The organism is Nitrospira sp. (genome assembly GCA_029194665.1).
Taxonomy (GTDB): Bacteria; Nitrospirota; Nitrospiria; order Nitrospirales; family Nitrospiraceae; genus Nitrospira_D.
Genome location: JARFXO010000001.1, coordinates 574,915 through 632,585, shown reverse-complemented (window position 1 = coordinate 632,585; position 57,671 = coordinate 574,915). Strand labels below are relative to the sequence as shown.

General features: G+C 55.9%; 55 protein-coding genes and 3 tRNA genes (1 of these 58 running past the window's edge). 27 read left to right on the top strand and 31 right to left on the bottom strand.

Translation table 11 applies throughout. The annotated features are described in order from the left end of the window. Together P0119_02990 and P0119_02985 are read right to left on the bottom strand one after the other, a co-directional pair. Positions 1–4, bottom strand: the 5' end (the start) of a protein-coding gene (locus P0119_02990) for a tetratricopeptide repeat protein (protein MDF0665021.1). It extends 1,136 nt beyond the left edge of the window; only the first 4 of its 1,140 coding nucleotides appear in the window; its start codon is at positions 2–4; its stop codon lies off the left edge, out of view. 428 nt (positions 5–432) lie between these two features. Further along, a complete protein-coding gene (locus P0119_02985) occupies positions 433–1,755 on the bottom strand; it encodes a glycosyl hydrolase family 17 protein (GenBank protein MDF0665020.1) in 1,323 nt (440 codons plus the stop codon). A gap of 187 nt (positions 1,756–1,942) precedes the next feature. Between P0119_02985 and P0119_02980 the strand changes: the two genes are divergently transcribed. Next, the gene (locus P0119_02980; protein MDF0665019.1) at positions 1,943–3,019 is read left to right on the top strand and encodes a hypothetical protein; all 1,077 of its coding nucleotides are present in this window, start codon (positions 1,943–1,945) and stop codon (positions 3,017–3,019) included. A gap of 397 nt (positions 3,020–3,416) precedes the next feature. Here the strand turns inward: P0119_02980 and P0119_02975 are convergent, their stop codons facing one another. Continuing rightward, positions 3,417–3,734, bottom strand: coding sequence for a hypothetical protein (locus tag P0119_02975; protein MDF0665018.1), 318 nt, complete (start codon positions 3,732–3,734; stop codon positions 3,417–3,419). 310 nt (positions 3,735–4,044) lie between these two features. Between P0119_02975 and P0119_02970 the strand changes: the two genes are divergently transcribed. Continuing rightward, on the top strand, positions 4,045–5,433 hold the full coding sequence (locus P0119_02970) for an amidohydrolase family protein (GenBank protein ID MDF0665017.1): 1,389 nt from the start codon (positions 4,045–4,047) through the stop codon (positions 5,431–5,433). 210 nt (positions 5,434–5,643) lie between these two features. Continuing rightward, positions 5,644–7,230, top strand: coding sequence for a hypothetical protein (locus P0119_02965; GenBank protein MDF0665016.1), 1,587 nt, complete (start codon positions 5,644–5,646; stop codon positions 7,228–7,230). A gap of 178 nt (positions 7,231–7,408) precedes the next feature. Here the strand turns inward: P0119_02965 and P0119_02960 are convergent, their stop codons facing one another. The 5 genes from P0119_02960 to P0119_02940 form a co-directional block, all read right to left on the bottom strand. Continuing rightward, complete coding sequence (locus P0119_02960) at positions 7,409–8,284, bottom strand: transposase (protein MDF0665015.1); 876 nt, start codon at positions 8,282–8,284, stop codon at positions 7,409–7,411. Positions 8,285–8,461: 177 nt separating this feature from the next. Then, positions 8,462–9,109 carry a hypothetical protein gene (locus P0119_02955; protein ID MDF0665014.1) on the bottom strand — a complete coding sequence of 216 codons (648 nt, stop codon included), beginning with the start codon at positions 9,107–9,109 and terminating at the stop codon, positions 8,462–8,464. Between the two features lie 94 nt (positions 9,110–9,203). After that, entirely contained in the window at positions 9,204–9,836 is a 633-nt protein-coding gene (locus tag P0119_02950) for a Maf family protein (GenBank protein ID MDF0665013.1), read from the bottom strand. Continuing rightward, positions 9,827–11,002 carry a tRNA-dihydrouridine synthase gene (locus tag P0119_02945; protein MDF0665012.1) on the bottom strand — a complete coding sequence of 392 codons (1,176 nt, stop codon included), beginning with the start codon at positions 11,000–11,002 and terminating at the stop codon, positions 9,827–9,829. Before P0119_02945 ends, P0119_02950 begins: the two co-directional genes overlap by 10 nt. Before the next feature lies 1 nt (position 11,003). After that, a complete protein-coding gene (locus P0119_02940) occupies positions 11,004–12,494 on the bottom strand; it encodes a DUF692 family protein (protein ID MDF0665011.1) in 1,491 nt (496 codons plus the stop codon). Between the two features lie 165 nt (positions 12,495–12,659). Here P0119_02940 and P0119_02935 point away from each other — a divergent pair, with 165 nt between their 5' ends. The 4 genes from P0119_02935 (at position 12,660) to P0119_02920 (ending at position 16,280) form a co-directional block, all read left to right on the top strand. Next, positions 12,660–13,436 (top strand): CBS domain-containing protein, encoded by a 777-nt coding sequence (locus tag P0119_02935; GenBank protein MDF0665010.1) that lies wholly within the window; start codon positions 12,660–12,662, stop codon positions 13,434–13,436. A 124-nt stretch (positions 13,437–13,560) separates the two neighbouring features. Next, positions 13,561–14,616: a TIGR00730 family Rossman fold protein gene (locus P0119_02930; GenBank protein ID MDF0665009.1), complete on the top strand. Its 1,056-nt coding sequence runs from the start codon at positions 13,561–13,563 to the stop codon at positions 14,614–14,616. Positions 14,617–14,693: 77 nt separating this feature from the next. Next, complete coding sequence (locus tag P0119_02925; GenBank protein ID MDF0665008.1) at positions 14,694–15,566, top strand: phosphohydrolase; 873 nt, start codon at positions 14,694–14,696, stop codon at positions 15,564–15,566. Between the two features lie 12 nt (positions 15,567–15,578). Next, the gene (locus tag P0119_02920; protein MDF0665007.1) at positions 15,579–16,280 is read left to right on the top strand and encodes a rhomboid family intramembrane serine protease; all 702 of its coding nucleotides are present in this window, start codon (positions 15,579–15,581) and stop codon (positions 16,278–16,280) included. A gap of 81 nt (positions 16,281–16,361) precedes the next feature. Here the strand turns inward: P0119_02920 and P0119_02915 are convergent, their stop codons facing one another. The 7 genes from P0119_02915 to P0119_02885 form a co-directional block, all read right to left on the bottom strand. After that, the gene (locus P0119_02915) at positions 16,362–17,525 is read right to left on the bottom strand and encodes a 5-(carboxyamino)imidazole ribonucleotide synthase (GenBank protein ID MDF0665006.1); all 1,164 of its coding nucleotides are present in this window, start codon (positions 17,523–17,525) and stop codon (positions 16,362–16,364) included. Positions 17,526–17,535: 10 nt separating this feature from the next. Further along, complete coding sequence (gene purE, locus P0119_02910) at positions 17,536–18,087, bottom strand: 5-(carboxyamino)imidazole ribonucleotide mutase (protein MDF0665005.1); 552 nt, start codon at positions 18,085–18,087, stop codon at positions 17,536–17,538. Positions 18,088–18,443: 356 nt separating this feature from the next. Next, positions 18,444–19,889, bottom strand: coding sequence for an ABC transporter permease (locus tag P0119_02905; GenBank protein ID MDF0665004.1), 1,446 nt, complete (start codon positions 19,887–19,889; stop codon positions 18,444–18,446). A gap of 44 nt (positions 19,890–19,933) precedes the next feature. Next, entirely contained in the window at positions 19,934–21,610 is a 1,677-nt protein-coding gene (locus P0119_02900; protein ID MDF0665003.1) for an ATP-binding cassette domain-containing protein, read from the bottom strand. A 137-nt stretch (positions 21,611–21,747) separates the two neighbouring features. Then, entirely contained in the window at positions 21,748–23,394 is a 1,647-nt protein-coding gene (locus tag P0119_02895; protein MDF0665002.1) for a TolC family protein, read from the bottom strand. After that, a complete protein-coding gene (locus P0119_02890; protein ID MDF0665001.1) occupies positions 23,366–25,048 on the bottom strand; it encodes a TolC family protein in 1,683 nt (560 codons plus the stop codon). Before P0119_02890 ends, P0119_02895 begins: the two co-directional genes overlap by 29 nt. Further along, complete coding sequence (locus P0119_02885) at positions 24,937–26,490, bottom strand: TolC family protein (GenBank protein MDF0665000.1); 1,554 nt, start codon at positions 26,488–26,490, stop codon at positions 24,937–24,939. The genes P0119_02890 and P0119_02885 overlap by 112 nt, the downstream gene beginning before the upstream one ends. Positions 26,491–26,655: 165 nt before the next feature. On the opposite strand from P0119_02885, the gene nhaR reads away from it, so the two are divergent. Further along, positions 26,656–27,555: a transcriptional activator NhaR gene (gene nhaR / locus P0119_02880; GenBank protein MDF0664999.1), complete on the top strand. Its 900-nt coding sequence runs from the start codon at positions 26,656–26,658 to the stop codon at positions 27,553–27,555. Between the two features lie 29 nt (positions 27,556–27,584). Here the strand turns inward: nhaR and P0119_02875 are convergent, their stop codons facing one another. From P0119_02875 to P0119_02840, 8 genes are all read right to left on the bottom strand, one after another. Next, on the bottom strand, positions 27,585–28,298 hold the full coding sequence (locus P0119_02875; GenBank protein MDF0664998.1) for a pseudouridine synthase: 714 nt from the start codon (positions 28,296–28,298) through the stop codon (positions 27,585–27,587). Positions 28,299–28,337: 39 nt separating this feature from the next. Next, complete coding sequence (speB, locus tag P0119_02870) at positions 28,338–29,267, bottom strand: agmatinase (protein ID MDF0664997.1); 930 nt, start codon at positions 29,265–29,267, stop codon at positions 28,338–28,340. A gap of 66 nt (positions 29,268–29,333) precedes the next feature. Next, on the bottom strand, positions 29,334–29,903 hold the full coding sequence (locus P0119_02865; protein ID MDF0664996.1) for an arginine decarboxylase, pyruvoyl-dependent: 570 nt from the start codon (positions 29,901–29,903) through the stop codon (positions 29,334–29,336). Between the two features lie 155 nt (positions 29,904–30,058). Continuing rightward, positions 30,059–31,513 (bottom strand): aldehyde dehydrogenase family protein, encoded by a 1,455-nt coding sequence (locus tag P0119_02860; GenBank protein MDF0664995.1) that lies wholly within the window; start codon positions 31,511–31,513, stop codon positions 30,059–30,061. A 35-nt stretch (positions 31,514–31,548) separates the two neighbouring features. Next, positions 31,549–31,821, bottom strand: a complete 273-nt coding sequence (locus P0119_02855) for a hypothetical protein (GenBank protein MDF0664994.1) — start codon at positions 31,819–31,821, stop codon at positions 31,549–31,551. A 98-nt stretch (positions 31,822–31,919) separates the two neighbouring features. After that, complete coding sequence (locus P0119_02850) at positions 31,920–32,561, bottom strand: thioredoxin domain-containing protein (protein MDF0664993.1); 642 nt, start codon at positions 32,559–32,561, stop codon at positions 31,920–31,922. Beyond that, positions 32,558–33,664, bottom strand: a complete 1,107-nt coding sequence (locus P0119_02845; protein ID MDF0664992.1) for a deoxyhypusine synthase family protein — start codon at positions 33,662–33,664, stop codon at positions 32,558–32,560. The genes P0119_02850 and P0119_02845 overlap by 4 nt, the downstream gene beginning before the upstream one ends. A 591-nt stretch (positions 33,665–34,255) precedes the next feature. After that, positions 34,256–34,714 carry a hypothetical protein gene (locus P0119_02840; GenBank protein MDF0664991.1) on the bottom strand — a complete coding sequence of 153 codons (459 nt, stop codon included), beginning with the start codon at positions 34,712–34,714 and terminating at the stop codon, positions 34,256–34,258. Between the two features lie 188 nt (positions 34,715–34,902). Here P0119_02840 and P0119_02835 point away from each other — a divergent pair, with 188 nt between their 5' ends. Both P0119_02835 and P0119_02830 read left to right on the top strand, forming a co-directional pair. Beyond that, entirely contained in the window at positions 34,903–35,139 is a 237-nt protein-coding gene (locus P0119_02835) for an antitoxin family protein (protein MDF0664990.1), read from the top strand. 490 nt (positions 35,140–35,629) lie between these two features. Next, on the top strand, positions 35,630–35,860 hold the full coding sequence (locus P0119_02830) for a YgiT-type zinc finger protein (GenBank protein ID MDF0664989.1): 231 nt from the start codon (positions 35,630–35,632) through the stop codon (positions 35,858–35,860). 152 nt (positions 35,861–36,012) lie between these two features. Here the strand turns inward: P0119_02830 and P0119_02825 are convergent, their stop codons facing one another. Further along, entirely contained in the window at positions 36,013–36,573 is a 561-nt protein-coding gene (locus tag P0119_02825; protein ID MDF0664988.1) for a hypothetical protein, read from the bottom strand. A 147-nt stretch (positions 36,574–36,720) separates the two neighbouring features. Next, positions 36,721–36,798, bottom strand: a tRNA-Glu gene (locus P0119_02820). A 229-nt stretch (positions 36,799–37,027) separates the two neighbouring features. Here P0119_02820 and P0119_02815 point away from each other — a divergent pair. The 6 genes from P0119_02815 (at position 37,028) to P0119_02790 (ending at position 42,038) form a co-directional block, all read left to right on the top strand. Further along, positions 37,028–37,450, top strand: coding sequence for a hypothetical protein (locus P0119_02815; protein MDF0664987.1), 423 nt, complete (start codon positions 37,028–37,030; stop codon positions 37,448–37,450). A 207-nt stretch (positions 37,451–37,657) separates the two neighbouring features. Then, positions 37,658–38,191 (top strand): hypothetical protein, encoded by a 534-nt coding sequence (locus P0119_02810; protein ID MDF0664986.1) that lies wholly within the window; start codon positions 37,658–37,660, stop codon positions 38,189–38,191. Positions 38,192–38,299: 108 nt separating this feature from the next. Further along, the gene (locus P0119_02805; GenBank protein MDF0664985.1) at positions 38,300–38,731 is read left to right on the top strand and encodes a hypothetical protein; all 432 of its coding nucleotides are present in this window, start codon (positions 38,300–38,302) and stop codon (positions 38,729–38,731) included. A gap of 96 nt (positions 38,732–38,827) precedes the next feature. After that, a complete protein-coding gene (locus tag P0119_02800) occupies positions 38,828–40,531 on the top strand; it encodes a glutamine--tRNA ligase/YqeY domain fusion protein (GenBank protein MDF0664984.1) in 1,704 nt (567 codons plus the stop codon). A gap of 57 nt (positions 40,532–40,588) precedes the next feature. Beyond that, the gene (locus P0119_02795) at positions 40,589–40,795 is read left to right on the top strand and encodes a DNA gyrase inhibitor YacG (protein MDF0664983.1); all 207 of its coding nucleotides are present in this window, start codon (positions 40,589–40,591) and stop codon (positions 40,793–40,795) included. 199 nt (positions 40,796–40,994) lie between these two features. Continuing rightward, positions 40,995–42,038 (top strand): NAD(P)-dependent alcohol dehydrogenase, encoded by a 1,044-nt coding sequence (locus P0119_02790; GenBank protein ID MDF0664982.1) that lies wholly within the window; start codon positions 40,995–40,997, stop codon positions 42,036–42,038. A gap of 147 nt (positions 42,039–42,185) precedes the next feature. Here P0119_02790 and P0119_02785 read toward each other — a convergent pair. From P0119_02785 to gltX, 3 genes are all read right to left on the bottom strand, one after another. After that, positions 42,186–42,259, bottom strand: a tRNA-Gln gene (locus P0119_02785). A 46-nt stretch (positions 42,260–42,305) separates the two neighbouring features. Beyond that, positions 42,306–42,379: transfer RNA gene (locus tag P0119_02780), tRNA-Gln, on the bottom strand. Positions 42,380–42,448: 69 nt separating this feature from the next. Next, positions 42,449–43,864, bottom strand: a complete 1,416-nt coding sequence (gltX, locus tag P0119_02775) for a glutamate--tRNA ligase (protein ID MDF0664981.1) — start codon at positions 43,862–43,864, stop codon at positions 42,449–42,451. A 104-nt stretch (positions 43,865–43,968) separates the two neighbouring features. Between gltX and P0119_02770 the strand changes: the two genes are divergently transcribed. Continuing rightward, complete coding sequence (locus tag P0119_02770; GenBank protein ID MDF0664980.1) at positions 43,969–44,694, top strand: FAD-dependent oxidoreductase; 726 nt, start codon at positions 43,969–43,971, stop codon at positions 44,692–44,694. Between the two features lie 84 nt (positions 44,695–44,778). Here the strand turns inward: P0119_02770 and P0119_02765 are convergent, their stop codons facing one another. Then, positions 44,779–45,195 carry a 2Fe-2S iron-sulfur cluster-binding protein gene (locus P0119_02765; protein MDF0664979.1) on the bottom strand — a complete coding sequence of 139 codons (417 nt, stop codon included), beginning with the start codon at positions 45,193–45,195 and terminating at the stop codon, positions 44,779–44,781. Between the two features lie 134 nt (positions 45,196–45,329). On the opposite strand from P0119_02765, the gene P0119_02760 reads away from it, so the two are divergent. The 7 genes from P0119_02760 to iscX all read left to right on the top strand — a co-directional run bounded on the left by P0119_02760 (position 45,330) and on the right by iscX (position 50,684). Continuing rightward, complete coding sequence (locus tag P0119_02760) at positions 45,330–45,803, top strand: Rrf2 family transcriptional regulator (GenBank protein MDF0664978.1); 474 nt, start codon at positions 45,330–45,332, stop codon at positions 45,801–45,803. Then, entirely contained in the window at positions 45,800–47,017 is a 1,218-nt protein-coding gene (locus tag P0119_02755; GenBank protein MDF0664977.1) for an IscS subfamily cysteine desulfurase, read from the top strand. Before P0119_02760 ends, P0119_02755 begins: the two co-directional genes overlap by 4 nt. A gap of 31 nt (positions 47,018–47,048) precedes the next feature. Then, positions 47,049–47,447 (top strand): Fe-S cluster assembly scaffold IscU, encoded by a 399-nt coding sequence (iscU, locus tag P0119_02750; GenBank protein ID MDF0664976.1) that lies wholly within the window; start codon positions 47,049–47,051, stop codon positions 47,445–47,447. A gap of 22 nt (positions 47,448–47,469) precedes the next feature. Further along, positions 47,470–47,826, top strand: coding sequence for an iron-sulfur cluster assembly accessory protein (locus P0119_02745; protein ID MDF0664975.1), 357 nt, complete (start codon positions 47,470–47,472; stop codon positions 47,824–47,826). 177 nt (positions 47,827–48,003) lie between these two features. Continuing rightward, entirely contained in the window at positions 48,004–48,609 is a 606-nt protein-coding gene (gene hscB, locus P0119_02740) for a Fe-S protein assembly co-chaperone HscB (protein MDF0664974.1), read from the top strand. A 25-nt stretch (positions 48,610–48,634) separates the two neighbouring features. Further along, positions 48,635–50,455, top strand: a complete 1,821-nt coding sequence (gene dnaK, locus P0119_02735; GenBank protein MDF0664973.1) for a molecular chaperone DnaK — start codon at positions 48,635–48,637, stop codon at positions 50,453–50,455. Between the two features lie 16 nt (positions 50,456–50,471). Further along, a complete protein-coding gene (gene iscX / locus P0119_02730; protein ID MDF0664972.1) occupies positions 50,472–50,684 on the top strand; it encodes a Fe-S cluster assembly protein IscX in 213 nt (70 codons plus the stop codon). Here iscX and P0119_02725 read toward each other — a convergent pair whose 3' ends face one another. Beyond that, positions 50,685–53,096: a PBP1A family penicillin-binding protein gene (locus P0119_02725; protein ID MDF0664971.1), complete on the bottom strand. Its 2,412-nt coding sequence runs from the start codon at positions 53,094–53,096 to the stop codon at positions 50,685–50,687. A 289-nt stretch (positions 53,097–53,385) separates the two neighbouring features. Between P0119_02725 and P0119_02720 the strand changes: the two genes are divergently transcribed. Beyond that, positions 53,386–54,393, top strand: a complete 1,008-nt coding sequence (locus tag P0119_02720; protein ID MDF0664970.1) for an MASE1 domain-containing protein — start codon at positions 53,386–53,388, stop codon at positions 54,391–54,393. Between the two features lie 18 nt (positions 54,394–54,411). Here the strand turns inward: P0119_02720 and P0119_02715 are convergent, their stop codons facing one another. After that, entirely contained in the window at positions 54,412–54,555 is a 144-nt protein-coding gene (locus tag P0119_02715; GenBank protein MDF0664969.1) for a hypothetical protein, read from the bottom strand. 149 nt (positions 54,556–54,704) lie between these two features. On the opposite strand from P0119_02715, the gene typA reads away from it, so the two are divergent. Then, positions 54,705–56,561 carry a translational GTPase TypA gene (typA, locus tag P0119_02710; GenBank protein ID MDF0664968.1) on the top strand — a complete coding sequence of 619 codons (1,857 nt, stop codon included), beginning with the start codon at positions 54,705–54,707 and terminating at the stop codon, positions 56,559–56,561. 19 nt (positions 56,562–56,580) lie between these two features. Next, entirely contained in the window at positions 56,581–57,333 is a 753-nt protein-coding gene (locus P0119_02705; protein MDF0664967.1) for a hypothetical protein, read from the top strand. Positions 57,334–57,671 lie beyond the last annotated feature (338 nt).

Here is a 57,671-nt window from a genome sequence, read left to right as displayed (position 1 = left end):
TCATTGTCGTCCACCTCATTCTCCGTGCGGCTACAAGTTGATTGGAGAACTTAGTATGCTGTTGATTGATTCCGGCTGTCTCAATTTCTGCATTGTCCGTTTCTCACTGTGGAGCCGCAAACGTGACATTGCCCATAGTCTAGGCCCGAGTACAGTGAGCCGCTGTAAAAAGGTCAAGAGTCGGCTTGATCGATTTTGCGGTAACAGATTTCTGAGTCAAACCGACACTGTGTGACATATTAAGTCTTGAGTTTTGCAGATCGAGATAGAAAGTCACGTCCTTGCCCCCTCACAGTCACACTAATTATCCAAGCTGTATTCGTCATGATACTCACACTATCGCTATGGTGTTGGGCGTAGGATGCAACCTCTTTCCATAGGTCCGAGCACGATCTGGACTTGTCTTTGCCAGCCAACATACCAGGGGTTGCATCATGGATTTCGCGCAATTTCACGCCACACCACAGCGTCTCGAGGCAGGCTTGCAGGAAGCGTTGCCTCACCTCCCACCAAGAGCGGAACATAGTTACTGGGCACTACGAAGGCCGCGATCCTTGTCGCAAATTGGTCGATCCCTCCTGTGGTGATATCCGTCATCCAGCTTCCGTCAAACTGAATCGTTGTCAGCGGCTCTGAAAATGTGGGCTTCGTCCACCATCCCGACACGTAAATATAAACGGCAACCTTATAAGCTGATGGATCAACATGAAGCACCTGTCCTGTCAAATTGGCAAAGGTCCCATATTGGGGAACTTGAAGAAATTCGATTGTGGGAGACCCGGGTCCGCCTGGAATTCCACCGCCGGTCCAGTTGTTCGGCATTGACTTTCCGTTGAAGACATCCTCCATTCCTGTTTTGAGTACACCCTCTTTATCCCAGATTCCCCAATGAGCACCCTGAGGGCCTTCGTAGGCAGATTTCCACTTCTCATCGAACGCTTCGAAATAGAAGTAGGTCACGTTCTCCTGCGTGGCCCAAGAGGAAAAATTCAAAAAGAAGAACGCCGCATTGATGGGTGATGGCACAGCATTCCCGATCGTATTCCCTTCACTTGGCCAGCCTGTTTCGCTGACGAAAACCTCCTTGCCGTTCGCTGCAGCAACCACCCTCATGTAGTGATGATGAATCGCGGCCACTGCCGAGTCCACCTTGATGCCGGACCAGTACGGATAGAAGTTGGCCAATACGACATCAACGGCTTGAATGACATTGGGATGTGCTAACAATTCAGAGTAGACATCTGCATAGGTTACGCGGATTCCCGGTACCGCCTGCTTCACTCGCGCAATATAGTCGAGCAGGGTGTTTTCAGGTAAATCCTTCCTGAGCAAGACCTCGCTGCCAACGATCAGGAGGTCTGCATCACCTGCTTTTGCGGATGCAATCAAGCTACCGAGTTCCCGTTCGTTCGCAGCCAGATCTTTACTCAGCCATGCCCCAAGTGCTGTCCTGAGACCCAACACACGTGCCACCGCGCCACTTTTTTCAAGGCCGTTAGTACTGCCAAAGGTACGAATCCAGTTCGTGTAGGATACGATCAAACGCATCCGTTGAGTCAATTGTTCTTCAGTGACCTGGGAACCTCGATTGGGGTCTTGGCCATCCACAAATGGGCTGAAATTCACCCCGGAAATCTTTACTAAAGGGGTAGGGGCGGGGGAAGATGAAGGCGCACCGTTATCACCATCGCTACATCCTCCAATTACCAGTAACAATGCTGCAAGGTAGTATGCCTTGAACTTAAGTCCTTCCATGGCGACACCCTCCCAGTTGATGACCTGATCAATATGCCTGCCGCATTTTTGTCTGGAGTAGCGCGTTCTGGCAAGAAGCTGCCTCTCAGTTTTGCTACAGTTCTTTTCCACAGTTGAGCGGTACAGTAGAGGGTTTGACACAGCTAGCGTAAGTCCCTAGAGTTACTGCGCCGTGAAGGGGACTGTCATGAAGACACATGAAGACAGGAACTCAGTCAAGCACTACAGCTTGAGGTATGAAGTGGCCGATCTGTTCTTCGAACAAAAGTGCACTCCTAAGGAAATCGGGAAGCGACTCAATATTTCACGAGAGCGGGTGTATCCACTTCTGAAGGCTCTGTTCGACAATGGCGAAGTGATTTACCTTCCACCATCAGATCATATTCTGGAGAAATCTCTAGAGGCTAAGTTTACCCTACGACCTGGTAGTGTGACTGTGGTAGACACCGGACGTGTAACATCGCCGGATGCTTTCGCTGCACGTGTTGCGGATAGGGCCTTTCGAGAAATCAAGGACATTTCTCAGCAAAAAAGGGGGGCAGACATAGGTTTGGGGCTTGGTCCTGGAGCCGCTACCTTGAAAGTTGCCGAGCGGCTTGGCGCTATGATGCGGTCAGATCCAGACGCTCCAAGGCTCAATCTTGTTGGGATCAGCTCAGCGTGTATTGCCAGCAAGCCGGAATATTCCTGCACATCTTTCTTTAACCTGTTTCCGAGTTCACACGTAGTAAGTTCTGTTGGACTTTTTGCCGAACCAATCGTACCAACCCATGCATTCGACAACCTAAAGAAGCGGCCTGGAGTTGCAGAGGCGTTTGCGGCTAAGTCAAGTGTTAACGTTGTGATCACGTCCATGGGGGACGTCACAGATGAGCACGATCTCCTCGGAATGCTTCTTACTCAAGCAGGATATATCTCGGATAAGGAGAAGCCGACCCAATGGGTTGGCAACGTGATGTACCGTCCATATACGGTAGTCGGGCCTGTGCATGAAGCGGCGAATTCTCCACGTGCAGTGACGCTTTTTGAACTTGAAGACTTTGTGGAAATGAGCAGACAGAAGGAGAAGCGTGTGATCCTCATCGCCCGCCCATGTGGTGGCTGCCAACAATTGAAGGATAAGGCCTTGCGCCCATTACTTCAAAATGTAGATCTGCGGGTGTGGAGTGATCTAATTGTTGATCAACAAACTGCTGCTGCACTTGTGAGGGAAGGGACTAGCCTGTCCGGAAAAGCTAAGGCCACGCGGCTCCAAAAGAGGTGAGACGAGATCGTACAGCTATCAAGACCTTGGTTTTGACATGTGTATTGTCAGATGTATTTAAGGTGGGGGATAAAGATCTGAGTAGCAATCAATCGGGAGGTCTGTAGCGAACAATAAAATAAATAACATGAACAGGGGCAGATCTTGTATCATCCATGACCAACTCTGCCTGTCGACGGCTGGCCGTCGCATCATATATGCCAAGATGATCCACCATTTCAGCAAAGAGTATCCATGGCGACGATAGGCATCGAGCTTAATTCCGTTGAGGGCATGCGCGACGCCATCGCCTGATACGCCGGTTTTGTTCAGGTTGAGTGGCCACAGGAGGCAGAACAAGCCATCGCTGCTGCAGGGTAAACGAACTACTGCTGAGAAGTCTGAACGGAAGTGCCGCTTACTTCACTTTGGAGAAATCGGCGGGCATTCTGATCTCCTTGCCGTCTTGCAGATTGACGACGAACACCCACGATGCAGCGGGGTCGAACTGTTCATAGGCAAAGAGCGCAGTGAACCGTGACCTGAAGGCAGGGCCACTGCTTTCGTTCTTCGGCCCCCGTTCGGCCTTGCCGATGTCGATCGGCCTGATCCGCTTCGATCCTTGCTGCAATTCGATCAATGCGCCCTCGGCGAAATACTCGTCATCGTCGCACAGCTGCACTTCCATTTCCATGTTGGGCATGTCCATCACTTTCTGGATGAACTCCTCGGGCATGCGCGCGTCCGTCTTCCGCTGCTTCGATTCAGCCGCCTTCTGGCGACCAAAGGCTTCCAGTCGGCATCGCTTGGTGTGAAGGACACGAGTGAATCTTCGGGTCGGACCTTGAATTGTGCATTCTCTTCCTGCTTAGGATTCACGATGTATTCGATCTGTTTGGTGCAAGTCCAGCCCCTCTTTTCTTTGCGCTGTCCGCACAGACCAGCCACGTACTTTTATAGACAATCAAGAATTCTGCCTTCCACCTTCTGGAACGCTTGTGCCATACTCCCAGGCTACGTAGTTCGACCTGTTGCGAGGTCTCACTGTGCTTCTCGTGCTCTTCCTCCTCGTGGCGCTGTGGCAGGGAACCGCGCCCAGCATGGCTCGTAGCGACGAGTCGCCTGCTTCAACTGTGCCTCGCACCCTCATCCAGAATGCCGGGCTCCTCATCACGATGGATCCTACGGTCGGTGAAGGCCCATTGGGGACACTCGCGAACGCGGACCTGCTCTTCGCTGGAGATTCAATCGTCGCGGTGGGGAAGGGACTTTCCGCCGCCGATGCGACAGTGATAGACGCGACCGGGGCAATTGTGCTGCCAGGGTTCGTGGACCTCCATAACCACCTCGTCCAGTCCGTCATCCGAGGTGGTTGTTCAGATCAAGATCTCCTGGGTTGGCTCAAGGACTGCACCTGGCCGGCCTATCGAGCACTCACATCGGAAGATGTCTACGCTGCTGTCCGCCTGAGCACGCTGGACCTGATCGGGACCGGCGTCACGACGGTCGTCGACTGGGCCGGCGGATTGAAGTTCGATGTCGCGCATGAGTACGTGCGCGCACTGCAGGAATCGGGCTTGCGGTTCGTATATGCCCCGACACCGAGAAAGGACGAACGACCTCTGCTGAAGCGTCTGTATGAGGACCTCATCCGACCAAATCCTTTGGCGACACTCCAACTTGCCGGGACCCCCGGAATGCAGAACCTGACCTCTCTGATGGAGGCAGCCCAGCTCGCTCGTGAGTGGGACGTAAAACTCAATGTTCACCTGCTCGAGCATATCAAACAACGCGACAGCGAGCCGATTCAGTCATTGGAACAATCAGGGGCGTTGGATCTACGCGGGAACCTGCTGGTGAACCATGCGATTCATCTGACCGATGAAGAGATCATCTTGCTCGCCAACCACGACGTCCGGGTCGCACACAATCCATTGAGCAACATGAGACTGGCCTCGGGGATTATCCGTCTACCCGATCTGCATGCGGCTGGGTTAAAGGTCGGTCTGGGCCTAGACGGATCCACCAACGATACCAGTGACATGTTCAACGACATGCGGGCCGCCGTGGGGCTCCAGCGGGCGAAGACGCGACGGGCAGACATCTATCCGACGGTGGCGGATGTGCTGCGCATGGCCACTCTTGGCGGCGCAGAGGCCCTGGACCTCGGCGACCGCATCGGCTCGCTCACGCCCGGCAAGAAAGCGGATCTCATGATTATCGACCCGAGTGGCGTGAACTTCGCCCCGAGGTTTGACTGGGTCAGCCAGCTCGTTTTTAACACGCAACCGTCCAACGTTACATTCGTCTTTGTCGATGGCCGAGCCCTCAAGGCCAACGGACAGTTCATCGGCTTGTCGAGGATGGAGGTGGTCAAGGCAGCCGAAGCCTCGGCGGCTCGCCTACGGGACGTCGTCCGGGCGCCCCGTAAGTGAGTGGCACGAAGGGTTTTCAAGCTATGTTTACATCTATCCACCAGTGCTCCGTCTTGCCCCATATGCCTCGGCGCGATCTCCTGGTCCCGCATAGGCCGGGTCGATGACAGAAACAGGGTGGTCTGGTGCCTAAAGGATTTCTGACATCATTTCACAATCTTGTGGTCTGTCAGAAGTCGATTGCATTCATCACGTACCGAGGAGGTGATTATGCCTACGGAGGACGCGGCGTTGCATCCCATCATTTATGTTCGCGGCTATGCCATGACAAAGGGAGAGATCGACGAAACCACCGCTGATCCATTCTGCGGCTTCAATCTCGGGTCCACGGTCTTTCGCGCGACACCGGATAAGGAACGACCGCCCCGAAAGTTCATCTTTGAATCGCCCGTGGTCCGATTGGGATCGGATTTTGGTTATACAGATGTGTTCACCGACGGGATGGATATCGTAGACGACAGCTGGATCGGAGGCATCAGCCGGCAGTCGATCATCGTGTATCGTTACTACGACCCGGCGTCAACCCTACTGGGAAGTGGGAAGACACCGCCGATCGAAGATTTCGCCAAGGGTTTGAGCAATCTCATACTGCGCGTCCGAGATCTGGTGTGCAAAGAGCCAAAGAACAACGTGACGCCCGAGCAGTTTCGATGTTACCTGATCGCCCACTCGATGGGAGGCTTGGTCTGCCGAGCCTTCTTGCAGAATCCCGCGCTTGATAAGCCAAAGGCGCGTCAATATGTCGATAAATTCTTCACCTATGCGACCCCTCACAATGGAATCGATGTGGCAGGTATCAACGTTCCGCCATGGCTGAGTCTCGACGACATGAACAATTTCAATCGAGACCGCATGGCCAAGTACTTGAGTGTAGAGGCTCTCTACAAGAAGACCGGGCGAGTGGATTGGCTGCCTGAAACCGCGTTTCCGTCGGACAAAGTCTTCTGTCTCATCGGAACGAACCGGAACGACTATGAGGTTGCGCAAGGACTCTCGCGAACGTTCGTCGGCCACGGCAGCGACGGACTGGTACGAATCGAAAACGCCTGTGTCTGTGGCGCCAAGGCCAATGGTCAACCGTCCGATCCGAGCGCCAAGGCGTTCGTCTACCGATCGCACTCGGGCTATTTCGGCATCGTCAACAGCGAGGAGTCCTACCAAAATCTCGTGCGCTTTCTGTTCGGCGACGTCCGAGTCGATATCTGGGTGGATGTGGAAGAGATTCGTTTGCCGGAAGAGATTCGGATCGCCGAGGCTGCGGGCAAGGAGGTGAACGCGCTGTATCAGTTCGAGGTCCTGGCCTCACCCCGAGGCAAGCTTTGGTATCTCACGCGACGGGTCGCGGAAGAGGATTCGGTCGCCTGCCTGAGCCACCAAGACTGGACCGCCTCGGCGAAGAAGAAACGGAGTGCCCCTCTGTATCTCTCAACGATTTACCTAGCCAACCGGGCGCGGGTGAACAAAGCTCGACCCTCCCTGGCCTACAGCCTGACATTGGGTGTCCGCGTTCCGGACTACGAGATCGAAAGGAAGTTGTGGCTGAATCAGCATTACGAGGGAGGCTATCTCTTCAGAGACTCCGCCGTCATCGAAATGGTCCCGCCTCAGACGGAGGACGCCGACTGGATCGTCAAATATGATTGGCAAAGCGACAAGCTGGGAGAAGCCACCAAGCCTGTCGCATCGCGCCTGTTGAAGGGCGGGAGACTCGAATTGCCGATCCCTTTTGAAAGCAGTACAACTCCTGGCATCCGTGGAAAGCTTCGATTCATTGCCGCTGAATGGAACCCGACGTGAGCGTGGGATCGCGAGGCATCCGCCCCCAAAATCGTGATGAGCGGGACCAGATTTTCGCTTGAGCGGGAAACACTCCTGCTATCATCTATCATCGCGGCAAGCCGGATACATCGGTGATTAAGCGCTTCAGAGAGGAGCGCGCCGGGTGATGTGTCAACTAGGAAGAGTGGAATCACGGTCAGACCTTGCTATGTGCATCCATCGAGGCTGGGACATTCACAATGCGGCTGATGGTCGAATAATGCAAGCCCACGGCATGGCCGATTTCAGATAGGCTATAGCCGTAGTTCAGGTGCGCCCGACGAATGATCTCGTTGCGTCGCGCCCGGTCGGGCCGCGCACGTCTGCCGAATAGCTGGCTCAGCGTCGGTCGGCCCACAAAGCGTTGCCGTCTTGGAATCTCTTTTACGGGCCGTTTGTCCCGTAGTCCCAGCATCAAACGTTCGACGAACCGCTCGCTCCCGAGCAACACCTGGCCCTGAACGTGCTCCCAGGGTGAGCTGTACGCAATGCCCTCGGCGACAAACATGCGGTACTTCCGCTGAGCGGCCGCCCGCTGATGCCCGAACTGGGACAGGGCCCAATCCACCGTTAGAAACGGCGGCACGGAGACAAGGCCTGCCGTTGCACGGTAACTTGACCAGGGATAGGTATCGGGTTTGCGGGTGGTCTTGGCACGCACCGGATTGAGCACGACGTATCGGCAGAGCTGCAGCAGATAGCTGTCCCGCTCAACTACGATCGCCTTGAAACGACCTTGTAGCACGTGGCCGACCCGACCGTGACGCCGGTTGAAGGCTTGAGTATAGACCCCATTGAGGTGGCGCATGGCTTTCGACAGATTGGCATCGGGTGTCTCCACCAGCAGGTGAAAATGGTTATCCATCAGGCAATAGGCGTGCAGCCGAAGCTGAAAGCGGGAGACGACGTGTGCCAGCACCACGAGGAACCGCTGCCGATCCTCGTCATCCAGGAAAATGTCCTGCCGGGCGTTGCCCCGGGCAGTCATGTGGTAGAGCGCGCCAGGAAATTCGATGCGCAGAGGGCGAGCCATGAGGCGGAGTGTAGCTCATCGAGAGGCGCAATACAAGGTCTGACCCCATCTAGATTTTCTGAACCGTGAGGCTCATAAGGCCGGACATTCGCTCTGCCGGGACAGCATCCGCACCGCCGGCCGTAGCGGTACAGGGGCGTTCCAATCCAGGGCACAACAGTCGGGGGCTGACAGTCCTTACTTCACTTTAGAGAAGTCGGCGGGAATTCTGATCTCTGTTCCATCTTGCAGATTGACGACAAAGATGGACGATGCGGTGGGGTCGAACTGTTCGTAGGCGAAAAGGGCCGTGAACCGTGACCTGAAGGCTGGCCCGCTGCTTTCGTTCTTTCGCCCTCGCTCGGCCTTGCCGATGTCGAGAGGCTTGACCCGCTTCGATCCTTGCTGCAATTCGATCAATGCGCCCTCGGCGAAATACTCGTCATCGCCGCACAACTGCACTTCCATTTCCATGTTGGGCATGTCCATCACTTTCTGGATGAACTCCTCGGGCATGCGCACGTCCGTCTTCCGCTTCTTCGATTCTGCCGCCTCTTGGCGACCAAAGGCTTCCAGTCGATACCGCTTGGTTCGAAGAACAGCGCTCGCGCCGCAGGGTTCCTTCTCCGGGTCGGCACCCACACGAGTCGCCAAGGACGCTTGCTGAAGAACTTTCTTCACGTCTTCGGGGGAATTGGCCTTTTCCATCGGCATTCGCCCAATCTCCAGCGCTTTGTGCGCCTCGTCTGAGGACAGTTTGACGTCAATCGCCCACAGGCCGCTGTTCCCTGCCGCAAGGACTCCGATCAGACTCACCAGTGACGCAATCTGTTTGCGAACAGCCATGTTTTTCTTTACTAGTGCGACCTGGAGTGGTCTCAAGGACCCGGTCAATTAGATGAATGTTGTGCATTGTAGGTGAACCATCCTGCCTTTGCAATTAGACCGCGAACCGATTCCAGTTCGCATACGGCTTGCGTCGATAGAGGTCTTCGACATTCACGAGAAGAGGATAACCGACCGACCGAAGCAGCTGTGTCACAAGCTTCAGCGGTAATCCCACTACGGTCGTATAGTCGCCGATGATCCGTTCCACCAGGTCTCCACCGAGTCCTTGGACCGCATAGGCTCCGGCTTTGCCTAATGATTCCTCCGATGCAAGATACCGTTCGTACGTTTGATCGAGGTCCGCTTTCATCTGGACTTCCGTCGTAGCAACCTCCACTGATTCAATATGTCGCATTCGGCCGCATAAGGCGACGGCAGTATGGACATGATGGGAACGGCCGGCCAGGCGTGCCAGCATGGCGCGTGCGTCTGCAAGATCCGCCGGCTTCCCGAGTAGTTGTCCTTCGAGATCGATCACCGTATCGCTGCCGAGCACGAGGGCTCGTGGCCTCACCAGCGCCACGGATCTCGCCTTTTCACGCGCGAAGCGCCTGACCTGCTCGACAGGCGACAACCCGACCTCGGGATGCTCGTGGAACTCCGACGGACACACCTCGAAGGAAAGGCCCAACAGTGCAAGGAGTTCCCGGCGGCGTGGCGAACTCGACGCCAGCACTAGCTGCATCGCGAGACCAGCAGGCTCGGCTCATCGGCTGATTCGCCCTGGGAGAGTGCCGCTATGGCATCTGGCCGATCTTGAAAATCTTCGAGGAGGGCATGGAGTGCTTCGACGGAAGAGACACGCACCATCTGCGCGCGAAGGGAGGCGGCATGTGGGAAGCCTTTACAATACCAGCCTAGATGTTTACGCATACGATAGAATTGTTTTTCCCCGACCAGCGCTTGGAACTGTTGCGCATGATCGACCAGCACAGCGAAACGTTCGTTCAGTGAAACTTCACCGGGATTTCGTCCGACGTCGATATCCTTCATGCCACGGCTTCGCATGCGGGCCTGCTCTTTTGAGCGAAAGAACCACGGGGCGCCAAGTACGCCGCGCCCGACCAATACGCCATCGACGCCGGTTTCACGCACTCGTACCGCGATGTCGTCAAGGCTCTGAATGTCTCCATTCCCCAATAACAACGTTTCGGTTCCCCGCACCAGTGTGGCAGCGCGTCCAATGGCCGACCAGTCCGCCGTGCCTCGGTACATTTGCCGGAGCGTTCGTCCATGAAGCGAGATCACGGCCGGTTGTTCCACCAAGAGCTGCTCGATCCATCCCTCAACCGTCACAGAGTCATAACCAAGTCTCGTCTTCACGGAAAGGGGTACTTGGCGTCGATGGGTTGGGCCGGTTTTGCCGCGCTGACGATTCAGACGTTCAAACATGGCTACTCGCGCCGACGTAAGACCCGCTTCTTCAAGAGTCCGTCCCTCGGCCCAATCCTCGATTCCACGTTTGGCGGCTTGCATGATCGTGCGAGCCAGTTCCGGAGTGCGGATCAATCCGGCGCCTGATCCGGACGACGCCACGCTCTTCGACGGACAACCCATATTGATATCCAGTCCGTCGAAGCCCAAATCACATACCACCAGTGCCGCCAAATAAAAGAGATCCGGGTCTTTCCCATAGAGCTGCGCCACAATCGGACGCTCCCTCTCGCTGTACAGAAGCGTCTCCAAGTGAAGCTCCGGTCCGTAACAGACGTCATGGACGTGCGTAAATTCTGTAAAACTGACATCCGGCTTCCCCTGCTGGGCGATCACGGATCGAAAGCAGGCATCGGTCACACCATCCATTGGGGACAACCCTATGAGGGGGCGCGGCAGGCTCAGCCAAAAGTTCATCTCAGCTCTCGTACAGGAGAACGTCTGGTTCGTTGGCAAACCGGTAGGCACACCGCAGCTCCTCCGCCTCTCTCTCGACAATGCCTCGCAACTCCGGCGCCACTTGCTGGACAAACTCCACGAACCGTTCGACTTTCAGCAAGAAGAAATCGTAGGTTCCGGAGAAAGGCCTGGGCTCACTGAACCAAAGCACCACAAATCCATCGAGCGACAGGTCGCGTGCCCTAAGCCGACGACAGGATTCTACAAACATGTCCTCCACCTTTCCTCCCCAGTGAAGAATCTCATATGGAAGATAGACGGAGCGATAGAAGTCCAAATCTTGAACACTGGCCTGGTCTTGGCTCCATTCCGACCCTACCGGCTGGGTTTTCCCAGCCAGTACCTGTGCATATCGATCGTAGGCCACTCCAAGCGTTTGCATGTCAGGGATCGACCTCGACTCTTCCGACAATGAGCACGCATCGAACTCCGGTATGGCCTGTTTGGCCTTGTCAAGCCGGGAGAACAGCGCCTCATAGCGCCGGGAGAATTGGGCGAATTCATCCACGATCAAGTCGACCGGTTTCGTATCCACTTCCAAGGCAAGACCCTTCAGGCTGGCAAGCTGAGGATGACATAGTATCTGATCGAGCATCTCGAACAAGACGGTCGGAATGGGGGCAGCATGGGCATCGATCCAAGGAGGAAGCGCCTCATCATCTCTACCACCCTTCAGTCGTGAATCGAGAATTCGGTGTGATGCATGAACGGCCAGACCCGCTACGTGAATCTCGACCACACGATCCATGGGAAACTCATTGAGAAATTCCTCGACAAATCGTGTAAGCGACACGCCTCGATGCAATCCAGAATATCGAAATACCGTCCAGAGATGGCCCACATCCAAGACCAACCCACAGGGAGCCTGTTCGCTGATGAGCTGAAAAAATCGTGGGATGGGCATCGTCCCCGCGACAAAGTACGTAAGTGGAGGCATTTCAAGCAGTACCAACGGTGTGCTTCCATTGGGCAACAGGCACTGTTGATCGAGCAGATGTTGGATCAATCGTGTATTATCAGCGACCACCTTCGCGCTTAACGGCGTGTAGAGCGGGGGAAGATAGGTCCCGAAATAATAGCCGGCGAGATATTTTGTCGCACATTCATGATTCAGCCAGGCACTTTGCACGATCATCAGTTGTTCTGCAGTCGCAGCGATTTCCTGTTTAAACTCCATGGAATCGACCATCTCGGGCTGAGTGAGCCATAAGCCTTCGCCATGATATGTCAGGAGACCGTTGCCGACCTCTTTTCTGGTGGAGACCAAGGCCATGGGTGTCGTACGGAACACCTCCAGAAAGGCAGGCGACACTTGACGTTCTTGTAGGCTTCGCCGCAAGCTTGCGATGTCTGGATCATGAATATCGACGGAGAGCCCTAGCCCATGCGTGGGAATTGTCTCGATCCGACGAAGGAACTCCCCATGGTACGGCCCGCTCGACGCCATCATTTCCCTCTTACCGACGATCAATATTCGTTCCTAGTGTATGTCGTCAAACCGTTGCATGACAAGGCTTTGAACCTCTCCTGGCCCCTAGGGACCTTCTGCTATACTTGGCATACATTGCGACCAGGAGGGAGGAAAATTCGTGCGAGAAGAGGACCTCGCTGAGACATGGTGGACAAGCACGATCAACAGCCTGAAGCCGCGGATCACCCGACCATACTGGTTTCACACATGATGACACCTGGCGTAGTCCAGATTCCAGGAGATGTATCAGTCACCGAAGCAGCCTCGCTCATGGAACGCGAGCGAATGTCCTGCCTGCTGGTCAAAGATTCAGAGTCTCGTTTCGGACTGATGACGCCGACCGACATTGTCAAAAAAGTCGTCGCGCAGGGCCTCGAACCGGATGACATCGAAGTCCGGACCATCATGACAAGACCGGTCCGATTTATCGAGTACGATCGAGCGATGGACGAAGCCTCAGCGCTCATGATGTCCACTGGAACACCGATCCTCATCGTCACGAAACAAAATCAGCCGGTCGGCGTCCTCACCGCCAGAGACCTGCTCCTTTCCCCAAAGCGATGCGTCACGAACATCTCGGCGACCATCAGTGTCATTGAGGGAGAGGGCGTGGGAGATGAGCATCAGGTCTCCATCTCGCAACTCAGCCATGCCGGCGCCTCAGTGGAATCTCCTGCGCTGTTGCTGTCGGGGACCAAAATCATATTGAGCTTTTGCCTTTCTGAGATGATGAGTCCCTTGACCATTCGAGGGACCGTCTTGGATAACGCGAGAGTTGAGCCGCTGTCTGACACAACCAGTTCCCTCATGACCTCGCATCGAGGACTAGAGATACAATTCGTCGATCTTTCTCCCGCGGACCAGTCCAGGATCAAGGCCTGGGTGCTGAGCAACCTGCCTAGATCTTTCGATCCTTCATAGATTCCCTCGCCTGCACAAGCAGGGACCTCCCGCTGGATTAGACGGACCGGATCGCGGCAATCTTTGACCGATATACGATCCATTGGTACAATTTTCCGTCTCACTTACCCTTAAGAGGACCACTATGAATTCAACCGGCAGACCTCCACAGATTCGTCAACGTCTCACCTTGTCACGAGATGAGATTCTCCATCAAATCAGCGCCCTGCTCGACAGCCGCGAGGGGGACCTGCATTCCGCCCTCATGTCGGAACTTCTGACGGGGCTGCTGAAACTCCATGACGCGCGCCTAGACCTCCTGGACGTGAAAATCGTCAACCGCGCCGTCAAAGAACTTCGGCATGCATTCAGTGTCTTCCGCGGATATCGTAGCCGCCAGAAAGTCAGCATCTTCGGCTCGGCACGAACTCTTTCCGATGATCCCAATTATCAACTCGCCTACAAGTTCTCCCAAGCTATCGTCCGGGAAGGGTTCATGGTCATCACCGGGGGAGCAGATGGGATCATGCGGGCTGCTCAAGAGGGTGCCGGCCGTGAAAACAGCTTCGGCGTCAATATCATGCTGCCGTTCGAACAGGGGCCTAACTCCACGATCGCCGACGACCCGAAACTTATTACCTTCAAGTACTTTTTCACCCGCAAGTTGATGTTTCAAAAAGAAGCACAGGCCATCGCCCTCTTCCCTGGCGGGTTCGGCACGCACGACGAGGCTTTTGAAATCCTCACGCTGGCCCAGACCGGCAAGAGTGATCCTCAGCCGATCATCTGCCTTCAAGCCCCTGGCTGCGACTACTGGGATGATTGGTCGGCCTTCGTGACGAGACAACTACTGAATCGAAAACTCATCAATGAAGAAGATATGAATCTCTTTGCAATCGTCAATTCCACAGAAGCAGCTGTGAGTCAGATCCTCAGATTTTACCGCCGGTACCACTCCATACGGTTTGTGGGACGACAGCTGACGATGCGTCTCAAGCACCCCATCTCTCTTGAGCAGCTTGAGGAGATTCGTCAACGATTTGCCGATCTCCTCTCCAACGGCACGTTCGAACTGCGCGGTGCGCTCGAGGAAGAGATCGATGAACCAGCCTTGCGTGACTTGCCGAGACTGGTGTTCGATTTTAATCGGCGCAGTGCCGGGCGGCTTCGCCACCTGATCAGTCACCTGAACGAGCTGTAAGCCATCATAAATAGTGGGCAGGGACACGACGGACGTCTTTTAGTCTTGCCCTGACCATGTTATCCTCTGACCACTCTATGGGTACTGTATCTTCCGCCCCACCATTCCAAGGCTTTCCGGACATCGTTCTGTACCATGCTGAATGTTCTGATGGGTTTGGGGCGGCCTGGGCTCTCTGGAAAAAGTTTCCGAGTGCGAGCTTTTTGCCCGTCAAGCACGGCCATCCGCCCCCTCCAGATCTCAAGGATCGCCGTGTCGTGATCGTCGACTACAGCTATGCCCGGCCGATCCTGGAAGCCATGGCCTCCGAGACCAAGGAACTCCTCGTTCTGGATCACCATATCACTGCGGAGCGAACCTTGGACGGCTTTCCCAACGCGTACTTCGATCAAACAAAGTCCGGTGCTGTCCTGAGCTGGGAATGGGCTCACGGTACGGCGGCTCCATGGCTACTTCAGTATATTCAGGACAAGGACTTATGGACCTGGGCTTTGCCTGGTAGTCGCGAGATCAACGCAGCTTTGGCCTCCTACCCGTTTGACTTCGAGGTATGGGATAACTTTACTCAGTCGGCGCTCGAGCAAGACGGTCGAGCTATCTTGCGGTATGAGTATGAGATTGTTGGAAAGCTCGCAGCGCAGGCTTCGATGATGAAATTCCAGGGTATCGTCGTTCCTGCTGTGCAAAGCTCAATCCTGACCAGTCAGATCGGCGAGCGTCTGTCGCCCCATCATCCCTTTTGCCTGATCTGGCATGACCGCGAAGGTCGTCGCTATTTCAGTATGCGTTCCCGATCCGACGGTACGGATGTGGGGAGGATCGCCGCCTCATTCGGAGGCGGAGGCCATACTCATGCTGCTGGATTCTCCGTTCCACTCGAAATCGACGGCACTCCTCCGACCGATGCCAGGCTGCCTCGTGCGGTCATAAATCGCCGTCGAACTCCATGATTTCGGATCATCGTGATTCCACTCTACGACGATAATCCTACTCAAGGGACCCCCATCGTCACGATGATCCTCATCGGGATCTGTATCGTTGTATTTCTCTATCAGGTGAATCTCCCTCCGCAGGCTGCGGAGCTCTTCGCATTTCAATACGGTGCCATCCCTGCCATTGTCTTCAGCCAGGCTTCGCTTCCTGAGGAAGCGGTCGCGATTCCGGCCGCCCTCACCCTGATGACCAGCATGTTTCTTCACGGAAGCTGGATGCATCTACTCGGAAATATGCTCTACCTTTGGATATTCGGGAACAACATAGAAGATGTGATGGGTCACGCGAAGTTCGTCGTCTTCTATGTGTTATCCGGCATCCTGGCCGCTCTAAGCCATGCCTTGACCGATCCTTCCTCCCAAATCCCGATGGTTGGAGCTAGCGGAGCCATCTCGGCTGTACTCGGCGCTTACATACTGCTATTTCCACACGCTCACGTGTTGGTCTTGTTGCCGGTGATCGGAATGATCCGAGTTGCGGCGGGCATCGTCCTCGGCATGTGGTTCATCACACAGCTGATCAGCGGAGGGATGAGCGTAGGAGCCACTGGAGGTGGCGTTGCCTTTTTCGCTCACATCGGTGGATTCATCGCCGGCATGGCGCTGATCGGTCTCTTCAAACGGAAAGAAGTGCGATTTTTCGCCCCGGGCCGTTCGCCGTGGAGTTCATGAGGATGTACCTTCGAGAACCGAGCCACAGCGCTTACTGCCAATGAACCTTTTGATCCCGTATCCAGCGAGAATGGAGCGACCTTAGGCAGGCTTTAGAACGCGATTGATGAATCTGTGAGCCGATTCTACCGCTGCCGGGGCTTGGGGAGCGGTAAATGTTACATGTCCCATTTTTCGCCCAGGACGAATCATCCGCTTGCCGTACAGATGAAGCACTGCCCCTGCCGTCGAATGGAGTGCGTAGGACCCTTGGCTGGTTGTAACGGATTGGACGTCTTCTCCGATGAGATTCACCATGACCGCGGGGCTTAAGAGCCTGGTTTCTCCCAATGGGAGTCCACAAGTCACTCGTACCTGCTGTTCGAATTGGGATACCGTGCAGACGTCCAGTGTATAGTGACCCGAGTTATGAGGTCGGGGTGCAATCTCGTTAATCAGGAGCAAACCATCTTTAGCATGAAAGAGTTCTACGCAGAAGACACCGACGCCCTGTAACGCAGCTACTGCTTGTCTTGAAAGTTCGGTCGCTTTTTCAGCGACGTCGGGAGGAATGGAAGCAGGCACGCAGGTTTCCCGTAAGATGCCCTGCTCATGCCGATTCTCGGCCACTGGGTACACACAGCAGGATCCACTCTCGCTTCGCACTACGAGAACGGAGAGTTCGGTGACATAGTCGATGAACTGTTCAAGAATCCACCGATGACCCGGCTTGGTGGTCTCCAATAGTTGTTCCACTTCTCTTGTATCAGAAGTGTCTCGGAGTACCCACTGACCTTTTCCATCGTAGCCACTTTTCGCTGTTTTGCAGACAGCTGGTAGCCCGAGTCGATCGATGGCTGAGCTCAGTTGAGGTACCGATTCGACGACGGCGAAAGTGGGAACAGGGAGGTGTCGTGACGACAAGTATTGTTTCTGTTCAATCCGGTCCTGCAGGATCCCGAGAACCGCACCGGAAGGTCGCATCGGACAACGCTGTTCCAGCCATCCGCAGAGCTCCGCTGGCACATTTTCCCATTCGAGCGTAACTGCGTCTGCGATGCTGGCGAATTGGTCGCGGACGCCATGATCCGTGAATGGCGCCGGAAATGAGTAAGTAGCAATTCGATGAGCGGGCGCGTCGGCATCTGGATCCCAGACAGCTACTCGGTAACCCATGCGGTGAGCAGTCGCGGCGAACATGGCCCCCAATTGTCCACCGCCCAATACTCCCAGAGTGGCGCCAGGCTCAAGAATTCGCTCGGTCACAGCCGCTGACTCATCTCCTGCCCTTGGCCTCGATAGAATTGAGAACGGTCTCCGTTTGTGCCATCCGATACCTTTTGATGCGCTCAGCAATTTCCGGGTGACGTCCTGAGAGAATTTGCCCAGCGAGCAGCCCTGCATTTTCGCCGCCCCCAATCGCCACGGTTGCAACTGGAATGCCTCTTGGCATCTGGACGATTGACAATAAGGAATCGAGGCCACGCAGGTGTTCGGTGGGAATCGGCACACCGATCACGGGGAGGTGGGTCTTCGAAGCCACCATGCCGGGAAGGTGAGCCGCTCCTCCAGCTCCCGCGATGATAACTTCGATGCTTCGGTCATGAGCACTTGTGGCGTACTCGAAGAGGCGGTCCGGCGTCCGGTGAGCAGAAACGACGAGTAGTTCATAAGGAATATCGAGTTCGTCCAAAATTGCCCCGGATTTTTCCAGGACGGGGAAATCTGATTTACTGCCCCCCAGGATCCCCACAAGGGGCCTACGGCTCGCAACTTCTCTGCTTGCCCTCTCCCGTGACCGGTTTGTCCCGCGCCGTATTCTGGTCATCGCCTACCTCTCCATCATCTCCGCTCTCCATAGATTACGCAGGGGCACCTTAGCGAGTCCGTCTGACCCGGTCAAGGAGATTGACATCGTGGCAATCCCCCGGTGGATTCTACTCGCTCAAAGGCTCGCCCTCTGCCCTGACCAGGAGGAGGAACGCGTCAGCAGCAATTCGCAGGCTTGCAATGAGACCGTCGCTTTAGGCCTGATTGCGATTGCTGCGAGTTGGAAGTCACAGCGGAAAATTGACGGGGATAAAGCGGTTACAGCTATTCTATACGCGAAGATGGCTCAGGACATCGCCTGAGCCATCTTCAGGAGGAGAACTATGTGCCGTATCGATTGTACCGCACGATCGACTATTTACCGCCCGGAGCCGCCAGCTTGGGCGCAAACATCTCAAAGACACTCGGAGACCGCTCAAGATAGTCCGGCGGGAAGAAGTTAAAGCGCCGCCACAGTTCGTACCACAGAGGGACGCGATGCATTATCACCCAACCCAATACTTTTGTGCCCTGCCTCACCTGAGTCTGCTCAGGCCATGGTTGAGGATCATCCGGGTCAGGAACGACCCAGAACCGATAATTTCCCTTTCCATCGTCGATCTGGTCAACCACCTTGATGACCCCCCCACGAGTGCCCGCCATCAATGAAGGCCAGGCAGGCAATGGGATGGCCGGCACCCCAAAAAACAAGATTCGAACCTTCCGTCCAGGTTTCAAAAGCGGAGAATCCAACCCTTCGGCTACCATTTCGATGGCTGGATCGCTGGCGAGAGGAGAAATAGTGACCAAATTGTCTCCCTGTCTGACAGTCTCGTTGACACCGACCCTAGCCATTTTGACCACGGTTCCGTCCATCGGAGCGATGAGACGGGCCGCCTCGATCCGTTGTTGGACCCCCTGTTGCCGGTACTGAATATCCGCCAACGCCTCCGTCGCTTTGGCAGCTTCCGCGACCGCATTATCGCGCTGTGCGATGGCCTCCATGAGTCGTTGATGCACATCCGCCGTGACTTGATCACGTCCGAAGCTTAAGGCAGACCGAGACTGCTCAGCCGCCAACAAACCGGCCTGTGCTGCTTGCAATCCTGCTTTTGTGCTGATTTCCGTCTGAATTGTTAACTCAAGTTCTCGTTGTGAAACCAGCCCGTCCCTGACGAGTTGCCGATGCCGGTCGACATTGAGTTGCGCTGTGACCACGTCGATCTTTAGCTGTTCGACCTTCTGTTGCGCCTCTCGCACTTTGTTGTCAGCTTCCACCACTCTGGCCTCGGCCGAGGGGACGGCGGCCTGCACCAGCTTCTTCATCTCTGCAATTCTCTTGTTGAGCTGATCCGCCCTCGCCAAGGCCGCTTGGCGCGTTTGTTCCTGGGCTACCTTACGCTGTTCGAAGAGAGGAAGGATCTCAGGGGCCATAAAGGTCGGGTCATAGTCCTCGAGTTCGCCGATGAGCTCGCCTTTCTTCACCTTCACGCCTTCAAAAATATGCCACGCCTTGACACGGCCCGTAATCCGGGACTCGATCTTCTGCGGTCGGTCGTAGGGAGTATAAGCAGAAACTCTCCCAGTCGCAGAGATGGTCTGTGTCCATGGGACGAACTCAAGGACGATCAAAAAAAGCAGGAGGATTGTCAGAATTGCACGAGATGCCGTGAACATTCCTCCTGGAATCTGTACCGCTTCCCAGCATGGCAACTTGGCCAATGTGGGGCCTTGTTCGATGGTGATCGCTTCCAAACCCACCCCTCGCTTGACCAACGCACGTTCCCCGCTGCCTTCGACACCGCCACCTAGGCTAGCCATGAAGCCTCCATTCATTACCGGTGTTGTTGTACCATTCCACCCGTTTACGCATGGGCATGATGCAGCATAATGCGACGATCGGCATGATCCGTAAGATTGGGATCCGTCGACACAAAGATCACAGACCATGCTTCATCTTTCGAGCAGAGCCGACGCAGCACACGCTCGCGCAACGATGGCTCAAGCGAGTGAATCAAGCCGTCAAATATGAGAACTTGCGGATGCCCTAGAATCGCCCTGGCCAGGAGAATCTGCACAATGTGGGTCGGAGAAAGGGATTCTCCCAGCGAGGAGATCTCGGACTTCACGCCACGTGGCAAGCCCTCGACATCTTCCTCAAGTTCGGTGAACCGGAGGGCCCAGTTGAGGTCATCATAGGTGACATAGGATCGTCCCATGACGATATTTTCTTCTATCGTTCCCTTGATCAGCGACAACTGAGAGTCGATCATGACACTGCGGGTCTGATTGATGGCATTAGGTTCGATGTACCGAAGATCAACGCCATTGTACTGAACGACACCATTGGTCGGATTTTCAAGGCCGCCCAACACTCTGGCCAAAGCAGTTTTGGCTCCCGTGGTTCGCGCATAGATACCGAGCTTTTCGCCTGGTGCTACTTCCAGGTTGAATCCATCGAATACGGACACTCCCCCGTGAATCAAACTCACGCTTTTGCAGGTGATGCGGACCCCTTGCGTCAAATGCTTGGGCAGTGCCACTGCGGATTCGGGTGCGACGTAATCTTGCTCTTGGCTAAAGACCTCATCGAGGTGTTTCAGCGACGTAAAGAAATAGTACACATAGCCCATGTTCTTGATGAGGGAATCGAAATTGAGAATGAGTGCGCCGACGACCGCCTGAACAGCCACCAATTGTCCTAGCGTCAACTGCCCCGATGCCATGAGCCAGGCTGAGAGGGCGAGCGCACCAGATTGTGCAACTGCTTGGCCCGTCACCGAACCAATATATTGCCGCACGAGAACAACAAATCGGGCTTTTCGAGTTTCGACATACTGGGTGACAAGGTCATTCGTTTTCTGGATGAGAAATGGGCGGCTGTCGGTGGCCTTCAGCTGCAAGGCATTCCGCGAAACATCTTGGATCCAATTGAAGACATCGTACTTCGCATGAGACATGGCGAGCGTCGTCTTCAGTGCACCACGAGAGAGCACGAAAAACGTGATCCCGAACCCGGCCATGAGCAGAAGGTTGTACACGAGAAAATAGGGATGGTAGACGATCAGCACGACCATGCCGACCGAGCCACCCACCACGACGTTCATCAGGTCGATGAGCATGGTGGACAAGGCCCGTTGCATAAAGACCGTTTCGATAAAGTAGTTCGACAGCTCCTGCCGCGCCCCTTTAAATCGATTCCGAGGAAGCTGCTCAACCATCGCGACCGCGACCCTTGCAAAGAGCCGGCGTTGCAAGACGTCCACCGCGTAGAAATGAAAGGTCTTGAACAGGCCGACAAACAACAGCACTGAGAGCATAATGCCGGTCAGGGTCCAGATCATGACCGGCTGAACGGCGTAGGAAAAGGTGCTGACCAACTCCTGCACGGTCAACGGGATGATAAGAGAAAAGAACCCAACGGCTAGGGCATAAGAAAAAATCAGACTCATGATTTTTTTCTCAGCCCGTATCGCCACGGACAGCTGCTTCATCAGCGCCTCGAACAGGCCTTGATAACTTTCGCCCTGAGGTTCTTTCATGAGCACCCCCAGTAATAGGTCAGAATGTGGATCATGCGCCCCTTGCCGAATTTAACCACGGATGCACTTAATCACGTTTGAAAAGCTGCTGCCAAGCCCATCGAATGAACTATCCCCTATTACCACCCTGCCTCTACCTAATCGCGTCCCGGCATTTTGCGGCCAGCAGATCCGGACGAAGACAAGGGGTTGCCGTATTTAGCCAGCACGTCGTCGGCCAACGGTCTTGACAGTGCCCCTCTGGCCCACAGCATTCCTCCACGAGCCACGGCGTAATCCGCCTGAGCGCGGTAGAGCTCATAGGCCGCTTGGACGACGGCGCGCTCGCGCAGGTTGACGAACAGCACACTCGTCGCTCCCATATTGAATCGGGCTCGTTCACCCTCTTCCAATGTCTTGGCCAATCGGAGTGATTCGGTCGAGGCTTTCACCCGATCCCGGGCTCGCACGATTGCAGAAAGCCAGTTATCGACTTCGATCTGAACCTGACGCTCGGTGTAAGCTTGTTTCCAGATCAACCGTTCCTGTTCAGCTTCTGCGTGACGAACCCTCCCTCTGGCACCCCGATTGAACAACGGCATACTGAGGAGAGCACCCATCCGGTAGGAGAACCCTCCAATCCAATAGATAGCGCCCGTCACCGGCCCCCCCTCAATCGTGAGCTTTGGGAGCAGACTATTCTTCGCCAGTTTCAGTTCGATATTGTTCAATTTGGCTTCAATGTAAAGATCGCGCACTTCCGGACGATCCTCCGCTGCTGCCACCTTGAAGGCCGCCACATCCTCTTCACTCGGCAAGGGCGTTTCCCCCTGAAATTCCGGGGCCCATTCGGATCTCGGCGTCACCGGTCCGTCGTTTTCCCAGAGAAACAGCGCAAGCTTATATTGTTCATACTCGACCTTCCGTTGCGCGGCAATGGCAGCCTCTCGACGCCGCTGAACTTCCTCTCGGGCTTCGACCACGTCGATCGGAGCGACCGCCCCGGCTTTGGATTTCCCCTCCACCATGCCATAGCGTTCTTCCGCGACGGCCAGCGCACGCTTCACCATCTCGGCCTGTCTGACAGCCACCTGCCAATCCCAGTATTGCACGGCAGAGGCGAGATAGAGATCTTGCCGTTTCTGGGCCACCTTCACCTCGGCTTGCGGCCCGGCGAGCTCCGCCTGCTGGAACTCCGCGTACGCTTCGTTGACCATGAATCCCCGCATGAGATTAATCGCTCCGCCGATCATGAGCACTTGCATCGTCGTGAAACCTTGCATGTCTTGAGGGATCGCCACCCCGGGGCTGCCTGGCACATGTTGTGGTGGGATGCCGTTGAAGCCACCGATCGTCGATCTATCCCCAAAGCCGTTACGGAGACCGCCGTAGAGCTCCCAGCCCCAAGGGTGCGCGACTTTGAGAAAGGTATCGTTATAGCCGGCACTCAATACATTCGGCGCACCAGCCACGTTCGTCAAATTATACGTTTGATAGCGGTCGTACTCGAGCTCGTTCCGAACCTTCGGCTCCCATGCACCCAACGCTTTCACGAGTCTCGCCCGAGCCTGCGCCCGCTCCAGTCCGGTTGCGCGGAGCAGAGGATGGTTCAACTCAATCCGGGCAAACACCTCTTCAATGGTCAGGGAGGCGGTCCGCACAGACTCAGCGCTTGGTGAGCTCACCGCGTGGGGTTCCGCCACTGCGGTCGCCGGCACAATCATCAACGAGAACAGCAAGAGAAGGATCACGGAAGGATGCTCCTTTGTTGCTGGATTATTCACGTCCCGGTTGTTTGTACCCATGCATCCCCGCCGCCGTCAGCGGGTTCCCGTACTTGGCCAACTCGCTTTCAGGCCAGGGCTTCGACAATAGTCCCCTCGCCCAGAGCATCCCTCCACGCGCCACGGCGTAGTCGGCCTGGGCCCGGTAGAGTTGGTAGGCTGTATTCACGACATTTCGCTCGCGCACATTGACGAAGAGCACGGTGGTCGCGCCCATATTGAAGCGGGTCCGTTCGCCCTCCTCCAGCGTCTTAGCCAACCGCAGCGCTTCGGTCGCCGCCTTCACTCGGTCTCTGGCCCGCACTTGGGCCGAGAGCCAGTTGTCCACGTCGATGCTGACTTGTTGCTCGGTATACACCTGTTTCAACACCAACTGTTGCTGGTCCGCTTCCGCGTACAGGACCTTCCCACGCCCTTCCCGCTGGAACAGCGGCATCGCTAACCGCGATTCGATCCCATACCCGATTCCCACAACCCAGTCCGCGGCCGCCAGCATTCGTCCCCCCTCGACATCAAACTTTGGGAGCAGGTAGTTCTTGGCGAGCTTGAGGTCGATATTGTTCAGCTTGGCGTCGATGTAGAGGTCCCGCACTTCCGGCCGATCTTCTTTCGCCTCGACTTTATAGGCCGCGACCTCGTCCTTGGTCGGGAGCGGCGTTTCGCCCTGGAATTCCGGCGCCCATTCCGGTCGCGGCGTCACCGGCTCGCCGTTCTCCCAGAGAAAGAGGGACAGTTTATACTGCTCATACTCCACCTTCCGCTGGGCGGCGATGGCTGCCTCTCTTCGAACCTGAACCTCTTTGTTCACCTCGATCACATCGAGCGGCGCCGCCTGCCCACCTTTGGCCAGCCCTTGCACCTGAATGAGGCGTTCTTCCGCAACGGCCAATACCCGCTTCTGCACTTCTGCCTGTTTCACCGCCACTTGCCAATCCCAATATTGGACGGCGCCGGCGAGATAGAGGTCTTGCCTTGCCTGCGCCACCGCGATCTCCGCCTTCGGCCCGGCGAGTTCGGCCTTTTGAAACTCGGCGTTCTCCTCGTTGACCATGAGGCCTCGCAGCAGATGGAACGACCCACCGAAGATCGCTTGCTGCTGAGGATAGAACATCAGGGCATCAGGGATGACCGCATGGACGGCCATCGTGTTGAGATCCCCAAAGCCGTTGCGGATTCCGCCGACGACCCGGAAGCCCCAGGGGTGCCCGACCTCGAGCTTGCTGTCGTTAAATCCTCCTGTATTCTCATTCAGGGTGCTCAGGAAATTCCAACTCTGATAACGAGCGGCCTCTGTCGTGTTTTTGAACGTCGGTTCCCAGGCCCCGAGCGCCTTCAAGATCTTCGCCCTGGCCTGCATCCGTTCAACCCCGGTCGCCCGAAGCAGCGGATGCGTCAACTCAATACGAGCCAGCACTTCACTGATGGTCAGGGGAGCGGTGCGGGCGGACTGCGCTTTCAACGCACTTGAATCGAGCACCGGCTCCGCCCCTGTCGTCACGGGAAGCAAGATCAGCATCACGAGTAATAGAGGGACCATCGAAGGATGCTCCTTGTTGTGCCGGATTAATCGCGGCCAGGCTGTTTGAAGCCGTTCATACCAGCTGCCGTCAGCGGATTTCCATACTTCGCCAGGGACTCGGTCGGCCAGGGCTTCGACAATAGCCCTCTCGCCCACAGCATTCCTCCCTTGGACACCGTATAGTCTGCCTGGGCTCGGTACAGCTGGTACGCCAATTCCACCACGTTGCGCTCACGGAGGTTCACAAAGAGGACGGTGGTCAAGCCCATATTGAAGCGAGTCCGTTCGCCCTCCTCCAGCGTCTTGGCCAACCGCAGGGCCTCCGTCGCCGCCGTCACCCGGTCTCTGGCCCGCACTTGGGCCGAGAGCCAGTTATCCACGTCCAAGCTGACTTGTTGTTCTGCATAACGCTGTTTCAACGCCAGTTGTTGCTGTTGCACCTCCGCGGCCATGACCTTCCCACGCCCTTCCCGCTGGAACAGCGGCATCTCAGCATGGAGGCCAGCCCGATACCCGATTCCCACAATCCAGTCCGCGGCGCCAGGGGTCGGTCCCCCTTCGAGATCCAACGACGGGAGCAGTTTGTTCTTGGCGAGCTTGAGGTCGATATTGTTCAGCTTGGCGTCGATGTAGAGCTCCCGCACTTCCGGCCGATCTTCTTTCGCCTCGACTTTATAGGTCGCGACCTGGTCCTTGGTTGGGAGCGGCGTTTCGCCCTGGAATTCCGGCGCCCATTCCGGTCGCGGCGTCACCGGCTCGCCGTTCTCCCAGAGAAAGAGGGACAGTTTATACTGCTCATACTCCACCTTCCGCTGGGCAGCGATGGCTGCCTCTCGTCGACGCTGAACCTCTTGGTCCACCTCGATCACATCGAGCGGCGCGAGCTTTCCGCCCTTGGCCAACCCTTCGACCTGGACCACGCGCTCTTCGGCAACGGCCAAGGCGCGCTTCACGACCTCTGCCTGCTTGACGGCGACCTGCCAATCCCAGTACTGCACGGCCCCGGCCAGGTAGAGATCTTGTCGCTTCTGCCCCACCTTGATCTCCGCTTGCGGCCCCGCGAGCTCGGCCTGTTGAAACTGGGCGTTCTCTTCATTGACCATGAGGCCTCGCAGCAGATGGAACGACCCGGCGAAGTAGAAGTGCTGATTATGGTAGAAGGCCAGCATCTCAGGGGGAAAAGAAATGACGTTGTCATTGCGGCGATTCCCGACGCCGCTGCGGAGTCCGCTACTGACCGTGAAGCCCCAGGGATGCCCGACCTCGAGAATGGTGTCGATAAATCCCGCCGTTTCTCCGTCCTGTATGTCGGGAGCCGTCGTGAGATTCCACGTTTGATAACGTTGCATCTGCATTCTGTTCTTGAACGTCGGTTCCCAGGCCCCGAGCGCCTTCAGGATCTTCGCCCGGGCCTTTGCTCGCTCGGCTCCCATCGCCCGAAGCAACGGATGCGTCAACTCGATGCGAGCCAGCACTTCATCGATGGTCAGGGGAGCGGTGCGGGTCGACAGAGCCTGCATCGCACGCGAGTCGATCACCGGTTCCGCCAGTGCGGTCATTGGCAGGAGAGTCACAATGGCCAACACCAGAGCGATCATAAAAGGATGCTCCTTTCACAGCGGGTCACATCGAGCGGCGGACGGCGCCCACAGTAGCAATCTCCTGCTTATTTTTCAAAATAGATAAAACGGATTGGAGTTATCGGCTAATCCGATGTATGATTCCTCGACTGGTGTGTCCCCTAATCTGAGGCCTAGGACCATATGGATTGGCTGAACTATCATCATCTCTTGTATTTCTGGTCCGTCGCCAAGCACGGCACCATGACGAAAGCCTGCGAGGAACTTCGCTTGGCCCAGCCCACGATCAGCGGACAGATCCACCTCTTGGAAAATACATTGGGCGAGAAGCTGTTCATCCGAACAGGTCGCCGCCTGGCCCTGACGGAGATGGGGCAGCTCGTGTTCAAATACGCGGAGGACATCTTCGCGACCGGTCAAGAGCTGATGAAATCGGTCAAGGGGCAGGCGAATGGACATCCTGCCCGTCTGGTTGTCGGCATCGCGGACGCTGTCCCAAAACCGCTGGCGACCCGACTGCTCAAGTCGGCGCTGAAACTGTCTCGACCGACTCGCTTGATCTGTCAGGAAGACAAACTTCACCAACTCTTGACCGATCTGACAGCCCATCGATTGGATCTGGTGATTGCCGACACTCCGGCCCCATCAAGCATCAAGGAGCTCACCTACAGTCATCCCCTCGGTGAATCGGGTGTGATGCTGTTTGCGACGGCCAAGCTGGCGGCACAATATCGTCGGGGGTTTCCACAGTCGTTAAGCGGAGCACCCATGCTCCTCCCGACTTCCAATGCCGCGCTCCGTCGACTGCTCGATGAATGGCTGATCGACCAGAGGCTGCATCCGAACATCGTCGGAGAGTTCGACGACAGTGCGACCTTAAAGGCATTCGGCCAGGATGGATATGGGATCTTCCCTGGCGGATCGGTGATCGAGAAGGAGATCTGCCGCCAATATCGGGTGCAGGTGGTCGGAGAGCTGGAAGTTGTCAAACAACATTTCTACGCAATCACTGTGGAACGACGGCTGAAGCACCCGGCCGTCCTTGCTCTCGTCCGGACGGCCCGGCAAGAATTGCTTGGCTGACGCAAGTCCCGATTTCACGATGAGATCCATCACGAGCGAGCCCGTCCCACGGCCCGCAGCAGTCGTTCTCGCTCCTGACTCGTGAGTTCTTTCCATTCGCCGACGCACAGCCCTTCGGCGGTAATGTGCATGATCCTCGTCCGATGCAGCTTGGTCACTCGATAGCCAAGCGCCTGACACATACGTCTGATCTGCCGGTTCCGTCCCTCCGTCAGGGTAATGCGAAACTGATCGGGCTCGACTCGCATCGCCCGACAGGGCTTCGTTGGGCTTCCAAGGATCACCACGCCCCGCGACAGCTGATGCAAAAAGGATTGGTCGAACGGATGATCGACCTGCACCAGGTACTCTCGTTCGTGGCCGAATTCGGCGCGGAGAATCTCATTCACGATGTCGCCATCATTCGTCAGCAAGATCAGACCGGACGAATCCTTGTCCAGCCGTCCGATGGGGAAAATCCGCTGCGGATGTCCGATCTCAGCAATGATATTCCGAGGAATATGCGATTCGCTCGTGGTCGTGACGCCGACCGGCTTATGATACTTGATATAGAGATTCGCTCTGCCCCAAGGCATCACGCGACCATCGCAGACAATGACGTCATCGGACGATACCTGGTCGCCGAGTTTTGCCGGCCGGCCGTTGATCGTGATGGTACCCGACTCAATGAGGCGGTCTGCCTCGCGCCGGGAACAGATCCCATGCTCTGTAAAGAACTTATTGATGCGAATGGGTTGCGCCACGTGAGGACGGGAGCGATGGACCTCTATTACCGACCGTTACTAGACGCGACGGCCGGCCTTGATGCGACCCAGTATACGATAGATCAACCGCGCGATGGAAAACTGCGGCGCCACGAATCCTTCGATGGGAGTGATCTCGCTGACATCCATGCCGACGATACCGGGTCCGTTGGCCAGGGCAGTGATGAGATTGAGGGTATCATACCAGCCGAGCCCACCTGGCTCGGGAGTGCCCAAGGCGGGAACGATCGACGCATCCAGCCCATCGCAGTCGAATGTCAGGTACACGGGCGTTCGACAGGCTGCAACCACATCAGGGATCCAGTTCGAGGCTTTGCCTTCGTACGGGCCGGCTGGATCGAGAATGGCGGCGGCAAAAAACGTCTTGATGCTGGCCGTGGCTTCGATGCGAGCCACCTCTTCCTGGCTGATCGACCGAATACCCACCTGTACCAAGGGTAAGCCGTCCTCCACCACCCGCGCCATGACGCTGGCATGGCTGAACGGATTCCCTTGATAGGCATCTCGGAGATCTCCGTGAGCATCGATCTGCACAACGGTCATCCGCCGGTATCGTTTCGCATGGGCTCGAATCGCTCCCAAGGCACCAGTGTGTTCGCCCGTCAGCGTAATCACAAACCGTCCGGCTCCTACGTGCGGTGAGACGAAGGTTTCGATCGCGTCGACTGCCGCGCGATCAACATTTCCCTTGAGATCCAACGGCGAAGCCGTCGCGATTCCGCCCCATTCTCGAAACGGTTCACACCTGAGCTGCTCGTCGTAGAATTCAACCTGGGCGGAAGCTTCAAGGATGGCTGAGGGGCCACGGTCCGACCCACGGATATAGCTGGAAGTGTGTTCGTAGGGAACCGGCAGCACATAGACACCCGCCTGGTCCGGGTCGCACCAGGGTTCGTCGATCCCCAAAAAATTGTGATTCGGTCCTTCCCAACCGACGGGAAGCGTCATGGGCGTACTTCCCTCGGCTGGGCCAACGGCTGAGGCGGAATGAAGACAGCCAAGACCGGCAAGTCCCTATTTGCGAGAACGGGTGGGCACATTTTCCGGCGGGATGAAGACCGCCAGTGCGATGACCGTGATCCACTTACCCTTTTTTCCGACGGCCGATTGGGTGATGTTCAAGGTTCTCACGATTTTTCCACCCATTTTAAACACCTGCTCGCGCTCTTTCCAGGCCACGTTCGGATCGAATTCGACACCCAGGGTCGTCGCAAGCATCTGCGCTGCGAGATCTTCCGTATACTCTCCGGTCTCCTCATCTGTTTCTCCATGGGCATGGTGTTCCGAGAGATAGCCGTATGTGCCCCGGTCTGTAGGCTTCGCAAGCCCGACCGACGCCGAGATGAGCCGGTTCCGTTCATTCGTTTCCGAACGCGCCATGACGCAAAACGTGATTTCACCCGGTTTCAGCAGCTTCTCTCCGCGCTTCCGAGGGATGATCTTGCAATGTGGAGGAAGGATGGACGATACGCTGACGAGATTGCAGTAGGCCACACCGGCGCTGCGCAACGCCTCTTCGAAGGAGGCCAGCTTTTCCTTGTGGACTCCCACACCTCTCGTTAAAAACATATGCGTAGGTACCATCGTCTCCCCTTTCGTCAGGTAGTCGACCTGCTTGGTTGTTCGGAGGTTATCTGGCGACGTGTTCCAAGGCGGCCAGCTGGACAAAACATCGGGCAAAATCAATGACCGTATCGGGCGCCTGTTGTAGCAAGATTGGACCGGCTTCGCAATATCTTCTAGACACTTTTTTCAGGTAAGTGAGATGGGTCTTTCAGATTCATGATGAGCATCCGTGGCTCCGTCATATCCTCCATCGCGGCACGAACGCCTTCCCGTCCTAGCCCGGAATCTTTCACGCCGCCGTACGGCATATGGTCGGCCCGGAACGTTGGAATCTCATTTGCCAACACGGCTCCGACCTCCATGTGGCGAAAGGCGTAAAAGATCTTGTTGACGTCCTGCGTGAAGATGCCCGCCTGCAATCCGTAGTCCGATTGATTGAGCAGCGCCACGGCATCGCTGAGCTGCCGATAAGGCGTGACCGTCACAACCGGCCCGAACACCTCCTTGCAGGAAACCTTCATGTCGGGCTTCACATTCGACAACACCGTGGCCTCAACAAGCGATCCCGTCCGCTTCCCGCCCAACAGCACACGCGCTCCGTCCGCGACGGCTTCGCCGATCCAGTTCTCCACCCGCTGAGCGGCTGCCTGATCGATGAGGGGACCGATGCTCGTCGTCTCATCGGCAGGATCTCCCATTTTCAGCCGAGCGACATGCATCAGCAACTTGGTCGTAAACACATCGGCGACCGAATGGTGAACGAACACCCGCTGCACCGAAATGCAGGTCTGACCGGCATACCCAAACCCACCTACGGCGCAACGCTGGGCGACAAGCTCAAGATCGGCATCGGGTTCGATGACCACGCCGGCGTTCCCCCCAAGTTCGAGCGTGACTTTTTTCTTTCCACACTTGGCCTTCAACATCCATCCCACCGACGCGCTTCCGGTGAAACTGAGCAATTTGAAACGTGGATCGACCACCATCCGCTCGGCAAGCAAGTTATCGCACGGCACCACATTGAGCCCGCCCGGAGGAACTCCCGCCTCTAGGGCGATCTCTCCAAGGAGCAGGGCGGTCAAGGGCGTTTGTGGGGCCGGTTTGATGAGAATCGGGTTGCCGGACGCGAGCGCCGGCGCTACTTTGTGCGCCACGAGATTGAGCGGAAAGTTGAACGGCGTGATGCCAAGAATCGGACCGATCGGAAAACGTCGAAGCAGGCCAAGGTGCGTATCAGAGCCGGGGGTCCAATCAAGTGGTATCACGTCGCCCGGCATCCGCCGTGCCTCTTCGGCGGCCACCGTGAAGGTTTGGATGGCCCGGCTGACTTCCCGCTTCGCATCGGTGATCGGCTTACCGGCCTCGGCTGTGATGCTCTGTGCAACCTCCTCGCGACGTCGATAGAGCAACGCCGCGATCTGTTGGAGCATATTGTATCGAGCATGTCCGGGAAGCTGCCCCATGGTTGCAGACGCACCGAAGGCGGACGCGATGGCCTGTTCGACATCGGACTCGGTCGCTTGCGCAACCTGAGCCACGAGCTTCCCGGTGAACGGATCTACGACCGAGGCCGAGAGTTCGCCTGATTTCCATTGGCCATGAACGAGGAACGGACGTGATGCCTGCACTGGAAGGCTCGCTGGAGTCTCTGATGAGATTGGTATTAGTCCGCCGCTTCGACCGACGCGGCGGCTTCGACGGCAGGTTGAGCAACCGTGGCTGCTTCTTGTGCGGCAACGGCTTTGGCGATCAATTCTTCCGTGCCCCAATCGCGGATCGCCTCCAAGGTAAAGCCCTCGTAGGTCGACACGCCGTGACAAGACGGACAGTCCGGCATGGGGACTTTTCTGTAGAAGACTTCCGTGAGGCACGACATACAGACCCAGAAGTCGTCATCGCGATGGGAGACGGGCCAGAAGGATTGCATCGAAGCCATATGGACACCTTACCTTAGATTAGACAAAAAAACTATCGTACCTGCGTACCGATGTCAACATGAAGCTCGAAGACGCACTCCGCTCCGGCGCAGTTCTGCTATCTTTTGTCGCTTGCCAGAAGTCGATCGATTTCTTCTGCGAACATCTCGAATGGAAATGCTCCAGGGATCGCAACCGCCGGCTCTTTTTCCGTCGGCTCGGCAGCCGTCCGTACAAGGATGAACCCAGGGGTTCCGTGAAACCCCCACTGGTTGGCTTCCTGGCGATCCTCGAAAATCAGCTTCGTATACCGCCCGTCGCTCATACAACGTTCAAATGCGAGTCGATCTAAGTTCAATGCCGCGGCATGTCGTAGATACACCTGCTTGTCGAGTTGCCCCCCTTCGGAAAACAACCGATCATGCATTGCCCAATACTGACCTTGGGCACCGGCACATCGCGCCGCCACCGCCGCATCCAGCCCAGCCCCTTGGTCGCCACGCGGAAAATCCCGGTAAACAAATCGCACTTTCCCGGTATCGACGTACTGAGCCTGGATCCGTGGCCAGGTCCGTTTGAAAAATTTCAAGCAATACCCGCACGTGAAATCGGAGTATTCGATCAAGGTCAGAGGTGCATTGGCCTGTCCTCGCATTCGGACATCGGCTTCGGATGCATTCCCGCCGAATACCGACGACGACCATAGGAGGCCGCTGCAAACCATCACCTGAACCCACCGTTGTCCAGTCGTCCAGTTCATGAACGGCGACCCACACCTGCTCGCTTCTTTTCGAGAAGCCCCATCATCAACAAAGGCCAGACGACCGTCGCATCGCTCAATACTTCGGCGAATCGCCCACCATCCTTCGGTGTCACGAATTTCCCCCAGGACAATCCTTCTTGATAGGTACAGCCGCTGAGCCCCCCCCAGTAGTCCGGTTCGGGGCAAATTCTGACTCCATAGTAAAACCGAGGCGGCTTCACGTTCAGGCCCAACCGAAGATTACCGATTTCAATATACGGACCGACCTGTTGCGCCCAGTTCCGTGGGACCCCGCCTCCGATCGTGAAAATTCCGAGTCGTTTAGCGGAGAGGACATGGTCGGCATAGCTGTTGAGATCGAGGTACGGATTGAATGACGGACAGGATTGATGGATGGTTCGTAAAATGTCCAGATCTCTCCCCTGCCCTGCCTGCGATCGGGCTCGATCAACCTCACGGGCCATCGCCCACGTTCCCATGTCCAGTCCCACTTCCGAATCAGTGAAAGCCGGGATATAGACCGGTACCTTCTTCAAGTAGGCGCTCTTGAGGATTCCGTCGCCGTCTATTTCTTCCGCCAACGTTTTTCCCAGCTCTCTCGTGAGGACTTCCGACGAAAGCGGTCGATCATGATCGAGACGCTTCAGGGTGTGCGCGACAACGTGCTCCACATAATTCAAATTCGCTTCCATCTCGAGCGTGTCGTAGACGCGATTGTACCCTTTCTTGAAGAGTTCTTCGTCGCTCATCGAAGGATCGTGTCGATAATGCGTCTTGCCGACCGACTCACTGAGACCATGGGCCATCAACGCCCCGGTGGAAACGATGCATTGCACCATGCCTTCATCGATCATCCTCGTAATAATCTTACCCATCTTGGCGATCGTCATCGCACCGGACAACGTCATCACAACCTGACAGTCAGGGTCTTCGATCATCGCCCCGAGCACATCGAACGCCTTGCCGACATGCCGTCCCCCGAACGCTGTTTTGCCCATGGCCTCAAGCAAATCGCTGAACGAGGTGATCTTGTCGGGATCGAGCGGTTCGAGCGCTTCCAATCCGTCTTTTGCACCGTCACGAAATTCGCGTGGATACATACGATCCTCTGAAAAATTCTAAGTCTGCATTTGGTTATACACAACCAAGAACAGAGGCGTCAATGAAAGGTTCCCACGTTCGGACAAAGTCACTGGCTCACAAGAGTTGAATGCGAGGACTCTCGCGCGGCGATCGTAACGCATCCGCAAGCAGTGGATCGGCAGCGAGTGCAGCGATCGCCGTGAACGATTGGAATAGTGGAAAGAAACTGCCGGAGGTGTTTATCCTTCCGCCACAATTACAAGCCGCCGGTACGAACAAGCTTGGTTTGGTCCACAACGAGATTCGAACCCGTGTTTCAATTCGACTGAGACTTCGCCATTTATTTTTGCAAGCCTCGATGATTTACTTGGTGTCAGAAACGGGTGCGACTACAACCTGAATCGCAATCAGGGGGCCTGGGCCGAATATTAACAAGTGAGAAGAGAACAGTTGGCTTCGCTTGACCGGACAGCCTCTGCCAGTTCGTAAGTGGCGCCAGGCAGTTTGGGCCTGTGCAGCTCTGTGCCGTGCAAGCAGGCTGTCACAGTGTTCGACATCGGGCGGGCGCCCTACAGAGACAAAGGAGTCCTCCCCTTAACCGTGTCCCTCTACCTTATTGATGGGTCACGGCTCAATTCCTTGACCAATGGATCAGCACTCGGCGTCGCCGGACCCGCTCCATAAATGGCTCCACCGTAGGGCGCAGTCGGGGATCCTGACGATTCTTTCGGGGAGTAGTTGCTCGATGAACCGACCCCGGAGTCTGCCTTCTGGTCGGTCTTGTAGTCGGATCGTGTGTCCTGTCGAACCCCCTGCTCCGATTGCCGCATTGGATTATTGTACGACGATTGATCATTGCGGGGGATACCTGTGTCGTCCACGGTGTGGATCAACTGGTCCCACTCCAGCTGGCCTCGATCCATTAAACGGTGGTCGATCCAAGGTTTGGGGTCAGCCAGAGACTGGATGCCGTCCACCGACCAGGCCCCGGCAAGGCTCTGGGAATGGTTGACTGCTCCGGTTGCCGCGAAGATCGCCAAGGCTGTCAATACGTATTTCTTCCTCATGACATCCTCCTTATCCACGTATCGTTGAACCGCCCGCTTCTACCATGACATCGTAGCGCACATGATTGCACGACTACAAGAAGGCCCCTATGCTCCTGTAGCAGATTTGGCCTGCTGCCTCTCTCCGTTTCCTTTTCCCACGAATTAGGATAGGATTGCCTGGTGATTTTCTCGCAGGGGTGACGACCATGCGCCAGACCATCAAAGCGCGGTACCACGATGGCGTGCTGCAACCGCTGGAACCACTCGCCCTTGCTGATGAGGCTGAGGTACAGGTGACAGTGGACACTGAAGTGGCGGTGAGTACGGACGAAATTCTGCGACGAGCGGCGCAGGTCTATCGGGGTCTGACGGTCGACCAAATCGCAGAGGTGGAAACCGTTGCCCTGGATCGACGTCAGTTCTTCCGTGAGCCCGCAGCCTGATGTCTCAGGCTGCCGCCCTGCTCGATACCGATATCCTCTCCGAGCTGCTAAAGCAACACCCACAGGTCACACACCGGATACGTCTCTATTTGGCCGAACATGGCCGGCTCACGTTCTCCATCATCACCCCCGGTACGAAATCCTGCGCGGTCTCAGAGTTAAGCAAGCTCGAACGCAAGAGGCCGCCTTTGACGCGTTGTGTCAGGGCTGTGTCATTCTCCCCCTGACAGACCGTATCATTGACCGTGCGGCCACACTGTACGCAGAACTCTATCGGCGAGGCGCATTACTGCCTGATGCGGATCTGCTCATTGCCGCAACAGCACTCGACGCACAACTCAGAGTCGTCACGAATAACCTCGCCCACTTTCAGCGAATTCCGAATCTAGTCGTGGAATCGTGGAAATAGGAAGGTACGGACCCGATCGGCTAAACAGGCTATCGATCTTTTTATGCGAGAGGCGGATAATCGGCGACGGAGGAAAGTGCGATGACATGTGTCATTTGTACGCGCGGCGAGGTCAGAGCGAAGAAAGTGGAAGCGGAAATCAAGATCGGGAATGATCACCTTTTGGTGACTGTGGACGCCGAGGCCTGCCCGCAATGCGGGGAGGCGTACTACTCCGCAGACAGCATGCGTCGATTGGAACAAGTGCGGGAAGACTTTGTACGCAAAGCGATCACCCCGCCGGCCGTAGGACGGGTGTACCAACTGACGTAACGGTCACCGTCCCGCGACCATCGGCAATGGCTCTGGGTCGAGCGAGCTTGGCTTAGTCCCAACGGGATTCGAACCCGTGTTTGAATTCGACGACGAATTCGCCATTTATGATCGCTGGCTTCGCCAATTTTTTCCCAAGTCGGGTCGGTTCTTCACCTTTTAGTCTGTAACTCCACGTTGACGAGTTTTATTTCTGAGAGATCCGTGAGCCGCGGACACCACCGTGTGCCGGCACGCCACAAGGCCGAGTCCAGTTGGTCGTAGATCGTCCCTGGGTGCTCATAGTGAATGCCGTAGGCATGTGTGGCCGCACGTCGACACGGGAACACGAACGACTTCGTCACGTCGTCGGACTCCACCTCGAATCGTGTCACGGTCAAGTCGAATGTGAGCCGGATCTTGAACCAACAATGCGCATGATGGTCGTCGACCTGCATCGATTGCTGATAGCACTGCAGCACATCACGGACGGTCACCATGGTCAACGACGTATTTCCCGAGAAGACCTCGGCTCGCTTGTCGAGCACCAAGGCCTTTGCTAGGGACAAGGCGTGTCTTACTTGAATCGGGTTGAGGAGGTCGAAAGCCGACTCATAAATGATGATGTTGGGATGTACCTTGAATTCGCGTAGGGATCCCCGCTTGGCCAACTCGAGGTTCCAATAAAAGTCCACGGCCGGGGACTGGCGGAAGCGAAAGGTCACGAGGTTCATATTCAATCCCCGTTACCACGGTTAGATGAATTTAGAACCTTCAGAAAGCTACTGGGTCACGGTTACTCTAGACCCCCTTAGGTTTCTATCCGGCGGCGTTGATTGCGATACTTCTCGAAATAGCCGCCGGTACGCGCAAGCGAGGTTTGGTGGTCCCAACGGGATTCGAACCCGTGTTTAAGCCTTGAGAGGGCTCCGTCCTAGGCCAGGCTAGACGATGGGACCGTTCCAGAACTGTCCGAAAGGTGGACCGTAGCATAAGCGGTTTTCCGTTTGCAACGAAGCGCCGGCGACCCACGTAGGACTTTGGGAACGATTCTATGCTTGCGATAACACATGTATTCGGCCTATAAGACAGGTTATTGTGCCGGTCGAACTACCTGAAGAAGCCTGATAGGCCCTATGAGCGAGACCTCCCACGATGAGGTCTCCTCACATACTGGTCGCTTTATCCATGATTAAAGACAGGGCTCCGGACATACTCAGCCGCTCGGGACTGGTTCTTCTTCTGAGTGGCGCGACTGTTCTCTTGGTAGGTTGTGCGAGTTTTATGGGAAGCGGAGCGTCAACGCTGCATTGTCCGGACTCAGTCCAGGCCAAGGTCAGTGCGGCGCAGCCAACCGTTCATGTCTCATACACGGAACCATCGTTTACCTTAAAGGGCAATCCCCTTGTAAGCCTCGCGAAAACGAGCATCTACTACGATCTGGGTAATGGGCGTACACTTGCCAAAGAGGTACCGGCAACGCGATCATCTGGAGGTGGGGAAATTTCCGAGACCATCACGGTTGCGGTGGCATCCAAGGATGCCCAGTCCGTAAAGATTTGCGTCACGGCAACCGATCGCGATGGAAATGAAAGTAGGATGACCCCCTAAGCGCACCCTGCTCCAACGCGTGGAAGGGCTCTTTGGGCACATCCGATTGGGCCGTTCGTATGGGGCCATAATATATGGCTCCGGCCGCACTGAACGTTCTTGACAGAAAAGAGCAGAAGGCCTAGCTTGACTGATGTTTGATGAAGCTCCATATGCTCTGCATCAACTCCACACGACCTGCGGAACATCACGGTTCGAGGTTGTCCCATGGATGATCCGGTGGCATTCCGTCGGACCGAATCCAATGGTCGTACGGCAACGGCGGGAGTGCCATTTAAACCAGGACTCGCGCTTGGGATCGGATCCAACATTTTTCGAAACACCAACGGCATCGTCAGGATTCATGGGAAAGAGCAACTCGTCATTGAGGTACAACCTGAGCGAGGACTGCTTCTCACTACCCTCGATCTCTACAACGAGCGCTGCATCCGTATCGCACACCTGCGTAGAAACATTCTCACATTGAACGACAGCGGACGATTTGCCGCCGATGTTCCGCTCGGTCAAAGTCTTTCGTCAGTTGATGCTCCTACTGTTCTGGTGACAGATATGCAGTCTGGTCATGTCGTGCTCGAAGTGCGAATGACATCGGAGTATCGAGTCGACCTCACCTGGGCAAAGCTGTACTCGCACAAGGGAATGCCGGTGGAGATCACCCCCCACTACTGCCGGATCGGCTCAGGCACGACGCTGTTCAGAAACATCGTGGAAGCTCGCGGCGGGCCGGTCATTCTCGATTGACCCGGCTCGTTTTTCACAGAGTCTCCATCCCCGCTTTTTCGATAACTACCGTCTTCAAAAAAACAAGAAGGGGTTGCCCTTATGCATCCTTTCTCTAGAATAGCGACTATGACCGAGATCCCAAAACCTACCGTTCAAGCATTTCTCGTCTGCGATCACGTGATCGAGGACAGCCTCACGAAAAAGAAAAGCCTGATCGGAATCTTTACCCACCTACAGGCCGCCACCTTCCCGTTCCAGCATCACCAGATGGGCCTCTACTTCTGCCTCACCGATGCCGAAGGCCTGTACCATTTTGACATCGACTTGATCTACCTGAACACCGAACAACTGGTCTGTCGGGCCACGCTTCCCAACATCGGGATCGGCGATCGCCTCCAGATTTCAGACTTCGGGATCAACATTCCCCTGTTGATCTTTCCAGCACCTGGTCGGTATGAATTCCGGCTGCGCATGGAGGGCCATCTCATCGCCCAAAAAGATTTCAACGTCATGCCGACGCCGATGTCGAACACGTCCGGCACTGATCCCTCTACGTAGCCTTTTCCCATTCCTCCCGTCAGACCGTCTATGGTAGAACTTGAGTCTGGACCTCCCGTCCACACATGACCGTGCAAAGGATTCACGCAAGACTTCATGAGCACACCGGAGTCCTCGACTGCTTCCAATTTCATACGAGATCTCGTGGCAGCCGACCGTGCGGCAGGCAAACATGGCGGACGGGTCGTCACGCGATTTCCGCCTGAGCCCAATGGATATCTCCATATCGGTCACGCCAAGGCCATCGTGCTGAATTTTGGGATCGCGATTGAGACTTCCGGAGGGATCTGTCACCTAAGATTCGACGATACGAATCCTACCACCGAAGACCCCGAGTATGTCCGAGCCATTCAGGAAGACGTCCACTGGTTGGGGTTTGATTGGCACGACAGGCTGTTCTACGCCTCGGATTATTTCGAGCAGCTCTATGCGTTCGCGATTACCTTGATCAAAAAGGGCAAAGCCTACATCGACAGCCTTACAGCAGATCAAATTCGTGAACATCGTGGTACTCTCACCGAACCAGGCCGTGACAGTCCTTATCGGACCCGATCCGCCGATGAGAATGTAGATCTCTTGGCCCGCATGCGAGCAGGAGAATTTGCCGACGGAACCCATGTCCTGCGCGCGAAAATCGATATGAGTTCCCCAAACATCAATCTACGAGATCCGATCCTCTATCGAATCCGGCATGCCACCCACTATCGGACAGGGAGCGCATGGTGCATCTATCCCTCGTATGACTTTGCTCACCCGTTGTCTGACGCCATCGAAGGAATCACGCACTCCATCTGTACGCTGGAGTTTGAGGATCACCGCCCCCTCTACGACTGGGTCGTTGCCGAAGCCGACAGTCCCCATCGCCCACAGCAAATCGAATTTGCCAGACTGAATCTCACCTCCACTGTGATGAGCAAGCGCAAGCTTCTCGAATTGGTCGACAAGAAGTTGGTGGGCGGCTGGGATGATCCACGCCTTCCCACCTTGAAAGGCCTCCGGCGACGAGGGGTGACTCCCGAAGCGATTCGCGCCTTTTGCGAGCACATCGGTGTCGCGAAGCGCGATGCAATCGTCGAGATGCAGCTGCTCGAACACTTCATTCGAGAGGACTTGAACAAACGGTCACCACGCGTGATGGCAGTGCTCCGACCGTTGAAAGTGGTGCTCGACAACTATCCGGACGGCGTTGTTGAAGAGCTCGATGCCGTGAATAATCCAGAGGATGTCTCAGCGGGAACGAGAAAAGTCCCCTTCTCGAAAACACTGTACATCGAGCAGGATGATTTCAGGGAAGACCCACCGAAGCAGTTCTACCGCCTCGCGCCCGGCCGGGAGGTCCGGCTGCGCTATGGATACATCATCAAGTGTGTAAGCGCGACGAAGGACCCTCAGACCGGTGCGGTCACCGAACTGCATTGCACCTACGATCCTGAGACCAAAAGCGGATCGGCACAAGAACAGCGCAAAGTGAAAGCCACCATTCATTGGGTGTCGGCCTCACATGCAGCCACGGCAGCCGTCCGTCTCTATCATCCCCTTTTCCTCGATCAGGCCAAACTTCCGGCTGAACAGGATTGGACAGGGTCGTTGAACCCTCAGTCGATGGAACTCCTCACCGACTGCCTAGTCGAGCCAAGTCTTCGCTCGGTCGCCCCCGGTTGCCGCTTTCAATTCGAGCGGCAGGGCTACTTTTGTGTCGATCCCGACTCATCATCCGGCGCTCTGATTTTCAACCGAACCGTCTCTCTCAAAGATACCTGGGCCAGGGTTGAGAAAGCTCGGCAAACACCCCCGCGTTGATGTAAACGAGCGTTCTCGCGACTGTACTTCATTCGGTTCCGACGCTACACTAGCTCTATGGTCTGTCCCCCCTGCCGCCAATCCACAACTTGGGAAGCAAACCCCTGGCGTCCATTCTGTTCTGAACGTTGTCAGCTTATGGATTTGGGAACATGGGCCGCGGAACAATACCGTATTCCCGGTCCGCCGCTCACAACTGATAGGGTCATCCCTGAGTCCGTCACTCAAGCCCGGCATCAGGGCCACGACCAAACCAAGGGGTGAAGAACGGTTCGAGGACCGAGCCACTACTGCCTGGAGCGACAAAGTCATGTTCCACCTCACAGAGCCCAAACTCACCGGCTTCATGCAATAATCGATCATGTTGATAACAGAGTCTGCTTCCTTCACTATCACTATTGGCAAGGTGGAGTGAACCTGCTAAGGGGATATTTCTTGCTCACCTCGCGGAGGAGGATATTCTATGCTCGCGACGAAAGGCTATGCGGCGATGGCCGCCAAAGAGAGATTGCAGCCGTTTTCCTTCGAGCGACGCGAAGTCGGTCCGCAGGACGTCTTGATCACGATCTCGCATTGCGGCATCTGCCACTCGGATATCCATCAGGCCCGTAACGAGTGGGGCATCTCCTTGTTCCCGATGGTACCGGGACACGAGATCGTCGGAACGGTCGCGCAGGTCGGCACGTCCGTGATCGCTTTCAAGGTGGGTGATCGAGCCGGTGTCGGCTGTTTTGTGGATTCATGCCGGACCTGTACGGCATGCCGCGAGGGCTTGGAACAGTATTGCGAGGGAGGCACTCTCTGGACCTATAGTGGAGAGGATAGGGCAGGCCGACTCACTCAAGGCGGCTACTCGACCCAGATCGTGGTGGACGAGAAATATGTGCTTCGAATTCCCTCGACGCTCTCGCCGGCAGGAGCGGCCCCCCTGCTCTGTGCAGGAATTACGACCTACTCTCCGCTGCGTCAATGGGGCGTCGGTCGTTATCATAAACTCGCCGTCGTCGGGCTAGGGGGCCTCGGCCACATGGCGGTGAAGATCGCCAAGTCGATGGGAACCGAGGTTACGGTGTTAAGCACATCGGATAACAAACGGGAAGACGCGAAGCGGTTGGGAGCTGCGAACTTTGCGGTAACATCAAACCCTCAGACCTTCACCAAGCTCCAAGGGTACTTCCACTATATCCTCGACACGGTTTCCGCACCACACGATTACAATGCCTATTTGAACCTCCTCAAGACAGACGGCACCATGATTCTCGTGGGCGCACCAGAAGCGCCGACTCTCGTTCAGGCGTTCTCTCTCATTTTCAAGCGACGGCGTCTCGCCGGCTCTCTCATCGGCGGGATCAAAGAAACCCAGAAAATGCTCGACTTCTGCGCGCAGCATCAGATTGAGTCGGACATCGAACTGATCCCCATCCAGCAGGTCAACGAAGCCTACGAACGGGTACTCCGAGGCGATGTGAAGTTTCGATTCGTGATCGACCTCGGTACGTTGACCTAACCCCCATGCAGCGCCGGCGCTGTCAACTGGTGGCGTGAATCGCCATGCGCGGCGATGTGAAATTTCGATTCGTGATCGATATGGCGTCGCGCTAGCAACCATCTGTAGAGAACGCGGCAGTTACCACCGGCAGGCTCGAAATGAAAATGGCTGGGGGACTAGGAATCGAACCTAGGTAGCCGGCTCCAAAGGCCGGCGTCCTACCGCTAGACGATCCCCCAGCGCGGTATCGAAGCAAATCGTGGAAGTGTCATGAGAGAGAAATTTTGGCTGGGGGACTAGGAATCGAACCTAGGTAGTCAGATCCAGAGACTGACGTCCTACCGCTAGACGATCCCCCAACCGAGGTTCACAGTAATATATCAATCGCAATTCCGTCAAGATCGACGCGGGTTTGGCCGGAAAGCCCTTCATCCAGCGGAGGCTCGTTCGAGCCCTTTTCGGAGGCGAAACAGGGTGCGGTCACGGCCCAGCACTTCCATCACCTCAAAGAGTCCCGGGCTTGCGGTTCGCCCGGTCAGCGCCACACGAACAGGCTGGGCTAACGCACCCATCTTGACACCCTCTCCCTCGACAAGCTTCTTGAAGCTCTCCTCCCAAGTCTGTTTAGAAAAACTGGGAACCGCCTCGAAGCGCGTGAGAAGCTTCTGCAGCAACGGAGCGACCGTGGGGGTGAGAAATTTCTTGGCTGCCTCCACTTCAAGTTGGACCTCCTGCCCGAAATACGGCTTCACCCACTCCACCATTTCGACCAAGGTCTTGGCTCGCTCCTTCACCAAGACGACCAGTTGTGCAAGCCATTCATCCGAGACAGCCTCGATCTCCTTCTCTAACCCCACTTGTTCCAATAAGGGCACAAGAGCTTCCGCAACCTGATGCGGGGGACTGGTTTTAATGTATTCAGCATTCATCCAGTGCAGTTTATCCGGATTGAAGACTGCGGCGGACTTCTGTACATGATCCCACGAGAACTTTTCGATCAACTCCTGCCGGGTAAAGAGTTCCTGATCTCCGTGAGACCAGCCAAGTCGAACCAGATAATTGACCATGGCGTCTGGCAGAAAACCCATGTCTTTATAGGCCATGATCGAGGTGGCGCCATGGCGCTTGGAGAGGCGCGTCTTGTCGGCACCTAAAATCATCGGCAGGTGTCCGAAGCGCGGGACGGGGAAGCCCAGCGCCACAAAGATGGGGATCTGCCTTGGGGTGTTGGTCAAATGATCATCCCCCCGCACAACGTGAGTGATGCCCATCAAGGCGTCATCGACCACGACTGAGAAATTGTAGGTCGGATATCCGTTTGATCTGAGAATGATCAGGTCATCCAGTACGGTGTTGTCGAAGACGACTTTTCCCTTGATCAAGTCATCGATGACTATCTGACCCTCTTGTGGAGCCTTGAATCGAAGGGCGGCATCCTTGAGCGGATCGACGATTCTAAGATTACGGCAGCGGCCGTCATAGCGGGGCGACAGCCCTTTAGCTTCCGCTTCTTTTCGTCGAGCCTCCAACTCTTCGGCCTTACACACACACCAGTAGGCATGCCCAGCCTCAAACAACTTCATCGCATGACTGCGATAGAGATCCATCCGTTCTGTCTGGCGGAACGGTCCTTCATCCCAATCGAGTCCGACCCACTTCATTCCATCGATAATGGCCTGAATCGATTCATCCGTCGAGCGACTTTGATCGGTATCCTCGATACGCAGGATAAACACACCGCGTTGCTGCCGAGCAAAGAGCCAATTGAACAGCGCCGTGCGCACTCCTCCGATGTGGAGAAATCCTGTCGGACTGGGGGCGAACCTGACGCGAACCTCACTCATGATGGGCGGTCCCTTTTCCCCACACAACAGACCACACATCTATACCATGCAGTGAAAATCCTTGTACATCGCCTTGCTGCTTCCATCTTCTGACGGCTTCTGCTATGACGAAGCCGGAAGGTGAGGATGGCCGAACTTTCGCAGCCTGCCACGGTACTGCGATCACGGATCTCACACCCCACGTCCGCCAGATCGTGGTTAAGCCCAAGACCAGCAAGATTTCCTTTCAACCGGGACAATGGGTGTCCCTCAAATTGCCGGTCGGACCAAAGCCACCGCTCAACCGCGCCTACTCCATGGCCGATCCTTCGTCGCCATCTGGCTATTTAACACTGGTATTTGATCGCGTAGCAGGTGGACTGGGTTCCAATTATCTCTATGGGTTGAGGGCAGGAGATGAAGTACCCATATCAGGCCCTTACGGAAAATTCATCCTACCTCAACTCCTCGATCGAAAACTGTTACTGATCGCTCGCTACACGGGTCTTGTTCCGATACGCTGTCTGCTGAAACAAATATTTTCCGTCAAACTCCAAACTCCGGTCTTATTGATTGCCCTGGCACCACACGAAGACGAGATCTTGTTCCATCAGGAATGGCTCACCATGGCCATGCAGCATCCCTCTTTCCACTATGTTCCGCTGGTCGCCCAGAACGGAGAGTCGGAGGCAGTGGAAAAAACAGTGGCCATGCTCACGCCGCTGGTGAAAGGAGAGTCAAGAGTCGTTCCCATGATTTGTGGCACCAAAGCCTTCGTCCATCCCCTCCGTGCATATTTCACGGAGGGAGGTTACAACCGAAAGGAGATGACGATAGAGACGTACGACTGAACTGAGTTATTCGCGAACCGTTAATCGCGGGATTCTTCTCTTGCGTTTAACCAATAACGATTAACGCTACAACGAACGGACGAATTAGTGTCCCTCCCGCACAAGATTCTTATTCACGGCTGGAATTTCGACAACGATATCCTTGGTTCCGTTCGGTACACATTGACACCCGAGCCGAGACTGTAATGTCGTCATGGGAGCTTCGTCCAGCTGATCATACTCATCATCCGTACCTTCATTGCAGGTTTCCAACCCCTGCTTCACAATGACGTGACAAGTCGAACAGGCGCAAACTCCACCACAGACATGCTCCAAATCCACTCCGTGACCCATCGCGATATCCAAAATGCTTCCCGGAAGCCCTGTTTCAGCGTAGGGAATCTTTTCTGGATCGACTGCGACTGTGGTCGAACTCCCATTTGGTTGGATAAACGTCACGGCATAGGTGGTTTTTGGAAGCTCATAATCGGCCTTTTCGATATACGGGTTGGTCCCTCCCATGTGCCCATTCCTTTCTGAGACAGCGCTGACCTCTGACTGTGTATTGACATCAGAGAAACCTGCGTGCTACTCTCTATCCGACCATCATGATCGGGGATCATTATAATCTCCGATCTAATAGATCGGCAATAGCAATGTTAAAGATTTCAAAAAAGGCTGATTACGCGCTCATGGCGCTGCAGCACATTGCTTCGGTTCAGTTCGGGGATGTGACTCCTGGCCGCGTAGTGAATACGAAGGAGATCGCTGAGGAATACAACATTCCCTTGGAATTACTGGCGAAAGTCCTTCAGGTTCTCTCAAAGAACGGCCTCATCGAAAGCCACAATGGTCCCAAAGGTGGGTATCTCCTGGCCCGAAGCGCCAGCCAGATCACGATTGCCCAAATAATCGAAAGTATCGAAGGCCCTCTCGGCATCACCGACTGCTCGCACGAAAAAGAGGGGGAATTCTGCATGCAACGCGAACACTGCAACATCCGCACGCCCCTACTGAAAATCCAAGACAGCATCTACCAATTATTGAACAACATGACGCTGGGTGACATGATGGGCGGCACCCCCCTTATTACTATTCAGTCCCCCTCGGTACAAGGAGTAGAACGATGAAGCTTCCCATTTTTCTCGATAACCATTCCACCACTCCCATGGACCCGCGAGTTCTGGAGGCCATGCTGCCCTATTTCGTGGAAAAGTTCGGTAACGCCGCCAGTCGTAATCATGCCTTCGGTTGGGCCGCGGAAGAAGCCGTGGAACAAGCCCGCAAACAGATTGCGAAGCTTATCAAGGCCGACTCAAAAGAAATCGTCTTCACCAGCGGCGCCACCGAATCGGACAACCTGGCGTTGAAGGGCGTGTTGGAGATGTACAAGGAGAAGGGCACTCACATCATCACGTCGTCCACGGAACATCGCGCCGTGCTCGACACGGCCAAGTCCCTTGAAGCCAAAGGGCTGGCGACTGTGACCTATTTGCCGGTCGACAAGCACGGCATGGTGAATCCACAGGACGTGCAAAATGCCATCACCGACAAGACCATCCTGATCTCGATCATGCTGGCCAACAATGAAATCGGCACGATCAATCCCATCCAGGAGATCGGCAAGATTGCAAAAGCAAGAGGGGTGCTCTTCCATTGTGATGCCACCCAGGGTGTCGGGAAAATACCGGTCGATGTCCAAGCCATGGGCATTGATCTGATGTCGTTCTCAGCTCACAAGCTTTACGGTCCTAAGGGAGTCGGTGCGCTCTACGTCAGGAAGCGGAACCCCCGCGTACGCATCGCGGCCCAGATGGACGGAGGAGGCCATGAGCGCGGCATGCGATCCGGCACCTTAGCAGTTCCGCTGATTGTGGGATTCGGGAAAGCCTGTGACATCTGCGAGCAGGAGATGGCGACAGAAGCAGCGCGGCTGACGAAAATGCGTGACCGCCTTCAGGCCGACATTATGGCGGCGCTTGAGGAAAGCTACCTCAACGGCCATCCGACAAACCGTTTGCCGGGCAATCTCAATATTTCGTTCGCCTATGTCGAGGGGGAATCGCTGCTCATGGGCATGAAGGACATCGCGCTTTCGTCCGGATCGGCCTGCACGTCGGCCACCCTGGAACCCTCATATGTGCTGCGCGCACTCGGCGTCGGGACGGAGCTTGCTCACTCCTCAATCCGCTTCGGCCTGGGCCGATTCAACAGCGATGAAGAGATTGATTATACGATTAAGAAGGTTATTGAGGTGGTTACCAAGTTGCGCGAAATGTCCCCGCTTTATGAAATGGCGAAAGAGGGCGTGGACCTGAAATCCGTTCAGTGGGCGGCACACTAACTGAGATACAACGTATATTTCGGAGGACACCATGGCATACAGCGATAAGGTCGTCGATCATTTCAACAACCCTCGTAACATGGGAAGTTTTAAGAAGAACGAAGAAGGGGTCGGTACCGGGATGGTGGGGGCTCCGGAGTGCGGCGACGTGATGAAGCTGCAGATTAAGGTACAAAACGATACGATCGTCGATGCCAAGTTCAAAACTTTCGGTTGCGGCTCGGCGATCGCCAGCTCCAGTCTGGCCACCGAATGGCTCAAGGGGAAAACGATCGATGAAGCCCAGAAGATCAAGAACACGGACATTGTGCAGGAATTGAATCTTCCACCGGTGAAAATTCATTGTTCGGTCCTCGCTGAAGACGCCATTAAAGCTGCATTGGCCGACTATCAGAAGAAGGCCGACGAGCAGCCGGCTGACACCAAGTAACCGTCACGAAGGGAGCGCCACAATGGATACAACGAATGTCGGGGCTCAGGCTCCGATCATCTCACTCACCGACGCAGCCATGAAAGAGGTCAAGCGGCTGATTAATGTCCAAGGGATCGAGGAGGGCGGACTCCGCCTCGGGGTGAAGGGAGGCGGCTGCTCGGGCCTCAGCTATACGGTCAACTTCGATGACAAGATCGGACAGTACGATCAAGTCTATGAGCTCGATGGTGTCAAGGTGATCGTGGATGCCAAGAGCGCCATCTATCTCCAGGGCACTCAATTGGATTATCAAAAAGACCTCATGGGCGGGAACTTCAAGTTCCTCAACCCGAACGCCAACAAGACCTGCGGCTGCGGAGAATCGTTCTCGGCCTGATTCGATACGGGCAGGAAAAACCGACCGGGCATGGTACGCACGCCATGCCCGTTTTTGCTCATGGATAACAATCACCCATTAACTCATTCAGATCGTCGTCGCCAGCTGCAGATGGCTCGGAGTATGTGCTGGCATTGCCAGTCAGAGGTGACCGGTGAATACTTCTGTGAACGTTGCGTGAAAGTCCAACCGGTTTCAAAAGAGACAGACTATTTTACCTGTCTGGGGTTTCCACGGCGCCTCACGCTCGACCCGAAGAAATTGGAGGCCAAATTCTACGAACTGAGTCGGACATTCCATCCGGATTTTTATCAGGCCAAGAGCACGGACGAACAAGCAATCAGCCTCGGCAATGCCGCTGTCCTCAATACTGCCTATCGCACGCTCCGTGACCCCATTCAACGAGCGGAATACCTATTGGCTCTAGAAACCGGCTCAGTCAAAGACATTAGAACCTCCCCACCCGCCGATCTCTTTGAAGAAATTTTGGAACTACAAGATACCTTGGAGGAGTACCGAGCAACGGATCGTGGTTCGGATCAGGGCCACCGGCTCCGTGCCGCGCTCCAGACTGAACAGGAGGCATTGGAGAGACGCAAAGAAGAGATGGAATCTCAACTTCGCCGGTTGTTTGTCGATTGGGACAAGCTACAAGACGCCGGAGAAGTGACGAACTCGGCGAGGACGGAACGGGACAGAATCCTGAAGCAGATGCGCGATCTCCTGTCGCATCGGACATATATCAACAATATCGTCACCGACCTAGCGTCAACAATCGACTGAGAAGCTCTTTTTCAACACCCGTGATATGGCAAGAATAGTCGGCATCGACCTCGGCACAACCAATTCGCTGGTTGCGTACATGCATGACGGACAGCCCTGCATCATCCCGGACCGTCATGGTCGGACGATGGTGCCTTCGGTCGTGGCCTTAACGGACAATGGTTTGATCGTGGGAGACCCGGCGAAGGAGCACTTAACCAGAAATCCAGAGCGCACAGTCTATTCCGTGAAGCGGTTCATGGGCAAAGGGTTGGCCGATGTCCAAGACGAGCTGTCATACTTTCCATACAGTCTCACTGAAACAGGCGGTGTCATCCGGATCAGGCTCGGCCAGAAAAGCTATTCGCCGCCCCAGATCTCCGCCATGATCCTCAAAGAATTGAAGCTGCGGGCGGAGGCGTACCTCGGCGAAAGCATCACGAAGGCCGTCATTACTGTTCCAGCCTACTTTAACGACAGCCAGCGACAGGCCACCAAAGACGCCGGTCTCATTGCCGGGTTGGAAGTCTTGAGGATCATCAATGAGCCGACCGCCGCCTCTTTGGCCTACGGACTTCAGAAAAACACGCAAGGCACGATCGCCGTGTATGATTTCGGAGGCGGCACGCTCGATATATCGATCCTGAAATTGAAGGACGGTATCTTTGAGGTGCTCGCAACCAACGGAGATACTCACCTGGGGGGAGACGATGTCGATCGCGTATTAGTTGATCTCTTTATTGCGGAAATTCGAGAGCGAGAAGGAATCGACATAAGCGGCTACCCCGATCACATGCAGGCCGTCCGGCTGGAAGCTGAGCGGGCCAAGATACGCCTGACAGATGAGTTGAGGACCGATATAGCGATTGAGCTCCCGGAGGACAAAGGATGCTTCACCAGAGAGCTGACGCGTGATCAGCTCGAACCCCTGGCGGCGAGTGTGATTGAGCGTACGTTAGCTCCCTGTCGTATGGCAATAAAAGACGCCGGGCTCACCCCGAAAGACATCGATGAAGTGGTCTTGGTGGGCGGGTCTACTCGCATGCCGTTGGTTCGGCAGCGCGTGGAAGCCCTGTTCGGAAAACCTCCACATTGCCACTTGAATCCGGACGAAGTCGTCGCACTGGGCGCGGCTGTGCAAGCCGATATTCTCAGCGGCGGGACAACAGACATGTTGTTGCTGGATGTGACGCCCCTGTCTCTCGGCATCGAAACGATGGGCGGCGTCATGAGCAGCCTGATCCGCCGGAACACGACCATTCCGGCGAGCGCCAAGGAAATGTTCACGACCTATGTGGACGGTCAGACCGGAGTGGACATTCATATCCTGCAAGGTGAGCGCGAACTCGTCAAAGACAACCGGAGCTTGGCACGATTCCGTCTTAAAGTACCGCCCCTCCCAGCCGGCGTACCGCGCATCGAGGTGACGTTTTTGATCGATGCCAACGGAATCTTGAATGTCACGGCGGCGGACATGCGGACGGGCCAAAGCCAGTCGATCGAGGTCAAACCCTCCTATGGATTGTCCGACATGGAAGTGGAGAGGATGATCGAGGACTCGTTTAAGTTTGCGGCAGAGGACATCGGCGCTCGCAAGCTGATCGAAGCTCGATTAGATGCCGAATCCTTATTCAAGACCACCGATAAATCATTGGCGGAAGCAGGACATCTGGTGGCGCGTGAGGAAACCGATGCGATCCGCGCCGCATTGTCGCAGTTGTCCACCGCAAAGGACGGGACGGATCCCCGTGCCATCCGTGCGCGCATGGTTGAACTCGAACAGGCCGCAAAGCATTTGAACACCGTGATGCTCGACGATTCTCTTAAGAAAGGTCTGCAGGGGAAAAAAGTGTCTGAGGTGTCGTGACCGTGGGGGGACGATGATGGACCTGAAGTGGCAAGATGCCGAAGAGATCGCCATCCGGCTGGTAGAAGAACACCCTGAGGCGGATCCCCTCACGGTACGCTTTACCGACATGCATGCCTGGGTCGTTGCGCTGTCGGAATTTCGGGACGATCCCAAGAAGTCGAACGAGAAGATTCTGGAGACGATTCAGATGGCTTGGCACGAGGAATATCAAGATTCGAAGTCATAGTCACGGCGGTTGCAAGTTGTCGTCTCCGATCGGTTGACCTTCTGGGATCTGATCAAGCTTATAGAAATCCGTTGGATCCAACCGACGCTGCGCCGCCTGAGTCGGCTCACTCCCCTTCGCAAAGAGTTCAACCGTTCCCTTCTGCTCTTCTCCTTCTTGCTCTGACTCCAGGAGTCCGGTCGCGGCATCGACTTTCACAAAAGTCACCCCGTCAGGAATCTCGAACGGGACAACGGGAAGCTGCTTAAGCGCCTCTTTCATGAAAGCGTTCCAGATCGGTAAGGCTGAACGGGCTCCGGTTTCGCTCTCTCCCAGTGAGCGGCGATCGTCGAAACCGACATAGACACCGGCGACCAGATTCGGTGTGCCACCGATAAACCAAGCATTGATGTAGTCGTTCGTCGTGCCGGTTTTCCCGGCGATCGGACGTCCCAGAATCTTTGCCGACTGCCCGGTTCCCCTCTGCACGACATCCTCCATCATGTTGGTGATCAAATAAGCGGTTTCTTTGGAGATGACTTCATGAGGCTCAGGCTCGGTCACTTCAATCGTCTTCCCCTGGTTATCCTTGACCGATTGGACCGCAAAGGGTTCCGCTCGATTCCCCTGGTTCAAAAACACACCGTACACCGACGTCAACTCCATCAAGCCCACCGACGATGTGCCGAGTCCCAGGGATAGATCGGCGGGAAGCGGACTCGTGACCCCGACGGTGCGCGAGAGCTCGATCACGTTTTTCACGCCGACCTTGTCCAACAGCCGAACCGTCGCAAGATTGTGTGACTGAGCCAACGCATCTCTGAGGCTCACCATGCCGTGAAACCTCCGACCGTAGTTCTCCGGCTTCCAAATCTTGTCCTCTTCTTCCTGCTCGTAGACGACCGGGGCATCGAGGATCTGTGTGGCGGGGCTCAATCCTTGACTCATCGCAGTCGCATAAATGAGAGGTTTGAACGCGGACCCCGGCTGGCGATGAGCCTGCACCGCCCGGTTGTATTCACTGCGGGAGAAATCATAGCCGCCCACCATCGCCCGAATCGCACCCCCTTTGGGATCGATCGCAATCAGTCCTCCTTCGACGATCGGCGTCTGCTCCAGTGTGAGTTGCACTCCATCCTTGGTGAGTCGTTTCACGCCGATTTCGATGACATCCCCGGGCTTCAGGAGTTGCTTGAGATTCGGGTTCACGACGAAATCCACTGCGGGATCCGGCCCCTTGAGAATCCGCTTGGCCCACGCCATGTCGTCAAACGTCAGTTTCGCGGTAAATGCGCCGACTTGAACCACATAGTGATCCTTCGCAACCTTCAAGACGACCCCTTCACCCAGATAACCGGGTTTGAGCAGCTGATCCGTCTGGGTCAGGCCCGATGGCTGGAAAGTCGCCAAATCGACGGATCGTCGAGGCCCTCGCCACCCTTCCCGTTTGTCGAGCTCGCGAGCCCCGTTCAAGAGCGCTGCCTCCGCCGCTTTTTGCATCTCCAAATTCAAGGTCGTGTAAATTTGGAGACCGCCTTTGTACACCATCGATTCCCCGTACTTCGCCACGAGCAGTTGACGGACGTATTCAACGAAATACGGCGCAAGGTGTTCGCTTCCCGGTCGATGGAAATTCAGCTTTTCACGAGCAGCCGTCTCCCGTTCCGCCGCTTTGATAAACCCAACTTCCTCCATTCTGGCGAGAACATGCTCTTGGCGCTTCTTCGCCAAATCATAGGCGGTAAAAGGAGAAAACCGGCTCGGCGACTTCGGCAGACCGCCTAAGAATGCGGATTCGGCAAGAGTCAGAGATCTGACGTCTTTTCCGAAATAGGAATGAGCCGCGGAGCCGACGCCATAGGCTCCCTGCCCGAAATAGATCTGGTTTAAGTAGGTTTCAAGGATCTGTTCCTTACCGGAGACCACCTCCATTTTGTACGCGAGAACAAGCTCACGAATCTTCCGTTCGTAGGACCGCTCGGACGAGAGAAAGAGCGAACGAGCCAACTGTTGCGTGATCGTGCTGGCGCCTTCGACCTTCTTCCCTCCATGGCGAATGTTCGTCCAAGCCGCCCGGAGCATCCCGATAAAGTCCAATCCCGGATGCTCGAAAAACCGCGCGTCCTCCGTCGCAATGACGGCCTGTGTCAGTGTTTTTGGAATTTCAGGGAGCGGAGTCAGGATGCGGCGCTCGATATAGAACTGGCCGATGGGTTGACGATCATCCGAATAGACGGTGGTGACCAAACTCGGTTGATAGTTTTGGAGTAGGTCGAGCGATGGAAGATCTTGGGAAAAGTGCCAGATGATTCCTGCGACCATCGTGACTCCTACGATGGTGGCGGCCACCAGACCAATCAAGGCGATCTGCCACCGACGCAGGCGACGAGGCGGCCTTGTCTGAATTTCAAAGAACGGGTCATCGCGTGGCATGAAGACTCACTCCTGGGAAGTCTGATCTGCGAGGCTGGAAAACCTTACAATGCGTCCTTACAAAACTCAAGCTTCCGCCGCCAACGTCGCCTAAGTGATCGCCGTGGAACCTCAAACCCAAAGAGACATAACCACAACGGGTCGGTCAGTTTAGCAATTTCCTTTTGCTTCTGCCTCTTCATGAGATAAAGAAAGAGAATCCCGCCCAGCCACGAGCCATGCCTGCCTGATCCGCGCTTTGCGGTTAGAGGCTGGGCTTCCGGCCTTAGCGTCGGCGAAGAAAGGAACTTTGACGGAGAGACGCTCTACTTCGAGCTGGCTGCGGTGGCTGGCCCTGGTGCTGGCCCTTGCCGCCTTGTACGTCGCCACGGCCAGGCTGGAGCCGATGCTGACCTTGCCGCCGGAGAACAAGGCGCCGGCGCTATGGCCTCCGGCTGGCATCGCCCTTGCCGCTTTGCTGTTGTACGGACAGCAGGTCTGGCCAGGCGTCTGGCTGGGGGCGTTTCTGGCGAATTTTTTTGACGGCTTTACCACGACCAACCTGTTCCCCCTGTCGGCCCACCTGTTCGTGTCAGCAGGCATCGCCGGCGGCTCCACTCTCCAGGCTTTGGCGGGGAACTTTCTCGTGCGGCGCTGGACCGGCTCAGTTCGTCCCTTCCAGCAAGCGGTCCATGCTTTCACGTTCGCAGGCGTGGCGATGTTCGTGTGTCTCATCGCCGCCACCTTCGGGGTCGCCAGCCTATATGTGGCGGGGTTCGCACCGGCCAAAACCATCACCTTCATCTGGTGGACATGGTGGCTAGGCGATATGATGGGCGTTCTCACGGTGGGATCGTTTATTCTGACCTGGAGTCGCCGGCCTTCAGTCGATTGGCACCCACTCCGACTGGCAGAGGCCACACTGCTGCTTCTGTTGTTGTCGACGCTGGCGTGCGTCATCTTCGGCATCCTCTCGCCCATTCCCGGCCTCCTCACTCCGCTGACCTATCTGATCATTCCACTTCTGTTGTGGGCCACCTTCCGCTTTGGCCTGCACGGAGCGGCGACGGCCCTCGTTCCGGTGAGCGCCCTCGCTGTCGTCGGCACAGCTCAGGGCACCGGTCCGTTCGCCCAGCCGACCGTCGAGTCGTCCCTGCTGCTCCTGCAAGTCTTCATGGGCGTCCTCAGCATCATCATGCTGGTGATGGCAGCTGTCCTCACCGAGCGCGAAGAGGCGGAGGACAAGGTGCGTCAGTGGGAATCCGTATTCGATCACACCACCTCACGCAGTTCCTCGGTGCCAAGTTCAACGTCCTGATCCCGTTCATCCTGGCAGTCACGACAGCGGCATGGCACGGCTGGCTTTGGTGCGGCCCTTTCGCCGGCCAACATGGTCGTCGGTCTCTACGTCGTGACGCACAGGGAGGATGACCGGTGTATCGCTGCGAGCGGTCGTGACATTCGGCACATGTTGGATCATCTTCACCGCCTGTTCGATTTTTGTCTCTTGAGGTTATTCTCCGCATTCGTTTATATTCACTTGTTTGAGAGAATAGAGTTCAGCTATAGTGGTAACGACGCCTCGCTCTCAGGGCGTCTTTTTTTTGTCATCAGGAACATATCGTCATTATGACCACAGTACGCGCCCCCCATGACCGTCGCAGTGATATTCGGAATATCGCCATTATCGCCCACGTCGATCACGGCAAAACAACCTTGGTCGATGCGGTGCTCCGTCAAACTCACGTCCATCGCAAGATCGACGATATGGGCGAACGCATCATGGACTCGATGGACCAGGAACGGGAGCGTGGGATTACGATCCGGGCTAAAAACGCCAGCGTCATCTACAACGGGGTGAAAATCAACATTGTCGATACTCCGGGCCATGCCGATTTCGGGGGTGAAGTGGAACGCACGCTCCGGATGGTGGACGGCGTATTGATTTTGGTCGATGCGAAAGAGGGCCCCATGCCGCAAACGACCTTCGTGTTGCGGAAAGCCTTGGCGCTTGGGCACAAAGCCATCGTCGTCATCAACAAGATCGACCGGCCGGACGCCGTCATCGACGACGTCGTCAACCGCACCTTCGACCTGTTCGTCCATCTGGGAGCCACCGACGAACAACTCGACTTTCCGATCGTCTACACGTCGGCGATCAAGGGGATCGCCACGCTCGATGTCAACAAGCCGGGTACCGACATCAGACCATTACTCGACACCGTGCTGGAGAAGATCCCAGCTCCAGCCATTACCGTCGAGGCCCCGCTCCAAATTCTTGTGCTGGCCCTTGTGCAAGATCCCTACAAAGGCAAGATGGGGATCGGCAAGATCCAGTCCGGTTCAATCGCCCGGCGGCAGAATGTCATGGTCCTCGGCAAGAACGGCGCGCAGATTCCCGGAAAAGTGTCCGACCTCGCGGTCTATTCGGGCCTTGAACGAGCCGACACCGAACAGGCAGCCGCCGGAGAGATCGTCGCAGTGGCGGGGCTTGATGAGGTGAGCATCGGCGATACCATCGCCGACGCCGAGCGTCCGGTCGCCCTCCCGCGCGTCTCGATCGACGAGCCGACGGTTCAGATGACCTTCTCGGTGAATAACAGTCCCTTCGCCGGACGTGAAGGCAAGTTTCTGACGTCACGCCATTTGCGTGAGCGCTTGTTCAAGGAGCTGGAAACCAATGTGTCGCTCCGCGTCAATGAGACGGACAGCGCCGACCGCTTCCTTGTGGCGGGGCGAGGCGAACTCCATCTCGCCGTGTTGATCGAACAGATGCGACGGGAAGGGTACGAGCTTCAAGTCTCGCAACCAGAAGTCATTCTCCATCGTGAAGGCGGCGCCGTCATGGAGCCGTACGAAGAGTTGACCATCCAGGTGCCGGAAAACTATCAAGGCACGGTCATCGAAGAGATCGGCAAACGTCGCGGCGAGATGCGACACATGCGGCTCATCCACTCTGATGTCGGCACCAGTGAGATGCATTTGGAGTACCACATTCCGACCAGAGGCATCATGGGGCTGAAGAACGCGCTCCTGGCGAAGACCCGCGGGACCGTCATTATGCACCATGTGTTCTCGGCTTACGAAGCCGCGGAGGAGCGGGACCTGATCGTGGCACCACATGGCTCGCTGGTCGCCTTTGAAGACGGTGTCAGTACGGGTTATGCCATCTTCATGACACAGGAACGTGGTGCCATGTTCATCGGCCCCGGCGTCGACGTCTACCGAGGGATGGTCGTGGGCCAGAACAGCCGAGACGAGGACCTGGATGTGAACGTGTGCAAGGAGAAGCACCTCACCAACATGCGGGCCTCTGGTTCCGACGAAGCCTTGGTGCTCACCCCTCCGCGCGAAATGACGCTGGAATTCGCTTTGGAGTACATCGGAGCCGACGAGTTGGTCGAGATCACCCCCCAGAACCTTCGTCTGCGGAAGCGGCTGCTGAATCCAGAAGACCGCCGCAAGGCGCGGAAAGCCGGTAAATAATTCCGAACAACTCTCGGTTATGAGAATCAGGAAAAAGTCACCAAAACCATCGGCAAAACGGCCTCCGCTCTATTTCATCGGCTATCGTGGCACTGCCCCGACCACCGAGGAGCTGAGGCTCCTCTATGAGCAGGAGTATGGCGCTCCATTAGCCATTCGACATGAGGAAGGCTCGGCAGAATCCTGGCAGGCGACGCAAGGCCCTTGGTCGGCTCACGTGGTGATGCCGCTCCCGATGAGCCATGCTGCCGACGTGATGAAGCAGTTGTCTTGGGAACATGATCTCATGGGCGCCGTCGCACCGTCCATCGCCTCGCCTCGCGACATGCCCGATACCGTCCTACTCGCTGCGCGCCTGGCTCGTTGCCTGACTCTGTTGTCACAGGGCACGGCCTATGACGTCATTACTCAAGCGTACGTCAATCCCTCGGACTGGCAGCCTCGTACGCTCATGAGCTTTCTTCTGGATGACCATGTGTCCATCGTCCATGACGACACCTCTCGGCCGGACCTGGTGTGGTCCTACTCACTCGGACTCAGCAAGTTCGGCTTAGACGAGGTCGAAGTGTTTATGGCGAAAGGACTTTCCGACAGCGCAGCGAAGGAAGTGCTGATTGAGTCGGCCGGCGAATTGCTGCGTGTGGGACATTCTCCAAAAGTCGGATCAGCGCTCGACCTTCCTCAGCTTCGTCGCACGATTCGCATCAGGAATTATCGGACCGCCGCACCAGCCGGTCGAATGTTGGGATTTCGAGAGCTTCAAGCCTCGTAAGTCCGTCGGTCACTCAACATGTTATCGAGTTCCCGTTTGACGTCTAGTCGCTCGCGGGTTGTTCAAAAGGTTCGTTCAGCAAGGCCGCAGCGAGCGAAGCGGCGAGGCGTATCTTTTTCACCCACCCCGCCCCGAACTGCTGTGGCAGCTCTTGCCCGGTGGTACGTTGAGCCTCTGAGCGATGCGAGAACGTCGCTGGCGGACTTTTTCAACGGTCCGATAGGCCTATCGGACCGTTGACATCCGTTTAAACCACAGGTTACAAAGTTTATTGTTCATGGTGGGGTCCCTTCCAATTCGAGACCTCAGTACAGCAATCACCCATACAGATCTACTAG

What these genes read in the sequence shown, in the direction of transcription:
- P0119_02985 (MDF0665020.1), bottom strand. Translation starts at nt 1,755, where the DNA reads ATGGAAGGACTTAAGTTCAAGGCATACTACCTTGCAGCATTGTTACTG.
- P0119_02980 (MDF0665019.1), top strand. Translation starts at nt 1,943, where the DNA reads ATGAAGACACATGAAGACAGGAACTCAGTCAAGCACTACAGCTTGAGG.
- P0119_02975 (MDF0665018.1), bottom strand. Translation starts at nt 3,734, where the DNA reads ATGCCCGAGGAGTTCATCCAGAAAGTGATGGACATGCCCAACATGGAA.
- P0119_02965 (MDF0665016.1), top strand. Translation starts at nt 5,644, where the DNA reads ATGCCTACGGAGGACGCGGCGTTGCATCCCATCATTTATGTTCGCGGC.
- P0119_02960 (MDF0665015.1), bottom strand. Translation starts at nt 8,284, where the DNA reads ATGGCTCGCCCTCTGCGCATCGAATTTCCTGGCGCGCTCTACCACATG.
- P0119_02955 (MDF0665014.1), bottom strand. Translation starts at nt 9,109, where the DNA reads ATGGCTGTTCGCAAACAGATTGCGTCACTGGTGAGTCTGATCGGAGTC.
- P0119_02950 (MDF0665013.1), bottom strand. Translation starts at nt 9,836, where the DNA reads ATGCAGCTAGTGCTGGCGTCGAGTTCGCCACGCCGCCGGGAACTCCTT.
- P0119_02945 (MDF0665012.1), bottom strand. Translation starts at nt 11,002, where the DNA reads ATGAACTTTTGGCTGAGCCTGCCGCGCCCCCTCATAGGGTTGTCCCCA.
- P0119_02940 (MDF0665011.1), bottom strand. Translation starts at nt 12,494, where the DNA reads ATGATGGCGTCGAGCGGGCCGTACCATGGGGAGTTCCTTCGTCGGATC.
- P0119_02935 (MDF0665010.1), top strand. Translation starts at nt 12,660, where the DNA reads ATGGTGGACAAGCACGATCAACAGCCTGAAGCCGCGGATCACCCGACC.
- P0119_02930 (MDF0665009.1), top strand. Translation starts at nt 13,561, where the DNA reads ATGAATTCAACCGGCAGACCTCCACAGATTCGTCAACGTCTCACCTTG.
- P0119_02925 (MDF0665008.1), top strand. Translation starts at nt 14,694, where the DNA reads ATGGGTACTGTATCTTCCGCCCCACCATTCCAAGGCTTTCCGGACATC.
- purE (MDF0665005.1), bottom strand. Translation starts at nt 18,087, where the DNA reads ATGACCAGAATACGGCGCGGGACAAACCGGTCACGGGAGAGGGCAAGC.
- P0119_02905 (MDF0665004.1), bottom strand. Translation starts at nt 19,889, where the DNA reads ATGGCTAGCCTAGGTGGCGGTGTCGAAGGCAGCGGGGAACGTGCGTTG.
- P0119_02900 (MDF0665003.1), bottom strand. Translation starts at nt 21,610, where the DNA reads ATGAAAGAACCTCAGGGCGAAAGTTATCAAGGCCTGTTCGAGGCGCTG.
- P0119_02895 (MDF0665002.1), bottom strand. Translation starts at nt 23,394, where the DNA reads ATGGGTACAAACAACCGGGACGTGAATAATCCAGCAACAAAGGAGCAT.
- P0119_02885 (MDF0665000.1), bottom strand. Translation starts at nt 26,490, where the DNA reads ATGATCGCTCTGGTGTTGGCCATTGTGACTCTCCTGCCAATGACCGCA.
- nhaR (MDF0664999.1), top strand. Translation starts at nt 26,656, where the DNA reads ATGGATTGGCTGAACTATCATCATCTCTTGTATTTCTGGTCCGTCGCC.
- speB (MDF0664997.1), bottom strand. Translation starts at nt 29,267, where the DNA reads ATGACGCTTCCCGTCGGTTGGGAAGGACCGAATCACAATTTTTTGGGG.
- P0119_02865 (MDF0664996.1), bottom strand. Translation starts at nt 29,903, where the DNA reads ATGGTACCTACGCATATGTTTTTAACGAGAGGTGTGGGAGTCCACAAG.
- P0119_02855 (MDF0664994.1), bottom strand. Translation starts at nt 31,821, where the DNA reads ATGGCTTCGATGCAATCCTTCTGGCCCGTCTCCCATCGCGATGACGAC.
- P0119_02850 (MDF0664993.1), bottom strand. Translation starts at nt 32,561, where the DNA reads ATGAACTGGACGACTGGACAACGGTGGGTTCAGGTGATGGTTTGCAGC.
- P0119_02845 (MDF0664992.1), bottom strand. Translation starts at nt 33,664, where the DNA reads ATGTATCCACGCGAATTTCGTGACGGTGCAAAAGACGGATTGGAAGCG.
- P0119_02840 (MDF0664991.1), bottom strand. Translation starts at nt 34,714, where the DNA reads ATGAGGAAGAAATACGTATTGACAGCCTTGGCGATCTTCGCGGCAACC.
- P0119_02835 (MDF0664990.1), top strand. Translation starts at nt 34,903, where the DNA reads ATGCGCCAGACCATCAAAGCGCGGTACCACGATGGCGTGCTGCAACCG.
- P0119_02830 (MDF0664989.1), top strand. Translation starts at nt 35,630, where the DNA reads ATGACATGTGTCATTTGTACGCGCGGCGAGGTCAGAGCGAAGAAAGTG.
- P0119_02825 (MDF0664988.1), bottom strand. Translation starts at nt 36,573, where the DNA reads ATGAACCTCGTGACCTTTCGCTTCCGCCAGTCCCCGGCCGTGGACTTT.
- P0119_02815 (MDF0664987.1), top strand. Translation starts at nt 37,028, where the DNA reads ATGATTAAAGACAGGGCTCCGGACATACTCAGCCGCTCGGGACTGGTT.
- P0119_02810 (MDF0664986.1), top strand. Translation starts at nt 37,658, where the DNA reads ATGGATGATCCGGTGGCATTCCGTCGGACCGAATCCAATGGTCGTACG.
- P0119_02805 (MDF0664985.1), top strand. Translation starts at nt 38,300, where the DNA reads ATGACCGAGATCCCAAAACCTACCGTTCAAGCATTTCTCGTCTGCGAT.
- P0119_02800 (MDF0664984.1), top strand. Translation starts at nt 38,828, where the DNA reads ATGAGCACACCGGAGTCCTCGACTGCTTCCAATTTCATACGAGATCTC.
- P0119_02795 (MDF0664983.1), top strand. Translation starts at nt 40,589, where the DNA reads ATGGTCTGTCCCCCCTGCCGCCAATCCACAACTTGGGAAGCAAACCCC.
- P0119_02790 (MDF0664982.1), top strand. Translation starts at nt 40,995, where the DNA reads ATGCTCGCGACGAAAGGCTATGCGGCGATGGCCGCCAAAGAGAGATTG.
- gltX (MDF0664981.1), bottom strand. Translation starts at nt 43,864, where the DNA reads ATGAGTGAGGTTCGCGTCAGGTTCGCCCCCAGTCCGACAGGATTTCTC.
- P0119_02770 (MDF0664980.1), top strand. Translation starts at nt 43,969, where the DNA reads ATGACGAAGCCGGAAGGTGAGGATGGCCGAACTTTCGCAGCCTGCCAC.
- P0119_02765 (MDF0664979.1), bottom strand. Translation starts at nt 45,195, where the DNA reads ATGGGAGGGACCAACCCGTATATCGAAAAGGCCGATTATGAGCTTCCA.
- P0119_02760 (MDF0664978.1), top strand. Translation starts at nt 45,330, where the DNA reads ATGTTAAAGATTTCAAAAAAGGCTGATTACGCGCTCATGGCGCTGCAG.
- P0119_02755 (MDF0664977.1), top strand. Translation starts at nt 45,800, where the DNA reads ATGAAGCTTCCCATTTTTCTCGATAACCATTCCACCACTCCCATGGAC.
- iscU (MDF0664976.1), top strand. Translation starts at nt 47,049, where the DNA reads ATGGCATACAGCGATAAGGTCGTCGATCATTTCAACAACCCTCGTAAC.
- P0119_02745 (MDF0664975.1), top strand. Translation starts at nt 47,470, where the DNA reads ATGGATACAACGAATGTCGGGGCTCAGGCTCCGATCATCTCACTCACC.
- dnaK (MDF0664973.1), top strand. Translation starts at nt 48,635, where the DNA reads ATGGCAAGAATAGTCGGCATCGACCTCGGCACAACCAATTCGCTGGTT.
- iscX (MDF0664972.1), top strand. Translation starts at nt 50,472, where the DNA reads ATGGACCTGAAGTGGCAAGATGCCGAAGAGATCGCCATCCGGCTGGTA.
- P0119_02725 (MDF0664971.1), bottom strand. Translation starts at nt 53,096, where the DNA reads ATGCCACGCGATGACCCGTTCTTTGAAATTCAGACAAGGCCGCCTCGT.
- P0119_02715 (MDF0664969.1), bottom strand. Translation starts at nt 54,555, where the DNA reads ATGATCCAACATGTGCCGAATGTCACGACCGCTCGCAGCGATACACCG.
- typA (MDF0664968.1), top strand. Translation starts at nt 54,705, where the DNA reads ATGACCACAGTACGCGCCCCCCATGACCGTCGCAGTGATATTCGGAAT.
- P0119_02705 (MDF0664967.1), top strand. Translation starts at nt 56,581, where the DNA reads ATGAGAATCAGGAAAAAGTCACCAAAACCATCGGCAAAACGGCCTCCG.